This window comes from Oligella urethralis DSM 7531 (assembly GCF_000372065.1).
In the GTDB taxonomy this organism is placed as follows: Bacteria; Pseudomonadota; Gammaproteobacteria; order Burkholderiales; family Burkholderiaceae_B; genus Oligella; species Oligella urethralis.
The window spans coordinates 114,334-167,699 of the sequence record NZ_AQVB01000003.1 but is presented as its reverse complement, the minus strand read 5'-3'; the positions used below and the strand labels follow the sequence as shown (position 1 = coordinate 167,699).

Sequence of the window (53,366 nt, the reverse complement as noted above, 5' to 3'; positions counted from 1 at the left end):
ATTGTGCTTCTTCCTAATTGCTAAACAGCAGTACAAGCTTCGCTTGACGACCATAGCAAGGTGGACCCACTCCTTCCCATCCCGAACAGGACAGTGAAACGCCTTAGCGCCGATGATAGTTGGATTCGCTCCTGTGAAAGTAGGTCATCGTCAGGCAATTTACATCAAACCCCTGAAAGCTAACGCTCTCAGGGGTTTTTGCTGCGCGCCAACTAAGAGTACTTAGGGACGTTTCTAGACACATCGCTAACGTTGACGCGATTAGCTATTGCCTCCAAAAATAAAACTATACAAAACATATCCTGTCGCTATAAAATTATTCTCCGTTTTTAATTGTTGTCACTCGATCTAGTTAGCTTTATGGCGATTATGATTTGACTCGACAGCGTAGTCACAGGGTTTTAGCATGCCAACTTTTGATGCCATTTTAACTGCTCTAGAAACTGAGGGTTGTTTTATCAGTGATGAGTTATTATCTCCAGCCTTGGTGCAATCATTATTAATAGAGGGTCATCAACGCTGGCAACTGGGTCAGTTTCACGATGCTCGTGTTGGACGTAAGCAACAACTTGCCTTGGCTGCGGATATTCGCGGTGATTCCATTCTTTGGTTAGATGCACATGATAGCTATCAAGCCTCACAGGAAATATTTGCATTGACTGAGTTATTGCAACAGGCATTTAATCAGTATTTTTTTATGGGTTTAAAGCAAGTTGAATTACACTATGCGCGCTATGCTTCAGGTACGGGCTATAAACGTCATATTGACCAGCATCATAACACTACCTTTAGAAAAATAACCATAGTCATTTATTTAAATCCGGATTGGACGGCGGAAGACGGTGGTGAATTGCTGATCTATGATCCTTTTAATCCGCAACAAGTGCTGTTTCGTGTTTTACCTATCGCCGGACGCATCGTGATATTCCGTAGTGATCTCTTTGAGCATGAGGTATTGCCTAGCAGCAAAACACGCTGGAGCATAACGGGCTGGTTTCGTGATGATGAAAACTTTTTCGGTTTTGCAGCTTGAATTCTAGACAATAATCTAGCAGTGGCCTACAAAACCATATGCTAGCTTAGTAATCGCTACACTATAGTTTGTACTAACACAGTTTCCTTAGCAGTCATATGGTGATAGGCCCTTTTTTGTTGCCACCGATGGTTTTTGCGACGCTTATCGGTGTGCTAGTATTAATGCTCATTGGATCGCTACTAAAGCGTTGGATAGACCCACAATTTGATACCTGGGTTGGCATTGCTCTGGTGGCTGCCTTTTTAGCAGCTAGAGCTGGCTTTGTATTAAGGCATTGGGATAGTTATCAGCAAAATCCTTTACGCTTTTTTTATATTTGGCAAGGTGGTTTTGATAGTCATTGGGCTATCGTTGCGGCAGTACTGAGTCTCTTCTTTTTAAGTGCTTGGCGTTATCGGGCAATCGCTGCTGCTGCTTTACTGGTAGCAGGCTCTGCTATTTATCTCGCCTTTAGCCTGACGCCTAAAGCGGCTTCCACACAGTTAGCGGATATTCAGCTAGTTAACCTACAGGATGAAGCTGTTAATCTCGCAGCGCATGCTGATGATAAGGTGGTGCTTAATCTATGGGCAACATGGTGTGCGCCCTGCCATCGTGAGATGCCGATGCTGCAGCAGGCGATTGCAGATTATCCGGAGCTGCAGTTTTACTTAATTAACCAAGGTGAAACTGAGGTGGTGGTGAGGGACTATTTAGCAAGGCACGATTTACAACTACAGGCTTCGGTTCTATTAGATCCCACCCAAGCGATAGCAAGTTACTATCAGACACTAGGCACGCCTGTGACGCTTTTTTTTAATCAGAATAGGCTAGTGGCTACGCATGTGGGCGAGATCAGTGCTGAGCTACTTAGTGATTATGTGCAAGCGCTAAAGCACTAATGTAATCGCATGCTCGTACCAAGGCTGTATTGCATGGTATTAAGGTAATGGTCTGTGCTTGCTTCACCAGTATCCTCAGCTAATTCGTAATATTCATCATAACCTGACAGGTGATGGCCGCCGCTCTCCTCAAGGGGGATACCCTCAAGTAAGAGTTTATTGCCCGGCAATTGCTTATAGTTAATGATCTGACCGGGTTTTAGTTGCAAATGGCTCAGCAGTTCTTCTTTTAATTGGACTTGACCGTAGGCGCCAATAACCATATAGCCTTTTTTCATGGTGTATCTCCCTAATAATGATTGTAGTCAGCAGTTAACTGCTTGGAAAGGCTAGCAGCCACGTTTTATTGTGCTCAGAACCTGTTGCAGGGACAATACACAAAACTACATATGTATTCATCAGTAGGACAAAAATAACCACCCTGATATACAGCGCTCAGTCTTAAGTATATGATGAGTTGAGTGCAATATAAGTCTTTGTATTGATTTGATAATTTCGATTTAGGATAGTAGGCATGATAGCAAGCAGAAAGGAGTCTATTGATAAGCGTTTAGTGCTAATTCATCACACGGGTGCTAGACTATATCCCTTTAAAAAGTGCTTTAAAGAGACGGGTAGTTTTGGTTTTGTGGTGACCCCTAAGGGGCGGCGTGAGCGTAATGGCGATGGTCTTTATTTACAAAGCTTGGAGGAGGTGATTCCCTATTTCTTTTTCAAAGGTTATAACTTGGCTGCGACTACGGATACCAAGCCGACTAGTGCGGGTGAGCGAATTGGTGCCTTTACGATTAATGGCACAGCAATCGTGGACTATGAGATTGCTGAGGAGTTGAGTCATTTGGTGGCTACTGCACCGTTTCAACCGCGTCATGTTTTTTAAATTATGCGCTTAGAACTGTCTTAGTGCTAACGATGGCTGCTTATTTTTCCAAACTGGTTTAAAATCGAACGCTTGCGTTGAAATTTAAAATTACATTTGATAAATTTTAGATGAGATTTATTTTTGGAGCTTAAAGCATGCCAACCTCAATTGAGTTATTAGCAACCGTCTTATTCGGTCTTGCAATTATTCATACATTTACCGTACCTATTTTCGCCAAAATTGCCCATAGACCAGGTCCTCACCAGGGGCTTTGGCACTTGTTATCCGAGGTTGAGGGCGTGTTCGGGCTGTGGGCGACCATCTTTTTGGTGATTATGGCGGCCACTGGCGGTATTGAGTCTGCTGTGCATTATATGGATGGTCGTAATTTTACCGAGCCGCTCTTTGTATTTGCCATTATGGTGATTGCGGCAAGCCGTCCTATTTTGGATCTGGTGCAGCGTATTGTGCGCTATTTGGCGCGAGTGCTGCCGGTGCAGACTGAGGTGGCGCAGTTCTTTATTACCTTGAGTTTAGTGCCTTTAGCTGGCTCAATTATCACCGAACCTGCGGCTATGACTTTAGCAGCGTTGATGCTCAAAGAGGGTTATTTCAGTCGAGCACAGAGTGTAAAGTATAAGTATTTGGCCCTGGGTGTGCTCTTTGTCAATATTTCCATCGGTGGTGTGTTGACTGCGTTTGCGGCGCCACCGGTATTAATTGTGGCTAACACTTTCGGCTGGGACAGCTTGTTCATGTTGACAACTTTTGGTTGGAAGGCAGTAATCGCTGTCTTTATTAATGCGATCGCCATCACCTTTATTTGTCGTCGTGAAATTATTCGCACGGCGCGTATTCCTATCACTAAAGAAACACGTATTGAGCGAGGCGGGGTGGCTGAACGAGCCGAGGTGGTGCCTGCCAGTGTGATTTTAGTGCATTGTCTGTTCTTGCTTGGGGTGGTATTTTTCTCCCATCATCCGCATATCTTTATGGGTATGCTGATGCTCTTTATTGGTTATTGTACGGCCTATAATCGCTATCAAAACCCCTTGCTGATTAAGGAGGGCTTGATGGTCGGCTTCTTCTTGGCTGGTCTTTTGATTTTAGGTGGTATGCAGCAGTGGTGGTTGCAGAGTTTATTGGCTGGTTTAGAGCCGTTGGTGTTATTTGTGGGTTCAACGGCCTTGACTGCAATTACTGATAACGCAGCCTTAACTTATTTAGGTTCTTTGGTTGAGGGTACCAGTCCCGAGTGGCGTTATATGCTTGTGGCTGGTGCGGTCAGTGGTGGTGGTTTAACCGTGATTGCTAACGCACCTAACCCGGCCGGTTTCTCTCTCTTAAGAAGAAGTTTCCCTGATCAGGCCATTGCGGCACAGTATTTATTATTAGCTGCATTAGGTCCGACCTTGGTTGCTTCCTTGCTGTTTGTCTTATTATAAATCTTGCGCTTAAAGCGCTACCTTAAGGAGGAAAAAGGGCTAAAATATAGCCCTTTATTTCCTTTTTTAGCGATTGCTGTTAGAGAGTTTGTTGTGCCTATTTATGTCTATCGTTGCGAACGTTGTGGTGCAGAAAAAGAGTTGCTGCAAAAGATGTCCGATCCTCCTTTAACGCATTGTGATGCCTGTGATCAGGAGACTATGGTGAAGCAGGTCACTGCGGCTGGTTTTGAGCTAAAGGGCACTGGTTGGTACGTGACTGATTTCCGTGATAGCGCTAAGCCTAAATCAGGCGGCTCGTCTGAGAGTTAATCAGACACCCTTTATTTATCATTTAGTTATTCTACTAATAAAACGCATTTAAGCGATTTCGGAGCAAATATGAAACGCACCTGCTATACAGGTCAGGTTGGACTAGATCAATTAGATCAAACAGTTACTTTATTCGGTTGGGTTCATCGTCGACGTGACCACGGCGGCGTTATCTTTATTGATTTGCGTGACCGCGAGGGTTTAGCGCAGGTGGTATGTAACCCTGAAAATAAAGACACCTTTAGTATCGCTGAGGGTATTCGTAATGAGTTCTGCTTAAAGGTAACCGGTGTTGTACGTCGCCGCCCTGAGGGTACGGTTAATCCGGATCTTAAATCGGGCGAGGTCGAGGTAGTGTGTGAGGCGATTGAGATTTTAAATCCATCGATTACCCCGCCGTTCCAGTTGGACGATGATAATTTATCCGAGACGATTCGTTTGACTCACCGCGTGATTGATTTGCGCCGTGAGGTGATGCAGAAAAATCTGATGTTACGCTACCGGGTTTCCATGGAGGCGCGTAAGTTTCTGGATGCTCTGGGCTTTATTGATATTGAAACACCGATGCTTACTAAGAGCACGCCTGAGGGCGCACGTGACTATTTAGTGCCGTCACGGGTTAATCCGGGTGAGTTCTTCGCTTTGCCACAGTCACCGCAGTTATTTAAGCAGTTATTGATGGTGGCCGGTTATGACCGTTATTATCAAATCACGAAGTGCTTTAGAGATGAGGACTTACGTGCCGACCGGCAGCCTGAATTTACTCAGATAGACTGCGAGGTTTCTTTCCTTGATGAGGAGGAAATTCGCGAGATCTTTGAATCAATGCTCCGTCATATCTTCAAGGAGGTGCTGGCCGTTGAGCTGCCGAATCCTTTCCCAACCATGCCTTGGACGGAGGCCATGCAGCGTTATGGTTCGGATAAGCCTGACTTGCGCGTGAAGCTTGAATTCACCGAGTTAACTGAGGTGATGAAAGACGTTGAGTTTAAGGTGTTTAGCGGTCCTGCCAATACTGACGGTGGTCGAGTGGTAGCGCTCAGAGTACCGGGTGGTGCAGCACTATCTCGTAAGGAAATTGATGACTATACGCAGTATGTTTCTATTTACGGCGCCAAGGGTCTGGCGTGGATTAAGGTAAATAGTGTTGCTGAGGGTCGCGAGGGCTTACAATCGCCGATTGTTAAAAATATCCACGATGCGGCCTTAACTGAGATCTTAAAGCGCACCGGTGCGACAGACGGTGATATTTTATTTTTCGGAGCGGATAAGGCCAAGGTGGTGAATGATGCCATTGGTGCCTTGCGCGTGAAATTAGGTCATAGCGATTTTGCCAAGGAGCATGGCTTATTTGACGCTGGCTGGAAGCCTTTATGGGTGGTTGACTTCCCAATGTTTGAATACGATGAAGAGGATCAGCGCTACGTGGCTGCACACCATCCCTTTACCAGTCCCAAAGATGGTCACGAAGATTTTCTTGAGTCCGACCCTTCAAAAGCCTTTGCCAAGGCCTATGATATGGTCTTAAATGGCTGGGAAATCGGCGGCGGCTCAGTGCGTATTCATCGCTCAGATGTACAAAAGAAAATCTTCAAAGCACTTAAACTGAGCGATGAAGAGATTCAAGCGAAATTTGGCTTCTTGGTTGAGGCCTTACGTTATGGTGCGCCACCGCATGGTGGTTTAGCCTTTGGTCTGGATCGTCTAGTGACAATCATGGCTAATGCACCGTCAATTCGTGATGTCATTGCCTTCCCTAAGACTCAGCGTGCTCAGTGCTTATTGACCAATGCGCCGTCTGAGGTTGATGAAAAGCAGCTACGTGAATTACATATTCGTTTACGCAAAAAAGCTGAGCAGCAGTAAGTTATTCTCACTGCGCTAAGTCAAACCGCTAATTCTATCGTGTCAGAATTAGCGGTTTTGTTTTATTTTAGGCTTTGCGAGTCACCTTGAGGCCGCCATAGCTTTGCGCCACTGGCATCAGCTCCATGGTGTTGATATTTAAGTGCTCGGGTTGGGCGATGAGCCAGGAAACGATATTGGCAATATCCTCTGGGGTCACAAAATCAACCTTATCGTAAAGGGCCTTGATCTTTGCCTCGTCGCCATCAAAGCGCACATGAGAAAACTCAGTGCCACCGCAGAGACCAGGTTCAAGATTTGTCACGCGCACGGCGGTACCAGCTAAGTCGGTGCGTAAATTAAGGCTGAATTGGCGTATAAAGGCTTTGCTAGCGCCGTAGATATTAGCACCCTCGTAGGGCCAAGTACCTGCGGTTGAACCCATATTAATAATCAGACCACGATTACGCTCCACCATGCCTGGCAGGATTTGATGCGTGACATAGAGTAGGCCGTTGATATTGGTGCTAATCATTTGCTCCCAATCGTCTAAGTCGGCCGCTTGTGCCTTGGCTAGTCCCTTGGCCATGCCGGCATTGTTAATTAACACATCAATCACTTTAAGCGCCGATGGCAGTTGATTAATCGCTTCAATGACTGCCTCTTTGGATTGAATATCAAAGACAAGTGGGTGTAAATTACTACCGAGTTCCGCCCGTAGGGCTTCAAGGCGATCGGCACGACGCCCGCAGGCAATGACAGTATGACCTTGTGTGATCAACTGCTGACTGATCGCCTTACCAAAACCGGCGGTAGCACCGGTAACAAAGCAGATTTTTTTCATCGTAGTAGTTATTTGTTGGTTAAGGTTAAAAGCTGAATAAAGATTTACGTTATTGTCGCATCTTAAGGTTTGATAATAACGGTTAACAGTACTAAGATAGTGAGGAATATTTTATTCTACAATTATTTTTTTCTTACAAGCGAGAGATGGAGGATGATAGATGGTTAAGGCAAGCTATTCTTTAGCGGGGCAAGTCGCGTTAATTACGGGTTCTGGTAGTGGTTTGGGTCGTAATCTAGCCCTTAAGTTTGCGGCAGCGGGTGCGGCGGTCGGTGTGGCTGATTTAAATTTGGCTGCTGCACAACAAGTTGTTGAGGAAATTGAGGCAGCCGGTGGTCGTGCCTTGGCAATTGCGATGGATGTGACTAGTGAAGACGAGGTGAATAAGGGGGTTGAGGCCTTAGTGCAGGCCTTTGGTGCGATTGATGTCTTGATTTCAAATGCGGGTATTCAAATCATTGAATCCATTGATAAGTTTGAGTTTTCTCAGTGGAAGAAAATGCTAGCGATCCATTTGGATGGTGCATTTTTAACGACAAAGGCAGTGCTCAAGCATATGTACAAGGATAATCGCGGCGGCACCGTGATTTATATGGGCTCGGCACACTCGCATGAAGCCTCAGTGTTAAAAGCGCCTTATGTCACGGCAAAGCATGGGTTACTCGGTTTAAATCGGGTATTGGCCAAAGAGGGTGCAGCGCATAATGTTCGTTCCCATGTGATTTGTCCAGGTTTTGTGCTCACACCGCTGGTTGAAAAGCAAATCCCCGAGCAAGCACAGGAATTGGGTATTAGCGAGGAGGAAGTGGTTAAAAACGTGATGCTTAAGAATACGGTGAATGGTGAGTTTACGACGCTTGATGATGTCAGTGATGCGGCGTTGTTTTTGGCTACTTTCCCAAGTCATGCCTTGACGGGACAGTCTATTGTGGTGACAAATGGTTGGCACATGCATTAATTTGCAGGTTTTTTAGGTATTAAGGGGTTTATTATGAGGCTTGGCGGTAGAAGACAGAGTCGCAATGTAGAGGATCGTCGCGGTCAACGCGGCGCCGGTGGTATGGGTGGTGGGATACCCATTTTTCGTGGGGGTAAGCTCAGCCTTGGCACGATTGTGATTGCGCTAGTCGCTTGGTTGGCTTTTGGCGTAAACCCCTTACAGCTGCTTGGCGGGATGAGTGCCTTGGAGGTTGATCAAAGTACGGTTTCACATCGTGGCAGTACTGGTGAGTTAACAGATGCCGAGGGTGTTTTTGTGTCTAAGGTGCTAGCGACAACTGAGGATATTTGGGCTGAGCAGTTTAGGCAGCATCAATATGGTCGTTATAAAGAACCGCGTTTGGTTTTATATAGTGGTGCTACTCGTACCGCCTGTGGCTTGGGTCAAGGGGCGATGGGGCCTTTTTATTGCCCTTCGGATCAGACGGTGTATTTGGACTTGGAGTTTTTCCGCGAGACGGGTAAGCGCATGGGAGTACGCGGTGAGTTTGCCCAAGGCTATGTGATTGCGCATGAGGTCGGTCACCATGTACAACAGATTTTGGGTGTTTTAGAGCAGACCCAACGGGCGCAACAACGCAGCAATCAACGACAGGCCAATCAAATCTCTGTATTGACGGAGTTGCAGGCGGATTGTTTTGCCGGTATCTGGGCACATGAGTTGGCTAAGCAGGGTGATACGATTGACGAGAAAGATATTCGTGATGCGATGAATGCCGCTGCGGCAGTCGGTGATGACCGGATTCAGCGTAATACGCAGGGCTATGTGGTGCCTGATGCCTTTACACACGGTTCTTCAGAGCAGCGTGTGAGTTGGTTTACACGTGGTTTTAAGACGGGCAGTATTGAAGCTTGTAATACCTTTGCGAACTAGTGCTTATGGATATTCAATCAACACTCAAACTGGTCACGGTGTATGCCATTCCGGTGATCTTTGCCATTACTTTACATGAGGCGGCCCATGGCTATGTGGCAAAACGCTTTGGCGATAATACGGCTTATGTGTTGGGCCGTGTAAGCTTAAATCCAGCGCGTCATATTGACCCTTTTGGTACCGTGATTTTTCCGCTATTGACCTTATTTTTGGGCGGTATGCTCTTTGGTTGGGCCAAGCCGGTGCCGGTAAATCAGGGGCAGCTAAGAGAGCCACGGCGTCATATGATTTGGGTGGTCTTGGCTGGTCCCGCAGCAAATTTTTTAATGGCATTGCTGTGGGCGTTGCTGTTGCGCATTTTGTTTTCAATGGGTGAAACGCAGGGCTTTTTATGGGAGGTCTCGCGTGCGGGTATTTCCATTAATCTGATTTTGATGGTCTTGAATTTATTGCCAATACCGCCGCTGGATGGTGGTCGAGTGTTGATGAATATTGTGCCTTTAAAAACAGAAAATCTGTTGGCACGTATTGAACCTTATGGGATTTGGATCTTATTGGCGCTGTTGTTAACTGGTGTGATTCAACCAGTGATTGGGGCTGGGATTAATTTTTTCTTTGAGCTGATTCTTAAAATTGTCTTTTTTAAGCTTTAGTATAAAGGCAATGACATTGAATACGAAGTAGCATCTTAAGCCATGGTTCAATTAAAAGTTTTAACTTATAACATTCACAAGGGTAAGGCGCCCTTAGGTATACGCCAATCATTTGCTCAGTTAAAAGGCGCTCTGCAGCGAGAAAATGCCGATTTGATATTTTTACAGGAAGTGCAGGGACGCAACGATCTGGAGGATGCGCTACATAATCAACCAGAGCGTTTAGCGGAAGCTTTGGGTATGCATGTGGTATATGGGCGTAATGCGATTCGCCGCAACACGGACCATGGTAATGCCTTTTTAAGTCGTTATCCAATTGTTTTTCAGGATAATCAGGATATTTCCGATCATCGTTTAGAGCAGCGCGGGGTCCTACATGTGCAGGTACAGGTGCAACAGCGTATTGTGCATTGTTTTGTGGTGCATTTAGGCCTTTTCAAACAAAGTCGTCGACGGCAGGTGGAGGCGATTGCTCAGCGGATTAATCGTCTGGTGAGGGATGATGAGCCGGTAATTATTGCTGGTGATTTTAATGACTGGACGCAGCAGCTTAGCAGTCAGTTAATGTCCGTGCTGCACTTGCAAGAGGTGTTTGAAGATGAGGCTAAGCGCGTCGATATGGAGTTCCCTGCGGTTAAATTGAATTTCCAAAAGGGCTTTAATGAAATGGCACTGATTTGGCAAAACCCAGAGCTTAAAGGGCGCCTGGAGCGTTTGGCCAGTTATATGAAGACGGATAGTTTTATGCGCTTGACGGAGGCCTTTTTTATTGAAAGGCGTTACTATAATCCGCGCACCTATCCTGCCTCCTTTCCTTGGTTGCGTTTGGACCGTATGTATCAGCGCGGCTTTGAAATTGACACCACTGAGGTACTCAAAGGCAAGCCTTGGACGAAGATCTCAGACCATTTGCCGCTAAGCGCTAAGCTTAGGTTATTAACGTAGAAAGAAGCTATGACAAAAAAAATATTGATCGTGCGCTCATCCTCTTTAGGCGATTTGATCTTCGTGTTGCCGGCGATTTCCGATATCGCCAAGCACTGTCCAGAGGTGATGATTGATTGGGTGGTAGAGGAAAGCTTTGCCGACATTCCGGCCTGGCATCCAGCGGTACATCAGGTTATTCCAATTTCCCATCGACGTTGGCGTAAGCATTGGTGGAGTCGTGAGACGAGACGTGAACGGGCCGCCTTTAGAAAAAAGTTGCGCCAAACGCACTACGATATGGTCTTGGATATGCAAGGTTTAATGAAGTCGGTGTGGGTGGTGCGTCAAGCCATTGGCGAGCGTCATGGTTTGGATTGGAAGTCGGCGCGAGAGCGTTTAGCTTCGTTGTTTTATCATCAGCGTCATCGGGTGGACTTTTGGCAACCCGCCGTCACTCGGCAACGTGAGTTAGCGGCTTTGGCTTTGGGTTATCAATATGAGGGAGCGCCAGACTTTGGTTTGCAAGCGTTTACCGAGGGCGTGGAGATTCAGAATTATGCAGTAGTGATGCCATCCGCCAGTCGCGATGATAAGCTGTGGCCGGAGGAGGATTGGCATGCGGCTTTGGATTTATTGGTTGAGCATGGTTTGGAATTGCGTGTGCTCGCAGGCAATGACAAAGAGGCCGCACGCGCTGCCGAATTGGTTAAACACTATCCTAAGGTGACGCTGTTAACTGCGTTACCGTTAAAGGAAGTGGCCCATCAATTAGCGGCTGCCCGTCTGATGATCGGCTTAGATAGCGGGCTGACCCATTTGTCGGCAGCCTTAGGTCGACCGACGATTGGTATTTATTGTGCTTCTACGCCGGTGCGTACGCCCTTAACGGGTGCAGGTATGACGGCAAGCTTGGGCGACCGAGGTGTGCCGCCAAGTCGTGAGGTGGTGCTGTTAAAGTTAAAGCAAGCGCTCGGTGCCTCAGAAGAGAGTGCCGCGGATGAGCTGCTCGTGGAGCCGGCGGAGTCCTGATGAATCGCTTTTGCTATACCTGCTTGCTTAAAGTCGTAGCGCCCATTATGCTGGCACTGCTGGCGCGTAAAGCTAAGCGTGCTGGCGGTGTGTGGGAGATACGAGCGCCGGAGCGCTTTGGACGCTATGAGGGAGTAGAGCCTGCTTTACAAAGCTCAGCCGTTGCGGCTGCAGACGATGAGGTAGCGGTGGCTTTAGATTTTAAGCGAGCGGTTTGGGTGCATGCGGTCAGTTTAGGTGAAACGCGGGCAGCACAACCCTTGGTTCAAGCCTTATTGGATCAGGGGTTACCGGTTTTATTAACGCATATGACGGCAACGGGGCGAGCGATGGGGGCGAGCTTCTTCGAGGCCTATATCCGTTCAGGGCAGTTGCGTCAAGCTTGGATTCCCTATGATTTGCCGAGGGCAGTGAAGGGCTTTTTGGATTATTGGCAACCGCGCTGTGGCATTCTCATCGAACGAGAAATCTGGCCTAATTTACTCGCTGAAGCGAAGGCACAGCAGATTCCGATGGTGCTGGTGAGTGCACGTTTTTCTGATGCTTCATTAAAGCAGGCCCGTCGTCTCGGCAGCGTGTTAAAGGAAGCCTTTACTTCATTGGCCTTGATTTTGGCGCAAAGCTCGGAGGATCAACAGCGGCTGCAGGACTATGGTTTAGCAGGGGTGCAGTTGGCTGGTAATTTAAAGTTCGATGTGAAGGTGCCCACGTCCGTAGTACAGCAGGCAAGGCAATTTAAGCAGCAATTACAGCGTCCCGTGGTGGTGATTGCCAGTACACGGGAGGGCGAGGAGTGGATGTTTTTAGACAGCATAAAAACCGCCGCATTGCCACAGTCATTGGCTTCAGCCCCGACACCGCTGTATGTGTTGGTGCCGCGTCACCCAGAGCGCTTTGAGGAAGTGGCGCAAGTATTGGAGGCCTCTGGCTTAAGTTACTGTCGCCGCTCATCACAGCCTTCACCGCAGGCACTTAGCCATTGCCATGTATTATTAGGTGATAGCCTAGGTGAGATGTTTTTTTACTATGGGCTGGCTGATGTGGTGATTGTGGGTGGTAGCTTTGCGGATTTTGGCGGACAAAATAATATCGAGCCTAGTGCCTTGGCGTTGCCAGTGCTGGTGGGGCCACATACGGCTAATTTTAAACAGGCTGTGGCCGATGCCATTGCGGCGGGGGCGACGCGGCGCTGTGAGTCAGCCTTAGAGGCCATTGCCATGGCGCAGCAATTATTAGCTGAACCGGCACAAGCACAGGCGATGGGTCAAGCGGCAGAGCAGTGGCTGGTGCAACATCGTGGGGCAACTGAGCGCACAATGCAGTATTTGCAGCCTTTTTTGCAGTAGACTATGCTGTGAGTTGTATTAAATCTGTCATGAAAAATAGTTTATGCCTTTAATTACTTTACCCCCTGCAGCGCAACTAGCCGCTAAAATTAAAGCGGAATTACCTGGTTTTGCTGAGGTGCAATGGCTGGAGCAGGTGGATTCTACCAATAGCCAGTTAATTAATCGGGCGCGTCAAGTTGAGCCCGAGTCGGCGCAAGTACGCCCAGTGCTTTTGGGGGCCTATCATCAGACGCAGGGCAAGGGGCGTGGCGGCCGTACGTGGAAGGATCTGGATAAGACCACCTTAATGTTTTCCTGTGCCTTTGATGTGGATATGCCAGCCACACAGTTGCCGATGTTGGCGCCGCTATGCGGCATTGTGGTGTGTGAGCAGCTACGTCAATTAGTTGGTGCAGCGCATGAGCATCGTCTAAGTATGAAATGGCCCAATGATATTTTGTTTGACGGGGCCAAGCTTTCAGGTTTATTGGTTGAGGCGGTGAGGCCTGCGGTGGGGCGTTTCTCAGCGCATCATCATGTGGTGGTGATTGGTATGGGGCTCAATCTGTCACATGCCAAAGCCTTGAGTGAGTCCTTGCAGCGACCGGTGGCGGATTGGACGTCGGTGTTGTCATCATTAGCGGAGCGGGAGTCTAAAGCGGCGGCAAATGTCAGTAGTATGGTGGCTTTGCTTGCCAATGCTTGGTATCAGGCGATTTTACAGTATCAAAAAACGGGCTTTGAGCCGTTTGTGGCGCGTCATGCGGTGGTGGATGCTTTAAAGCAGCAGACGGTGGATGTGCTGAATGGCCAGGAGCTGATGTTTAGCGGTCAGGCAGAGGGAGTGGACAAAAATGCCTGCTTATTAGTACGGACTGATGAGGGAGTAAAGCAGGTGATTTACGGCGATATTTCCATTCGGGCAATTGATCCCATGGTGGCGGATAATGGCTAAGGGCAGTGCTGCGGTCTTGCTGATTGATGCGGGTAATACGCGGATTAAATTTGCTTACTATGAACGACTTAGCGCCGCAGGGACAGATGAGGTGCCAGCAGCGCCAGTGAAGTTTATTGTGACGCATGCGGAAATTGAGGGTTTAGCTGCAAAGCTTAAGCAATTTGCTACTAAGCCTAGCCTCGTGATAGGGGTGAATGTCAGTGGTCCGCTGAGCGCAGCCCGGATTAGAGAGCAATTAGATGCGTATTGTGGTGAGCAAGCTTATGAGCTACATTGGCTCGCTTCCGAGCCACAGCTATTGCACTTACGTAATGCCTATGCTGAGTATCAGCAACTGGGTTCCGATCGCTGGTTAGCCATGTTGGGGCTGAGTGTACATGAAGCCGCTCAAAAGCGACCGGCGATGTTAATTAGTTTCGGTACAGCCACAACAATAGATACGGTGTTTCAGGATCAGTTTCTGGGCGGTTTGATTTTGCCTGGGCTGCAGTTAATGAGTGATAGTTTAGTGAGCGGTACGGCGCAATTACCAGCCATTCAATGGACCACGTCCAGTTATCCGCCGGCTTTTCCAAGTTCTACCGCAGAGGCTTTACTGAGTGGCATCACAGCAGCACAAGTGGGGGCGGTGTTACGCCAATGGCTCCATGTGCTTAAGCATTGTCAGCAAGCGCCGGTGGTGTTTTATGCGGGTGGTGCAGCAGACTACGTGCTGCCTGAATTATCCAGGTTGCTGTCAGAGCAAGCTCAATTGCACGGATTTGATACAATAGAGCTATTGCCCTTTGAGGACCCTGCGTTGGCTGGTTTATTACTTTATGCGCAGTACTATTTGGCGCAGTAGTCACTGAGCTAGGGATCATGCCTTGGTTGGAGCATGCTCAAAGTAGCTAGGATTTAGCCATCAAAGACCATAGCGTAAAAAGCACGATGCGAACTCTTTTTATCATACTTCTCCTAGCCAATCTCTTAGTTTATGCCTTGGGTGCAGGTTGGTTGGGCTTTAAACCGAGTGAGTTGAAAATCAGCTCCGGCTCTGCACGTGTGGTGGAATATAAGCCGCGCGATATTAGTATTGAGGCGTTGCCCTAGGCAGTTTGAGAGCCGCACCTTATGTTGATGTTAAAGGATTTAGACTGTGTCGCAAGAGATTAAGTTATATCAGGGTGAAGTAGGCGCTTTGGATGTCGCCATTGATTACCCGAGGACCGAGCCCAAAGCCTGGGCCATGATATTGCACCCACATCCTTTATTTGATGGGACGCGCGATAACAAGGTGATTACTACCATGTCGCGCTTATTAGTTAGTCATGGCTATGTGGTGCTGCGCCCTAATTTTAGAGGTGTAGGTAAGTCCGAGGGAAGTTTTGATGAGGCCCGCGGTGAGACACAGGATATGTTGGCGGTGGTGCAGCAGTTTTTAGCTGAACATCCCCAATTTGCTGAATTGCCATGGGTGCTTGGTGGTTTCTCATTCGGTTCCGCAGTGGCTGCACAATTGCATCAGGAAATTGAAGACTTAGTAGCCACGGCTGCCGCCCCTGCTGCTTTAACAATGCCCGCCGCCTTAGTGCTTGCGGGGGTAGGCGTATGGCGCTTCAGTTATCGAGAGGTTGATTTGCCGGAAAATACCTTTGTCATTCATGGGGAAGCCGATGAGGTGATTCCATTGGCAGATGCCTTTACTTGGCTTGCTGAAAAAAAGCAGGCGGTGACGGTATTACCCGGGGTTGGGCATTTTTTCCATGGCGCCTTAATTGAACTTCGTAAGCAATTAGCGCTCTACCTTAAAGGCCTTGAGCTGTTATAGTTTTACAATAGCGATCATTTATTATTCTGCGATATAGAGTGACAACGATGTTAAAAAAATTACTGATTTTACTGCTACTGCTTTTAGTAGGTGTCGGCAGCTACAAACTATTCTCCGGTGCTAAAACTGAATCTGGTGATGGACAGATGCTGTTGCAGCCGGTGTCACAGGAAAGCGCAGCGCCGGCGCATGTGTCATCTATTGTGCCGACTACGCCGGAAACGCCGACAGTAGTGAGCTTTTCAAATATTGCACAGCCGGAAATTGATGCTAAAAGCTGGTTATTGATGGATGTGGATACGGGGCAGATTCTAGCCGAAAAAGATCCGGATATGCGGGTGGAGCCAGCCTCTTTAACTAAGTTGATGACCGCTAGTTTGGTGTTTGATGCCTTAGACAAGCGTCGTATCGCTTTGGATCAAACGGTGATAGTGACGCCTGAAGCGCGTGCAGCCGAGGGCTCTCGGATGTTTATTGAGGTCAATACCCCGGTTAAAATCAGTGACTTAGTCCAAGGTATGGTCGTGCAATCGGGTAATGATGCCAGTATTTTGTTGGCGCAAACGGTGGGCGGTACGCTTAATGTCTTTGTTGATCAGATGAATCAGCGGGCGCGAGATTTTGGTATGCCTAATACCAGCTATGGCGATCCCACCGGTTTGCCATCTGAGCGTACCTTTACCACCGCTCGTGATATGTCGGTATTAGCGCAGCACATTATCCTCGATCACCCCGATTATTATCACTACTTCAGTCAGTTGGAATATACCTACAACAATATCAGACAGCATAACCGTAACGGCTTATTGCGTAGAAATCTGGGGGTGGATGGTTTAAAAACCGGTCATACTAGCTCAGCCGGCTATAGCTTGATTACTACGGCGGTGCGTGATGGTCGTCGATTGCTAGCGGTGGTGATCGGTGCGCCTAGCCAGGCTGCGCGTGAACGTGCAAACCAGGCGCTATTAGATTGGGGTTATGCAAATTTTGTGGTACGTGAGGTGGCCGCTGCCGGTGCAGAAGTGATTCAGCCGCGGGTCTGGGAGGCTAAGAGCAAAACGGTTAAATTAGGCGCTAAAAATAAAGTGGCCGTCACTGTGCCGCGCGGTCGTGAGAATCAGGTGCAGTCCATGACTCAGCTTAGCGGCAAGTTGGTGGCGCCGTTAGCTGCAGGTCAACAAGTCGGTATGGTGCAGTTTGTGTTAGATGGTCATATTCTTAAGCAGGATCCTTTAGTTGTGATTGAGCCGGTGGAGCAAGCCAGTTTCTTTGGTCGTCTTTGGGATAAATTGATGAGCTCTTTTTAGGAGAGCCTTTTAAATAGAGTAAGCAAATGATAGAAGCATTAATTCCCGGCGTGACAGAAGACGTTGATGTGTATTTAAATGGCGATTTTGTGCCCTTAAGTGAGGCCAAAATTTCGGTGCTTGATAGAGGCTTTATTTTTGGTGACGGCATTTATGAAGTGGTGCCGGTGTATCGGCGTAAGCCCTTTAGGCTGGAGCAGCACGTTGCTCGTTTGATGCGCAGCTTGGATAAAATCGCCTTGTATACCTCAAATACGGCTGAGGATTGGCAGCATTTGATGACTTTAATGGCAGAACGCGCGCCTTGGGAAAATTCCTTGGTGTATCTACAAGTCACGCGCGGCGTGGCAAAACGTGATCATCCTTTTCCTAATCCGCCAGTGAAGCCAACCATCTTTTTGATGAGTGCGCCGCGTTTGGCCCCTAAGGCTCAGGAGATTAATCAGGGGTTGCGCACCGTTAGCATGGTGGATATGCGTTGGTTGCATTGCGATATTAAGTCCGTGTCATTGTTGGGCAACGTACTTTCTAAGCAATACGCCGTGGATCGCGGGGTGGATGATGTGATTCAATTCCGTGACGGTAATTTATCTGAAGCCTCTTCCTCAAATGTCTGGGTCGTTAAAAACGGCAAGGTGTTGGGCCCTCAAAAGGATAATCTCGTGTTAGAGGGTATTCGCTACGGTTTAATCGAGGAATTGTGCCGTGCCGAAGGCATTCCCTTTGAGCTGCGTGCCATTAGCAAAGCCGAAGTAGTAGCGGCTGATGAGCTCTTTTTGTCTTCCGCCACCAAGGAGATTCTGCCGATTGTGGAGCTAGACGGTGAGCCTATTGCAAATGGCGCAGTTGGTCCCATCTATAAGCAATTAAAACAGGCGTATAACCAGGTGTTGGCAGCCCTTTAGTTGTGAGAGAAGATGATGACAGAAATTTCAAAAGAAGACTCGTTAATCGAATACCCTTGTGACTTTCCAATTAAAGTCATGAGTGTTAACCATCCAGAGATCATCGATATGCTAGTGCCACTTATTCTGGCGCATGACCCCAGCTTTGATCACGAGACGATTGAGATTCGTGAGAGTAGCAAGGGGAATTATGTGGGCTTGACGGTAACGGTGTATGTGGAATCGCGAGAGCAGTTGGATAATATTTATCGTGCCTTGCATGGTCACGAATTGGTCAAGGCGGTACTTTAAATAATGGCATTTGAGCTCGCGAGGCAGTTTAATCACAAAGATGATAAAAATTAAGCAATTCGAAGGTCTCTCAGCGTATGAGCCCATTTGGCAGGCAATGCAGCAATTTACCGCCGCCCGTGCTGCTGATACCGCTGATGAGATCTGGCAAGTCGAACATGAGCCGGTTTATACCTTAGGGCAAGCCGCTAAGCCAGAGCATATTTTAAACGCAAAGCAAATTCCTATTGTACGTTGTAATCGTGGTGGTCAGGTAACCTATCACGGACCTGGACAGGTGGTGGTATATCCCTTATTACAGCTGAGTCGCTATCAAATGTATGCTAAAGAATATGTGGCATGTTTGGAGGATGCGATTATTGCTACCCTAGCGCATTTTGGTATTACTAATGCCTGCCGCAAGGAAAAAGCGCCGGGCGTGTATGTGCCGATGGCAGGGGCCGCTGCTGATGACTTAGCCAAGATTGCTGCGCTGGGCGTTAAAATTAGCAATGGTTGTACCTATCACGGTTTAGCCATTAATGTTGCGATGGATTTGGATCCCTTTCTTGGCATTAATCCCTGTGGTTATGAGGGCTTACGTACAATCGACATGAAAAGCTTAGGGATAAAGGCGACGGTACAGGCGGTTTCTGATAAAGTGGTGGCTGAATTGCAGCACATTTTAGTGAGCAAACTCAAGTTGAGCGGACAGGGCGCAGCGGATCGTTCTGAAATAGAGGAAATAGAGTGGACAGTCAGTTAAAAACTATTGCAAAAGACGAGGCTTATGATGCGAGTAAGAAGCAAAAAGCCTTTGATAAGGTATCTCGCATTCCAGTCAAGGTGGTGCAACGGGAACCGCTTAAGAAGCCGTCATGGATCCGTGTAAAAGCGGCACCAGCGAATTCTCAGTTTAATCATATTAAAAAAATTCTACGTGAGAATAATATGGTGACGGTGTGCGAAGAGGCTTCTTGTCCTAATATTGGCGAGTGCTTTGGTATGGGTACGGCTACCTTTATGATTATGGGGGATAAGTGTACACGTCGTTGTCCATTCTGTGATGTCGGTCATGGTCGCCCTGATCCCTTAGATGAGCAGGAGCCAGCAAATCTGGCCGAGTCTATCGCCTTAATGCGTTTAAGCTATGTGGTGATTACCTCGGTCGACCGTGATGATTTGCGTGACGGCGGGGCGCAGCATTTTGTTAACTGTATTAATGAGGTGCGTAGTCGTTCACCGCGTACGCAGGTTGAAGTGTTAGTGCCTGATTTTCGTGGTCGCCTGGACAAGGCCTTGAGCATTTTTGCGGATGGCCTACCAGATGTGATGAACCATAACTTGGAGACCGTGCCGCGTCTTTATAAGCAGGCACGCCCGGGCGCCGATTATGCGCACTCGCTCAAACTATTGCAGGACTTTAAACGCCTCTATCCCGGTATTCCGACGAAGTCAGGCATTATGGTTGGCTTAGGTGAAACGGACGAAGAGATTTTGGACGTGATGCGTGATATGCGCGCACATGATGTGGATATGATCACAATTGGTCAGTATCTGGCCCCTTCCGAGCATCATTTACCAGTGGAGCGCTATATGCACCCTGATGAATTTGCTTGGCTGGAGGCGGAAGCATACAAAATGGGTTTCACCCATGCTGCGGTGGGAGCTATGGTGCGTTCTTCCTATCATGCTGACGCACAAGCGAGTGAGGCCGGTGTAGTTTAAGTTTGAATTATAGAGCTAATGGCGCCCTGTATTGTTAGTGATACAGGGCGTTTTTGATCGTGCGCAATGGCTTTATTAGCTGTGTTAATCGCACTACATACTTTTTCTATATAACTAAAAGTAATATTAATATTAAAAACTATCATTTTTAATTATAAAGAGAAAGGGGTATAGTTTTTCATACGTCGTCTTATTAAGGACAAAGACTTTAACTTATCGACTTGGAACATTATGAAATTATCTAAACGCTTTTTCTCTTCATTACTTCAGTCTACCCTAATTGCTACGGTGGCTGCCTCTGCGAGCTTCGGTGTAGCACAAGCGCAGGACGCTCGTGGGAGCTTTTTAAACGTATCGTATGATGTGATGCGTGATTTTTATAAGGAATTCAATCCATTATTTTTGGAGGACTATGCCGCTAAGCATGACGGTAAGAAATTCCAAATTCAGCAGTCACATGCCGCTTCTTCTAAGCAGGCCTTAAGCGTGGCAAATGGTTTATTAGCTGATGTGGTGACCATGAATCAGAGCTCAGATATTCAACTGTTGGTGGATAAAGGCTTGATTAAGGCAGATTGGGAGCAGGAGTTTCCTGATAACGCAGTGCCCTTTACCAGTTTGACGGTGATTTTGGTGCGCAAAGGCAATCCTAAACAGATTCAGGACTGGGACGATTTGAGCAAAGACGGCGTAGATATTGTGATTGCGAATCCTAAGATCACGGGTAACGGACGTTATGCCTTCTTAGCCTTTTATGGTGCTGCGTTAAAAGAGCATAATGGCGATCAGGAAAAGGCCAAGGAATTAGCCCGTGGTATTTTGAAAAATGTATCTATTCTAGAAAATGGCGGTCGTGCGGCGACCACAACCTTTATCCAGCGTGGCATTGGTGATGTGCTATTAACCTTTGAAAATGAAGCGTATATGGCAGCCAATGAGTTCGGTAAGGATCAGTTTGAAGTGATTTATCCTAAGTACTCGATTAAGGCTGAAAACCCAGTGGCTATTGTCGATACTGTCGCTGAACGTAAGGGTTCCCAAGCGGTGGCTAAGGAGTATTTGGACTACTTATGGAGTGAGCCAGCGCAAGAATTAGCGGCTTCGCTGTACCTGCGCCCAAGCGATGAGACCGTGCTTAAAAAGTACGCTGAACGCTTTCCTGCAGTAGATACTTTCCGTGCCACAGAAACTTTCGGAGCTTGGCCTGACATTATGAAAAACTACTTTGCAGACGGTGGCGTGTTTGATGAAGTGAATAAGCGCTAAGCCAGCGCCGATACCTAACTCAGATTGAATCAGTTGCCATGCGTTTAGCGCTTCTCGCTTAAGGGCTAAACGCATTCGCTATGAATATATGCAATAACATTCGGAACGATGCAATTTTTACTTAAACAAAAATCGATATTGCCAGGCTTTGGTTTGAGTCTGGGTATCAGTGTGTTTTGCCTGTCCTTGTTAGTAGTGTTGCCTTTTGCGGCTCTAATTACGGTGACAGCCGGGATGGGCTGGTCCGCTTTTGTGAATACCATTGCTGATGAGCGTGTGTTAGCGGCGGTCTTTTTGAGCTTGCGCTTATCCTTTTATGCCACCCTCACGAATGTATTTTTCGGTACCTTAGTGGCTTGGGTCTTGGTGCGTTATGAGTTTCCTGGTAAAGCAATCATGAATGCTTTGGTGGACTTACCTTTTGCCTTGCCTACGGCGGTGACTGGTATTGCGCTCGCCACCTTGTACTCGCCTAACGGTTGGTTGGGACAGTTCTTTAGTCAAAAAATTGCCTTTAGCCCTGCTGGTATTTTCTTGGCCTTGGTGGTTGTGAGCTTGCCTTTTATTGTGCGTGCGGTGCAGCCTGTGTTAGAAGAACTACAGCCCGAACTGGAAGAGGCAGCAGCGAGTTTGGGGGCGAATCGTTGGACTACCTTTAGGCGCGTTATTCTGCCGGAGCTCACACCCGCTTTATTAATGGGTAGTGGCATGATGTTTGCGCGCGCCACAGGTGAATATGGTTCGGTTATTTTTATCGCCGGCAATATCCCTATGGTATCGGAAATTTTGCCGGTGATTATTACTGCAAAATTAGAAATGTTTGATATTCAAGGGGCTTCAGCCGTGGCCTTGTTTATGCTGATTATCGCTTTTGTGATTTTATTTATTATTAATGCGACGCAATGGCGTCTCAGCCGTCGCCTTGAGGCCAGAGCTTAGGGATTGTAGTGATGCAGACAAGTTATAAAAAACCCATCGATGAACCTCGTTTTTTAAAAGTGCTGTTAATTGCACTGGCGCTTAGTTTTTTAGGCGTGATGTTAGTGATTCCGCTGATTTCAGTGTTTGTAGAGGCTTTTCGTCAAGGCTGGGCGCTGTATATTGCCTCCTTAACCGAGCCGGATGCGATGGCGGCCATTAAATTAACCCTGTTGACGGCAGCGATTGTGGTGCCGATTAATGTGGTTTTTGGGGTGGCCATGGCATGGTTGTTGACGCGCTTTGATTTCCGCGGTAAGCAATGGCTGACCACGCTTTTGGATTTGCCATTTTCCGTATCACCCGTGGTTGCTGGTTTGATGTTTATTCTACTGTTCGGTAGCTACAGCGTTTTGGGTAGTTGGTTGGAGTCCATTGGCTTTCAAGTGATTTTTGCGGTGCCGGGCATTGTGATAGCGACCTTGTTTGTGACCTTCCCCTTTATCGCACGGGAGTTGATTCCGCTGATGCAAAGTCAGGGCTCGAGTGAAGAGCAGGCTGCCTTGGTGTTGGGCGCATCGTCATGGCAAATGTTTTGGCGTGTGACTTTACCGAATATTCGTTGGGCCTTGTTGTACGGCATCATCCTAAGCAATGCCAGGGCCATGGGTGAGTTCGGTGCAGTCTCGGTGGTCTCGGGCCATATTCGGGGCTTGACCAATACCTTACCCTTACATATTGAAGTGCTTTATAACGATTACAATCCGGTGGGTGCCTTTGCCGCCGCTAGTTTATTGGCATTTTTGGCGATTGTCACGCTGCTCTTGCAGCATCTTTTGAATTGGTGGGAGCAGCGTAAATATAAGCAAGCAGCAGCGGCGCGGCGTGATGCCGAAGTGGTGCTAAGCGCCGAGTCAGATATCGTGGCAAGAGATGATTGCACAACTAACAAAATAAGCGCAGAGCGCAGCACAAAAAAAGCCCCTGATTTAGGATTAAACAAGGTGACTGTATGAGTATCGAAATTAAAGATCTGAATAAAAGCTTTGGTGCGTTTCACGCGTTAAAAAATATTAATTTACAGGTGGAAACCGGTCAGTTGGTATCCTTATTGGGACCGTCGGGTTGTGGTAAAACGACGCTGCTACGAATTATTGCCGGTTTAGAGTTTGCCGATAGTGGGCAGGTCTTATTGGATGGCCAGGATGTGACAAATAAATCAGTGCAAGAGCGCCATATCGGTTTTATGTTCCAGCATTATGCTTTGTTTCGCCATATGAATGTCTTTGATAATGTGGCTTTTGGGCTTAGCGTCTTACCACGCAGTCAACGTCCTTCAAAAAAGGAAATTCGCGAGCGTGTGATGCAGCTGTTAGACTTGGTGCAGTTGCCGCATTTGGCACACGCCTTTCCCGCACAGCTTTCTGGTGGTCAAAGACAGCGCATTGCCTTAGCCCGCTCATTAGCCGTACAGCCTAAGTTATTACTGTTGGATGAGCCCTTCGGCGCCTTGGATGCCAAGGTACGTAAGGAATTACGTCAGTGGCTACGGCGGGTGCATCATGAGTTGGGTGTGACGAGTATTTTGGTTACCCACGATCAGGAAGAGGCTTTGGAAATTTCCGATAATATTGTCTTGATGAATCACGGGGTGATTGAGCAAGAGGGTAGCGGTTCCGCACTCTATCACCAGCCGCAAACAGCGTTTGTGACGGAGTTTTTGGGTGAGGCCAGTGTGTTTGAGGGCGTGATTGAGGACGGTGCATGGCGTTTTAATGACTTCACGACTCCATTGACAGCGGAGCAACAACAAGGGGTGCAAGCTGGTCCAGCAAAAGCGTATGTGCGTCCTCACCAGTGGCGCTTAAGTCGACCTGGTGTGTCTGATGACATGATGCTTCAAGGTCGTTTAGAAGAGGTACAAGATCTGGGCGCCTTGGTCAGACTGCATGTGGTAGATGAGGCGCAGGCACAAGCGGTAGATGTTTTTGTGCCCCAACAAATTCAGCAACAGGCACGCTATCAACGAGGTGAGGCACTGGGCTTGAGCCCGGCATCAGTGATTGTTTTTAATTCCTAATGGTCTTTTTTCTGCGGTTTAGCAAGCTGTTTAGAGCGAGTGTTCTTAGGATCGACTCGCTTTTTTTGTGCGTAATGGGCGTGTTAGGTGGATAAAGAAATCCTGTATGCGTGAAAAGGTCAGCGCTTGCACTATGCTTTTTCCTTTAAGGAGAATCATATGTTGCTGCTCGTGATCGCTAGTGTTCTGATGGCTGGCTTGCTGTATTGGCTTTTACCGCATTATGTACTCAGTTGTTATCGGCGCTATCGGGGCGATCCTTATTGGCAGGTGGTGCGACCTTATAAAAAGCGTTATGCGGTGTATTGGGTGCCTTTGCTATTTTTAGCGAGCACCGTGCCGCTACTGAGTGCGACCCAGTGGCCTTTCTTTTATTTGTTTTTCAGTGCTATTTTACTTAGTCTTGCGTGGTTGGATCTCAAGCTGCGTATCTTGCCAGATGTGATTTTGTTGCTCTTTGCCTTACTCGGTTTGACTTATAGCTATGTAGTCGCAGATGGTATTATCTTATGGCGCTTACTCATGGTTTTGCTCTGCGTCGGCTGTGCTAAGATCGTTCAGGTAGTCAGTAGCAGCTTTGCTAAGCGTCGTTGCGGTAGCAGCTTAGGTGCGGGTGACATTAAATTTATGGCCGCCTTGGCGTGTTGGTTTGAGATGATGGTCTGCTTGTATTTAGTGGCCTTAGCCTGCGTTATTGCCTTAGTTGCGATTTTTTTTCAGACACTGCTGTTTAAAAGGCGCGTAGAAACTATCGCATTTGGTCCTTATTTGTCGTTAGCCGCTTACTTTGTATGGTGGTGGGGTAGCTTATATAGCTGATTGAGGGGGTAGAGATGGCTCAGTATAAGGTAGGTCTTACCGGGGGTATTGGTTCGGGTAAATCAACCGTCACTAAGCAATTACGGGGCTATGGGATTGCAGTGATTGATGCGGATGCCATTTCACGTGCTGCTACGGCAGCTGGTGGTGCGGCCATTGAGGCCATTGTGGCGGCCTTTGGCGCAGCGATGCTGGATCAGCATGGCGCCTTAAATCGTGCCTTAATGCGCAACTTGGTGTTTAAGGACCCCGAGGCACGTCAGCGCTTAGAGGCCATTGTGCATCCCATTGTACAGGAGCAGATGGGCTTACAAGCAGCGCAGGCCGATAGCCCCTATGTGGTTTATGATATACCCTTATTGATTGAGTCAGTCGCACGCTATCGTCCTCAGTTTAAACGTATCTGTGTGATTGATTGTGATGAAGCAACGCAAATATCACGTGTACAATTAAGAGATCAACTTAGTTTAGATGAAATTAAGCGGATTATTGCCAGCCAAGCACCACGGCAGCTTAGACTGCAGCATGCCGATGATGTGATTGATAATGGTGCCGGCGTAGACTTACCTCGGCTACGTCAACAAGTGCAGGAAAAGCACGAGCTCTGGTTGGCCTTAAGCGAAAAGGACCGATTACATAAGGGATTGTCGTGATTTTATATGAGTATCCATTCAGCGAGAAGATACGCTCATTTTTGCGTTTAGAGTTTCTTTTTCAGCGCTTATCCTTTTTTCATAAGCATTTTGCGAGTAGCCCTGAAAACGATGAGGCCTTATTGGGTGCGTTGTTCGACATTATGGAGGTATGTGAGCGGGGCGACGCGCGTAATACCTTATTGCAAGAGTTGGATAAGCAAAAACTGACCTTACAGTCCTATCGCAGCTATCCTGATATTAATTTGGTGGCGATCGAATCGGCCTTGGTGGATTTAAATCGGGTCAGTCGAGAATTGCATGACGCAGGCAAGATTGGTCGAGCGGCGCGTGACTGCGAGTGGCTTGCTAAAATCAAAAACCGTTATGTGGTGCCGGGTGGCTTATCCAGCACTGAATTCCCAGCGTATCATGGTTGGATGTTGGGCGATCATGCGCAGCGCCAAGCGGTGGTGGATGAGTGGGTGGCTTCATTTAATCCACTCAGCGAGGCGGTCAATAGTCTCCTACACTTTATTCGTGCGTCGCGCGAGCCAGAGTATGTGACCACACCGCCTAGCGGTGTTTTTGAACGCGCTTTGCGGGGGCAGCCGTATCAGTTAATACGCGTCTGGGTGCCGGCATCCGGTGGCATTTATCCAGAAATTAGCGCAAATAAGCACGTGACCTTTGTGCGTTTATACCAATTAAATGAGCGACTTGAGCCGCAACTGGTGACAAAACCCATCAGCCTGAAAATCGCATTTTGTAATTTTTAATTTTTTGTTTTTGATAGGATTTTTGAGTGACAAAACCACCTGAGACGGTACAGCACAATCAGCCACCGAAGCAAGTGCAAGTACAAGCTGAGCCTGATGCGCCGTTTAACAAAAGGGAGTCGGGTAAAGTGCGTATTATCAAACAGCTCGTTCTGCTCCTGTTGCTAGGCGTGATCGTGTTTGTGGTATATGCTTTATTTTTCCATAAGCAGGCTGACAATAACACAGCTTCTACGCCTTCTCCTTCAGCGATGGGTCCAGTTGGTAATGTTAGAGGAGGTCCTGGGGCTGGCACGGTAAAGGTTAGGGCAGTCGCTGCCGAAGTGCGCACCATGAATAATGTGATTCGAGGGATTGGCACCGCTTTGCCGTCCGAAACCGTGGTGGTGCGCAGTCAGGTCAGCGGACCATTAACTCAGGTGTTTTTCGAAGAAGGGGCGCTGGTCAAGGCAGGCGATGCGTTGTTTGCCATTGATCCCAGGCCATTTGAGGCAAAGTTACAGCAAACACGTGCCCAGCATCAGCAAAATGAAGCACAATTAGCCAATGCTGAGGCAGATTTACGACGCTATCAAACCCTGTTTAAGCAAAACTCCATTGCCCGTCAACAGGTGGATACGCAAGCAGCCCAAGTTAAGCAATTAAGAGCCAGTCGTGCCAGTTTACAGGCGCAAATCGATCAGGCTGAGATTGAGCTTGAGTACACCACGGTGAAAGCGCCGATTAGTGGGCGCCTGGGTTTACGACAAGTGGATATTGGAAATCTGGTGCAGGCTAACGCCACCGAGGGCTTAGTGACAATTACTCAAACGCAACCGATGGATGTGGAGTTTGCCATTTCAGAGCGATATGTGCCGCAGGTAGCAGCCAAGTTTTATCAGGGACAGCCGCTTGAGGTGCAGCTCTATGACCGTAATTTTTCTCAATTTATTGAGCAGGGTGCGTTGCTGTCGATGGATAATCAGATCGACGCCGCCACTGGTACGGTAAAAGTCAAGGCACGCTTCGATAATGCGGATTATGCTTTATTTCCAAATCAATTTGTGAATGTGTGGCTGTATGCGCAGCGCTATGACAATAGCCTCAGTGTGTTAACCGATGCCATTCAGCACGGACGCCAAGGGGCTTTTGTGTTCTTGATTAATGAGGATATGACAGTGCAGCGGCAGGAAATTCAAAGTGGCATTGTTGAAGGTGTTTATACCCAAGTACTTGAAGGCTTGGTAGAGGGTGATCGCGTCGTGATTGAGGGCGTAGATCGCTTACGTGCAGGATCTAAAGTAGAGATAATCGATTGAGTATATCAGCGATTTTTATCAGTCGTCCGATTGCGACAACCTTATTAATGATTGCGGTGCTGTTGACGGGGATTTTTTCCTATCAACGGCTCTCAGTGTCTGCATTACCAGATGTGGACTACCCGACGATTCAGGTGACTACCTTGTATCCTGGGGCCAGTCCTGCCACCATGGAGGCCTTGGTGACCTCACCGCTTGAGCGTCAATTAGGGCAAATGGCGGGTCTGCAGCAAATCAGTTCCTCCAGTGCGGCCGGCGCGTCAGTGATTAATCTCAAGTTCAGTTTGACGCTACCGATTGCGGTGGCCGAGCAGGAAGTGCAGGCGGCGATCAATGCGGCCTCGAATCTGTTGCCGCAGGATTTGCCCATGCCGCCGGTATATAACAAGGTGAATCCTGCGGATGCGCCAGTCATTACCTTAGCCATTAGTTCCGATGCTTTACCGTTGTATGAGGTACGGGATTTGGTAGAAACTCGAATTATGCAGACGATTGCGCAAATTTCGGGTGTGGGAATGATCAGTATTGCTGGTGGTCAAAAACCGGCCTTTAGAGTGCAGGTTAATCCAGTCGCTTTAGCGGCTAATGGTTTAGCCTTAAGTGATGTGCGTACGGCAATTGCGTCAGCGAATATTAATCAACCCTCTGGTAACTTAAACGGACCACGTCGCTCAACCACCATTCACACCAATAGTCAGCTCTATACGCCGGAAGAGTATGAAGATCTTATCATTAGCTATGTTAATGATGCGCCTTTACGTTTAAAGCAGGTAGCCAAGGTGGTGATGGATGCAGAGGATATACGTCAGGCTGCGTGGTTAGATGATAAGCAAGCGATTCTTCTTAATGTTCAGCGCCAACCTAATGCAAATGTCATTAGTGTGGTGGATGAGGTGTTACAGCTATTACCCTCACTGCGTGCAGCGATGCCGGAATCGGTGCAGATAGAAGCGGTGGCTGACCGTACAGAATCCATCCGTCAATCCATCAACAATGTACAGACAGAGTTACTGCTTGCCGTACTGTTGGTGGTGTTAGTGACCTTTGTGTTTTTACGTACCTTAAGCGCAACCTTTATCCCATCGGTGGTGGTGCCGCTATCCATTATCGGTACCTTTGCGATCATGTTCTTTTTAGGCTATAGCCTCAATAACCTCACTTTAATGGCGCTGACCATCGCATCCGGTTTTGTGGTGGACGATGCCATTGTGATGATTGAAAATATTGCGCGCCATATTGAGGAAGGTGAAACCCCGCTTAATGCCGCTTATAAGGGCGCTAAGGAAATTAGTTTCACCTTGATTGCCTTGACCTTTTCATTAATTGCGGTACTTATTCCTCTGCTCTTTATGGGCGATGTGATTGGTCGCTTATTTAGAGAGTTTGCGGTCACCCTGTCAGTGGCGATATTAATTTCACTGGTGCTGTCGCTTACGCTGACACCGATGATGTGTGCTTATATGCTGAAACCCGCAGCTAAAAAGGCGATGGTTGAGGCGGGTGCTAGTGATCACTCCACAGAAGTTGTGCATGCACCTAAGGAGGGCTTTGTAAGCCGTTTCTTGGCTAAGCAAATTGATCGGTTGATGGCGGCTTATGCTAATTTACTGGATAAGGTCTTAGCTCATCAGTTAGTGACCCTATTGGTGTTTGTCGCGACCTTAGTGATGACGGTGGCGCTGTATGTATGGATTCCCAAAGGCTTTTTCCCGCAGCAGGATACTGGTCTGATGGTCGTGATGACGGAAGCCGATCAGTCCGTGTCTTTTGAGCGAATGGCTGAATTACAAACGGCGATTGCAGAGGCTTTTAGTCAAGATAAGGATGTGGCTTCAGTGACCTCCTTTATCGGCGTAGACGGCAATAATGTCAGTTTGAATACGGGCCGTATACAGATCGAGCTGACATCTCATGCTGGTCGCGATAGTGCTCACGTAGTCATGGACAGGTTGCAACAGATAGCCGCAGACTATGAAGGCATTAAGGTGTATTTGCAGCTTAATCAGGATCTTTCGATTGATACACAACTGGCCCGTAGTCAATATCAGCTTAGCCTTTCCTCCATTGATAGTGAGCAGCTGAGAGCGTGGGTGCCGAGTTTTGTGTCGGCACTTAGTGAGATTGAGGGTTTACAAGATGTGGTTGAAAATTACCAAATGCGTGGCTTAGAAGCCAAAGTGGTGGTAGATCGCGATGCCGCCGCTCACTATGGTGTTCGGATGGCACAGGTGGATGAGGCCTTATACAATGCCTTCGGTCAGCGCTTGATTTCAACGGTCTTTACCCAAGCAGCGCAATATCGCGTGGTGTTGGAAGTGGAGCCGAGTTTTGCGCAGGATCCGCAGTCGCTGGCCGATGTGTTTATTCAGGGTACTAATGGCTTAGTTCGGCTGACAGATATTGCCCAAGTTGAAATGGCATACACCCCGTTGGAAGTGCAGCGGATTGACCAGTTTAATGCCAGCTTAATTTCTTTTAATTTACAAGCGCATTATTCGTTGTCGGATGTGTTGCCACAAATTCAAGCGCTACCGCAGCAAATAGCTATGCCCGAGGTGGTTGAGATGCGTTTACAAGGTACCACCGAGGCTTATGTCAGTGCTCAAAAAAATAATCTGTGGTTATTGTTGGCGGCGGTTTTTACCATGTATATTGTTTTGGGGGTGCTGTATGAAAGCTATATTCACCCCATTACGATTTTATCGACGCTACCCTCAGCCACGATTGGCGCCTTAATTGCCTTAAATGTTGCCGGTATGGATTTGGATATGGTGGGCATTATCGGCGTGATTTTGCTGATTGGTTTGGTTAAGAAAAACGGCATTATGGTGGTGGATTTTGCCTTGTCGGCTGAGCGTGAACAGGGTTTATCACCCTATGCAGCAGTACGTCAGGCCGCCTTATTACGCTTCAGACCGATTTTAATGACAACCTTGGCGGCTTTGTTTGCAGCCATTCCACTGATGCTGTCAAGCGGTGTGGGGGCGGAATTGCGTCAACCATTAGGTTTAGCCATGGTGGGTGGCTTGTTATTAAGTCAAGTGTTGACCCTCTTTACGACACCGGTCGTGTACTTATATTTTGACCGTTTGCTTAGCGGCAGAACGCATGATGAGCAACAGGCGAGGCCTGAGTCTACTGTCGCTAACGAGGGCTGAGTATGAACTTATCAGCGCTGTTTATTAAACGACCGGTTGCCACCTTATTATTAGCCATTAGTGTGGCGATTTGCGGTATCGTCAGTTATCTGGCTTTACCAGTCGCGCCATTGCCCAATCTCTCGGTGCCGGCGATTTTTGTGCGTGCGAGCTTGCCTGGCGCTAGTCCAGAAACCATGGCGAGTAGCGTGGCCACGCCATTGCAGCGTGCCTTAGGATCGATTGCCGGGGTGGATGTGTTAAGCGCCACCAGTCAGGAGGGCAGTACACAGATTATTATTCTCTTTGAGTTGCGTAAGGATGTGAACGATGCAGCAAGAGAGGTGCAGGCTGCCATTAATAAAGCGCAACATCTGCTACCCAGCAATATGCGTACACCACCCACCTATCGTAAGATGAATCCTGCTTCTAGTCCGATTATGGTGTTGACACTGACTTCAGAGACGCATAATTTGGGTGAGCTCTATGATTTGGCGACCACGGTAATTGCACAAAAAGTAGCGCAGGTAGAGGGGGTCGGTGAGGTCAGTGTTGGTGGGAGTTCCATGCCGGCGGTACGGGTAGATTTAAACCCGATGCAGTTGACTAGCTATGGCATCACCCTGGATGAGGTCAGTCGAGCCATCAGCGAATCCAATCAAATTCAGCCGCGCGGCTTTATCGAAAACAAAAATTTACGTTGGCTTATTAGTGCTAATGGTATTTTACATAAAGCCGCAGACTATCAAGATTTAATTATTCGCTGGCGCGAGGGTCAGGCGGTGCGCCTAAAGGATGTGGCGCATGTTTATGATTCTGTCGAAAATGAGTATAACTTTGGTTTTTTAGATCATCAACCTGCCATTAACCTGATTATTCGACGTGAAGAGTCGGCCAATATTATTCAAACCGTTGATGCAATAAAGCAGCAATTGCCAGCGCTGAATGCCTTAATGCCAGCGCAAGTGGATTTAAATGTATCGCAAGACCGCTCCTCTAGTATTCGTGCCACCTTGTATGAGGCTGAGAAGACCTTGGTGCTGGCGGTGATCTTGGTGGCACTGGTGGTGTTGGTTTTTTTAAGAAAACTCAGAATAACGATGATTCCGGCGGTATCGGTGCCGATTTCCTTATTCGGTTCTTTTATCGTGATGTATTTTTTGGGCTTTTCCCTCAATACGATCTCCTTAATGGCTTTGATTGTGGCCACTGGTTTTGTGGTGGACGACTCAATTGTGGTGGTAGAAAATATTGTGCGCCATATGGAAAAGGGCTTGGCGCCTTATGAGGCTGCATTAACTGGCGCTAAGGAGGTCGCTTTTACTGTGGTGACGATGAGCCTGTCGCTGGTGATCGTATTTCTACCCCTGTTGCTGATTCATGAGATGGTCGGTCTACTCTTTTATGAGTTCGCGATGACGCTGACGGTGGCTGTCTTGGTTTCACTCGTGGTCTCGCTCACGCTGGTGCCCATGTTATGTGCGCTTTGGTTACGTCCGGACCAGGAGCTGCATCATGCCACAGCACCCGCAAAGAAGCCAAGGCGATTACTGCGCATGTTGGAGCAGCCTTATGAGTTGCTATTTCGCTTTTATCGGTGGAGCTTGGCTTGGAGTCTACGCTGGCGTGCGGTGACATTTTTTAGCTTGGTGTTGGTGGTGATTTTAAATGTGCACCTATTTATGACGGTACCCAAAGGCTTTTTTCCTCAGCAAGATACCGGTATGATTCGCGGCATGTTCAGAGTCGATGAGGGCACCTCCTTTGAAACGATGAAGCCTAAATTTGATGAGTATCGACGGATTATTTTGGCGGATCCGAATGTCGCTACGGTGAGTGGTTTTGCCGGTGGTCGTGGCGGCAGTTCCAGCAGTTTTATGACGATTCAATTGGTGCCTTTTGAAGAGCGTGAGTTAACGGCTCAAGAAGTCATTAATCAATTACGCACTAAACTGTCGCATATACCTGGTTCGAGCATGTCCTTATTTGCCGTACAGGATATACCGGGTGGTGGCGGTTTGGGTGGTCAGGATAGCGGTGATTATCAGTTTTTATTAAAAGCAGGTGATTTGCCTACACTTAGAGAATGGACCGCTAAGGTACGTGCAGCCTTTTTTGAATTACCCGAGTTGGTCGATGTGTCTGAGGGCTCTGAGGATAAAGGTAGCCGTTTGGAGTTGCACATTGATCGGGAAAAGGCGCAGCGACTCGGCGTGGATATGCGTCTGGTGGCGAGCACCTTAACTAATCTCTATGCCTCACGTCAAGTGTCGGTGATTTATGAAGAGCTGAATCAATATAATGTGGTGATGGGGGCAAATGCTCGCTATGCCCGAGATGCCACTGTGCTTGATGATTTGATGGTGATGAGCAATGATGGGCGAGCGATCCCAATTAGCGCTTTTACTACCCTAAGCATGGCAAATGCGCCATTGCGCGTGAACCAGTCGGACGGGATGTTAGCGGATTCGATAAGTTTCGCTTTGGCTGAGGGAGTGAGCTTGGAGCAGGCGCGCGCAGCGATTAACGATGCGCTTATCCGAATCAATTTACCTACACGCTTGGTGCAAGCAGGGTTTGCTGGCACCGCTGCCGATTTTGAAAAAATGCAACGACAGCAACCCATCATGTTGTTAGCAGTGATTGTATTACTTTATTTGCTGCTTGGGATGTTATATGAAAGCTATATTCATCCTTTGACCATTTTATCCACCTTACCGTCCGCTGGTTTTGGTGCCTTATTGGCACTGAATATGGTGAATATGGAGTTTACGATTATTGCTCTGATTGGTCTTTTCTTATTGATCGGTATTGTGAAGAAAAATGCCATTATTATGATCGATTTTGCTTTGCAGCGACAGAGAGAGGATAATCTCAGTTCCGAGCAGGTGATTTATGAGGCTTGCTTAGTACGTTTTAGACCGATTCTGATGACCACCTTTGCTGCACTGTTTGGCGCTTTGCCTTTAGTTTTGGCCACCGGTGCCGGGGTGGAAATGCGCCAGCCGCTCGGTATAACCATTATTGGTGGTTTAGTGGTGAGCCAAATTTTGACCCTTTATAGTACCCCGGTGGTGTATTTATACCTAGATGATTTAGCTAACTGGCTTAAGCGTAAATTATCAAGGCGGCAGCAAGTTATTGAGAGTAAATCATGAGATTAAAGCGATTAATCCTAGCTCTGGTCGCACTGAGTGCGGTCAGTGGCTGTGCGGTGGGACCGGATTATGAGGTGCCGGCAGTCGTTACCGCATCCGCCTTCAAAGGTGCACCGGTCAATAGTGCACAATGGATTGAACTTAAAGCGACCCAAGCTTGGATTCGCGGTGATTGGTGGACGCTGTTTAAGGATGCGGAATTAAATCAATTAATGCTATTGCTGAATCAGGAGAATCAGAGCATTGCGCAAGCGTTGGCTCGCTATCAAGCAGCCATTGCTCAACGTCGTAGCGCGACGGCTGATTGGTTCCCCAATGTCGGTAGTACGACGTCAGTGACGCGGGCCGGTGGTTCGGAGCAAGACCCGAATAATCGCTTTTCCTTAGGGGCGAATTTGTCCTGGGAAGCCGATCTTTGGGGTAGTATTAGGCGCTCGGTAGAATCAAGCACCGCTTCCGAAGAGGAGGCCGAGATTGCCTTAGCTGATGCTCGTTTAAGCATGCAAGTGCAGCTACTGGAGAGCTACTTCCAGCTACGTCGCACCGATTTAGAGCGTGAGTTACTGCGTAAGATTATTCAAGCTTATGAGCAATCTTTAACGATTACCCGTAATCGTTATGAGCAGGGCGTGGTTGCTTATGCAGATGTGGTGCAGGCAGAGGCACAATTAGAAAATGCACGCTCTGATGCCATCGCTGTCGAAACCAACCGTCGTCACTATGAAAATATGATTGCTGTGTTGGTGGGGCAAATGCCTTCCAGTTTCCATATCGCTGAAAGGGTGGATTATTTACCCGAGATGATTTCGGTGCCGGTAGGTATTCCAGCTGAGCTGTTACGGGCGCGACCTGATGTGGCAGCCGCTGAACGCCGAGTTGCAGCTGCCAACGCCAAGATTGGGGTGGCGCAATCGGCATGGTTGCCGCGCTTAAATTTATCCGCTAACGGCAGCTACCAGGCAACACATTTCTCGGACTGGATTCGTTCGCCGCTCAACGTATGGTCACTCGGACCGCAATTGGTCTTAAGTATTTTGGATGGCGGTGCGCGTCAGGCCGCTGTCGATTCAGCCAAAGCAGCGTATCAAAGCGAGGTGGCAGCTTACCGACAAGCGGTGTTAGAGGCGATGCGTGAAGTGGAAAATGCCTTAACCGCAGCGGTTAATCTTGAGCGTGAGCAGGAGGCGCAGCAGCGTGCCCTAGCCGCATCGCGTCAATCATTAAGCATTGTGATGAATCAATATCAAGCCGGCTTAGTCGATTACCTAAGTGTTGCCCAGGTACAAAACAGTACTTATAATGCCGAAATACGTCAATTAAACCTACGTGCCAGCCGTTTATTAAACCAAGTCGAATTAATTCGTGCCTTAGGCGGCGGTTGGGAAAATCCGCGACTGCTACAAGCCAGCCGCTAATCAGCATTGGCATCGTTTTACTGAGGGATTTTTATGCCATTTTTTAAGTGTGACTCAATGAATGATTTTCCGCATGATTTTATGATCGATGATGTAGTCTGCGGTCTCAAAGAGCAGCGCCAAGCATGGCGCACAGAGCAAAATCGTTTAGAGGAAAAGGGCGGCCGACACTTGCCTTCACCCGAAGTTATTGCGCAAGCGATGCATTCGCTAACGGGCGCCTTATTTCCGATGCGTCTAGGACCTGAAGACTTAGTGCAGGAGAGTGAGGATTTTTACGTGGGTTATACCCTCGGTAAAGCCTTGAATTTACTACTGACACAGGTGCGTCTAGAGTTTTTACAAAAGTTTCAGCAGAATGGCGTGGACCATGAGCAAATCCGTGAGCAGGCGGTAGAGATTGTACGGCGTTTTGCGGCCACGCTGCCCGAGATTCGTGGTTTATTGGATCAGGATGTGCGCGCCGCTTTTCGGGGGGATCCGGCAGCCACGAGTGTGGATGAGGTGTTACTTTGCTACCCTGGTGTGCATGCCATGGTGTCACACCGAATTGCGCATGAGCTATACAAATTGGATGTCAAAATCATCGCTCGGGTTATCTCTGAATTGGCTCATAGTCACACGGGCATTGATATTCACCCTGGAGCAACCATCGGCCCTGGTTGTTTTATTGACCACGGTACCGGTGTAGTGATTGGTGAAACCGCTATTATCGGCAATAATGTCCGGATTTATCAGGCAGTGACTTTAGGTGCCAAGAGCTTCCCTAGCGATGAGCATGGTAATTTGCATAAAGGACTCGATCGTCACCCAATTGTTGAGGATGATGTGGTGATTTATGCGGGGGCGACGATTTTAGGTCGTATCGTGATTGGCAAAGGCTCGGTGATTGGGGGTAATGTCTGGTTGACCCGTAGTGTGCCGGCAAATAGCGTGATTAGCCTAGCCGATCCTTGTGGTGATAGTAGTCTTTAAGCGTTGATAAAAAGGCCGTGAGACACTAAGTTAACTCACGGCCGAGTTACGATAGCTTAGTAAATCGCTGGCACCAGCATCTCGTCAGGTGTGGGTAAGCGCTTGTAGTCAGGATGATGGATGCGCTCGGGCAGCTCTACTTCATCATGCTCAATATCCGCATACGGGATTTGCGACAATAGATGCGAGATGCAGTTTAAACGAGCCCGTTTTTTGTCATCACCCTCAACGACCCACCAAGGGGCCTCAGGAATATGTGAACGTGCCATCATAATTTCTTTAGCCTTGGTATAGTCCTCCCAACGACGGCGAGACTCTAGGTCCATAGGCGATAGCTTCCACTGCTTTAAGGGATCGATCATGCGCATCATAAAGCGACGGTGCTGCTCCTCATCGGAAATTGAGAACCAATACTTAATTAAGATGATGCCGCTACGGATCAGCATTTTTTCAAACTCGCCCACGTCACGGAAAAAGGCCTCGTATTCCTCATCGGTACAGAAGCCCATCACGCGCTCGACCCCGGCACGGTTATACCAGCTGCGGTCAAATAGCACGATTTCGCCACCAGCAGGTAAATGGGATACGTAGCGTTGGAAATACCATTGGGTGCGTTCGCGATCATTGGGTGCGGGTAGGGCGGCAACACGACAGACACGTGGGTTTAGACGCTGAGTAATGCGCTTAATGGCACCACCCTTGCCGGCGGCATCACGTCCTTCAAAAATCACCACCACTTTGAGTTTTTTCTCTACTACCCAGTCCTGCAACTTAACCAACTCACCTTGTAAGCGGAGCAATTCACGGAAATATAGACGACGATCCATGCCTTCATCGTGAACGGTTTGACCCGCTTCAGTCAGTAATGCCTGATAACGTTCATCGTCAATTTCCATTTCTAGCTCTTCATCAAAGCTATCCATGATTTCAGCGTAAAGACGACGCGCGTTTTCTGATAGAGATTGACTCATAATATAAACCTAATGTGTGTGATTTCTTTGGTAAAAAATATCTGCTTATTTTATTTATACTACCACTGAATAATGAATCTAATATGACGATTCATCGCTTTTAAGCATAGAAAAAACGCCGCACAAGCATTGAGCTCGCACGGCGTTAATAGTGACATTAAAACGAGTGATTAGCTATAGATCTTACTGCCCTGCTTAATAAACTCAATGGATTTTTCTTGCATACCCTCTTGCGCTTTAGCGTAGTCGCGTACCTCCTGAGTAATCTTCATCGAGCAGAACTTCGGTCCACACATGGAGCAGAAATGCGCGATCTTAGCCCCTTCCGCTGGCAATGTTTGGTCATGATAGGACTCAGCGCGTTCTGGATCCAGACTTAAACGGAACTGATCCCGCCAGCGGAACTCAAAACGTGCTTTGGAGAGCGCGTTATCACGCAATTGAGCGCCTGGCCAGCCCTTGGCTAGGTCGGCCGCATGGGCGGCAATTTTATAGGTAATAATGCCGGTACGTACATCCTCTTTATCAGGTAAACCCAAATGCTCTTTAGGTGTTACATAGCACAGCATGGCAGTACCGTACCAACCAATATTGGTCGCACCGATACCAGAGGTGATATGATCATAGCCGGGCGCAATATCTGTTACCAGTGGCCCTAAGGTATAGAATGGCGCCTCATAGCAATGCTTGAGCTCCTCGGTGACATTAGCCTGAATACGTTGCATTGGTACGTGGCCTGGACCCTCGATCATGACCTGTACATCATGCTCCCAGGCTTTGGCAGTCAGCTCACCCAAGGTATAAAGCTCACTGAATTGTGCTTGGTCATTGGCATCGGCAATACTACCCGGACGCAAGCCATCACCTAAGCTGAAGGATACGTCGTAGGCCTTCATGATTTCACAGATCTCATCAAAATGTGTATACAAGAAGTTTTCTTGGTGATGTGCCAAACACCATTTCGCCATAATCGAGCCACCACGAGACACAATACCAGTGACGCGATCCGCTGTCATCGGTACATAGCGCAGCAGCACCCCGGCATGAATGGTAAAGTAATCAACGCCTTGTTCGGCTTGCTCAATTAAGGTGTCACGGAATAAATCCCATGTTAGGTCTTCGGCAATGCCACCGACTTTTTCCAAGGCTTGGTAAATAGGTACGGTGCCGATAGGTACCGGGGCATTACGAATAATCCATTCACGCGTTTCATGAATATGGGCGCCAGTGGAGAGATCCATAATGGTATCTGCACCCCAGCGCAGTGACCAAACCATTTTTTCGACTTCTTCGGTGAGTGAGGAGGTGACAGCGGAATTGCCCAAGTTGCCGTTGATTTTGACGCGGAAATTACGACCGATAATCATTGGCTCTAATTCTGGGTGGTTGATATTGGCCGGAATAATGGCGCGACCGGCAGCGACTTCACTGCGAACAAACTCCGGCGTAATATCTTCTGGTCGCTTAGGTAAATTGGCGCCGTAATCAAATCCCTCATGCTGTCTTAAGAGCTTGCTATAAGCGGGATCAGACATTAATTTATCCAACATCAATTGTTCACGTAAGGCTACAAACTCCATTTCAGGGGTGATAATCCCTTGGCGAGCATAGTGCATTTGCGTGACGTTTTTGCCGTTTTTGGCGCGTCTGGGTTGAGTGATCACATTAAAGCGTAGATGCGCTGTCTTAGGGTCAGCTAAGCGCTCGTTACCGAATTGACTGCTTAAGCCAGGCAGCTTTTCGGTGTCTCCTCTTTCCTCAATCCAGCGCTCACGAATACTGGGTAGGCCCTCTTTAAGGTCAATGCCTTGGGCGCTATCGCCATAAGGACCGGAAGTATCATACACGGGGATGGGTGGGTTAAGCTCTTCGCCTGCCGCAGTAATCGTGGGATCCTGTTCAATTAAGCGCAAAGGTACCCGAATATCATCACGACTGCCTTGAATATAGTGTTTAGTAGAATTTGGATAGGCAAACTGTAAGCTGATTTCCTCGCTTAAGTCGCTCAATGCTTGGGTGCTGTTTAATGATGCGCGTTGATTCATAATGCCTCCGTTGTGGTAAAAGGTGAACAGAGGTATGAATTTGCGTGGAGCGGATAGTGAGCATAACCTACTATCTCAGCACAAGAGAAACGTAAACACAATATGTGCTTACTACAAACTCCCTACGCCGGTACTAACCGGGTCAAGTTCAAAGGGTATTTCTCAGCCGCAACTGCAGCACCCCTGTTCGTTAGTGGCATTAAAACATTTTTTAATAAAAGAATAAAGACTTTAGCTGCTGATTAGGGGTTAATACTGGTTTTAATTACTCTTTGGAGCTTAAGTGCGCTTGCTTAGTCTAATTACGTAATTCATTCTGAATGCTCTGCCTAGCAGCTGATAAATCATCACAATAAAGCACGCTAAGTCCATGATTATTTGGCATGAAGCTTTCATGCTATTGTCATATTATCTCGTTACTATATCGTCTGACATCATACTTAATTCATGTTTGGACTGTATCAAATGAGCTCGGTAGAGCGACAAAGCTAATAGTAATAATTATTAAAACATTAGGAGCATACTATGAAATTATTAACTCGTCTCCGTGAAGAATTTGCACCAATGACTCACGATGAATCTCTTAAGGATCTAAAGCAGGAAGCAGAGCAAGCTTCCGAGCATGCAGCAAGCGTAGAGGCGTTGATGCAAATGCTGGAACAACGTAAAATTCAAAATGAATTGGCTTAATTGATTAGCTAGTCACGTTATTATGCGTTGATCACGCTTTTTTAAATTTTTAGCAGTATCTTCAAAAGCGCTGTTAGTCTTAGGACTGATGGCGCTTTTTGTTCGGCACGTTTTTATCGCGTGAGTACCCTTTGGGCAGCCATAGGATAAACGCACAAGATCATTGAAGGTAAAGGATAAGTAGCATTGGCACAGCAAGGCTTTTTGTTTGATGAGGATGAATTTTTTAGGCATGGTGCTTCAGACAGCTGCGAGCAAATTGGTGCCGCTAGCTTTATTCTGCGTGGCTTTGCCTTGCCTAAGGTGGCACCGATCATCGCAAGGTTAGAGCGTATTACTGAAGTCGCAGCTTTTCGGCAGATGCAGACCGCAGGTGGTCATCGTATGTCGGTGGAAATGACGAATTGTGGGGAGTGGGGTTGGTTAAGTGATGAGCAAGGCTATCGTTATGTGCAGCTCGATCCCCTAAGTGCTAAGCCTTGGCCTAGTATGCCAGCGTTATTTCTTAAGTTGGCGTACGATGCTGCAGCGACGGTGGGTTATGCGGGGTTTGCTGCGAATGCCTGTTTAATTAATCGCTATCGACCAGGCAGTAAAATGTCATTGCATCAGGATAAAAATGAGCGCGATTTTAATCAGCCCATTGTTTCCGTGTCTTTGGGCCTACCGGCTGTGTTTCTTTTCGGAGGGCATGAGCGCAGCGATAAAGTGGATAAGCATGCCTTATTTCATGGTGATGTAGTGATCTGGGGTGGTGTGGATAGATTGCGTTACCATGGTGTGATGCCACTTAAGGAAGCGGAGCATCCCGTGTTGGGTGCACATCGTATTAATTTGACCTTTAGAAAAGCCCGTTAAGTTGCGCTCAATACGCACCAGGCTGAGGAATACATCTAGTTTATAAAAAGTTGAGCCCGGATCGGAACCCGAGCTCAATGCCTATTAAAGCGCAACTAGTGAGTCTATATTAGGCGTCTGCAGCCTCAAGGAAGTCTTGTGCAAAGCGCTGTAATACGCCGCCAGCTTGGTAGATACTCACTTCTTCGGCCGTGTCTAAGCGGCAAGTCACTGGTACATCCACCGTTTCGCCATTACGGCGGTGTAGGCGTAGCGTTAGATCACAACCTGGGGCAGGTGTGCCAATCACGTCGTAGGTCTCAGTACCATCAATTTCTAGCGTGTTACGGTTAACACCCTCTTTGAACTGTAGTGGTAACACACCCATACCGACTAGGTTGGTGCGGTGAATGCGCTCAAAGCCTTCAGCGACGATGGCCTGCACACCGGCTAAGCGTACGCCTTTGGCAGCCCAGTCACGCGACGAACCCTGACCGTAGTCGGCGCCAGCGATAATAATCAGCGGCTGCTCGCGCGCCATATAGGTTTCAATGGCTTCCCACATGCGAGTGACTTTGCCCTCGGGCTCAATGCGAGCGAGTGAACCCTGCTTAACAGAGCCGTCTTCATTGCGAACCATTTCGTTAAACAATTTAGGGTTAGCAAAGGTGGCGCGTTGGGCTGTTAAGTGATCGCCACGGTGCGTAGCATAGGAGTTAAAGTCCTCCTCAGGTAGACCCATCTTGGCGAGGTACTCACCAGCAGCACTACTAGGTAGGATGGCATTGGATGGTGATAAGTGGTCAGTGGTGATGTTATCACCCAAGACCGCTAAAGGCACCATGCCTTTGAGACTACGCTCACCCGCTAAGGCGCCTTCCCAATAAGGAGGGCGACGGATATAAGTAGACATAGGACGCCAGTTATAAAGTGGGCTATCCGCTTTTTGCGTGGTCTCGTCCTTGGCAAACATAGGGATATACACCTTACGATATTGCTCAGGTTTCACCGCTTGCTTTTGGATGGCGTCGATTTCTTCGTCGCTTGGCCAAATATCCTTAAGCGTGATCGGATTGCCGTCCTGGTCAAAGCCGAGTGGATCCTTTTCAATATCACAACGGATGCTACCCGCAATCGCATAGGCGACTACTAAAGGTGGTGAGGCGAGAAAAGCTTGTTTAGCATAAGGGTGAATTCGACCGTCAAAGTTACGGTTACCAGAAAGCACGGCAACCGAGTATAGATCACGCTCGATAATTTCCTCTTGGATCTTAGGATCTAAGGCGCCGGACATACCGTTACACGTGGTACAGGCAAAGGCAACCACACCAAAACCGAGCTTTTCTAACTCAGGCATCAGCCCTGCTTCTTCAAGATACAGCGCAACGGCTTTAGAGCCAGGGGCAAATGAGCTTTTAACCCACGGCTTGCGTAACAGACCCAAACGGTTGGCATTGCGTGCTAAGAGGGCGGCGGCAATGACGTTACGGGGGTTATTCGTATTGGTGCAACTGGTAATGGCTGCAATAATCACGGCGCCATCTGGCATTTTGCCGTCTTTGCTCTCGTAGTCACCTAGCAGACCACGATTCCCCAACTCACTCACAGGTAATAAATTGTGTGGGTTCGACGGACCGGCTAAGGTACGCTCAACCGTAGATAAATCAAATTCAAGAACACGTTCGTACTCAGCGGTCTTTAGCGCATCAGCCCAAAGGCCGGTGGTTTTAGCGTATTGCTCAACAAGCTCGACTTGCTCTGGCTCGCGACCGGTTAGCTTTAAGTAGTCGATAGTTTTGTCATCGATATAGAACATTGCTGCCGTCGCACCGTATTCAGGCGCCATATTAGCAATGGTGGCACGATCACCGAGGCTGAGGTTGGCAGTACCCTCACCGAAGAACTCTAGATAGGCAGAAACCACTTTAGCATCACGGAGGAACTTAGTTAAGGCTAAGACAATATCAGTGGCGGTAATGCCTACACCCGGTTTGCCACTTAGTTTGACACCGACAATATCCGGTAAGCGCATCCAGGAGGCACGTCCGAGCATCACCGTTTCGGCCTCAAGACCACCAACACCGATAGCGATCACACCAAGTGCATCCACCATCGGGGTGTGACTGTCAGTGCCGACTAAGGTGTCCGGGAAAGCAACGCCATCGCGCACTTCAATCACCGGTGACATATGCTCTAAGTTAATCTGGTGGAGAATACCATTGCCCGGTGGAATCACATCGACGTTTTCAAAGGCGGTTTTGCTCCAATTAATAAAGTGGAAACGGTCATCGTTGCGACGATCCTCAATGGCGCGGTTTTTCTCGAAAGCGTCAGGATCGTAGCCGCCGTACTCTACCGCTAGGGAGTGATCGACAATCAGCTGGGTTGGTACGACTGGATTGATTTTGGCGGGGTCACCACCCTTGTCGGCAATGGCGTCACGTAGACCAGCTAAGTCGACGAGAGCCGTTTGACCTAAAATATCATGACAGACCACACGTGCAGGGAACCATGGGAAGTCCACCTCACGCTTTCTGTCAGTTAACTGAGTTAACCAGGTGTTTAAGGTCTCTTGGTCTGTTTGACCGTCAGCTTTACGAACTAAGTTCTCAGCTAATACACGTGAAGAGTAGGGCAGCTTATCATAAGCACCGGGGCGAATCGCTTCAACGGCGGCACGCGCATCGTAGTAATGCAGCGAACGACCTGCTAGCGTTTTTTTGAAAGCAGATTGGGTCATTTGATATCCTCAGAGGTTTAATAATATTTCCAAAGATTTGATAGGCGTATTTAGCCTAGTGCATCATAATGTTATGATGAAAATCTTACACTAATACCTGATTGATTTTAAGCAATTGGCAAAAATAAATCTTATATAAGCAGAATAAAGTCTTATATAAGACATAAGACTAAATATATTATATTCATTTCATTCTTAATAGAGTTGATTTAAAGGTTTTTTATATGAAGAAGTTATCTCTATCGCTTATCGCCGGGCTCGTTGGTCTAGCTCTGTTGTCTTGTAGTACTTCTTCAGATTATTCGGCTGAGGTGGAGTCGGTGGCGTTTGATATGCATGCGCCTTTACAGGTGCCCGCATTGTCAAGTTTTGCGCAAACGGCACCGCGGGCCTTGCAGGGGCAGTATCGACCGGCACAATGGCATGAGTTACCCGGCTGGTCCGAGGATAATGGCGAGCATCTGTGGATTACGCTGATTAATAACTGTCGCGGTCTGATGCGTCCAGTGTCAGGCTCGTTGACGATTCCAGCGCGGGCAACACCCCAGGATTGGCAGCCATTCTGTCGTGATGTGGCAGAGTTTAGCCGTGAACATGGTGAAACGCCTGAGCTTGGTGCGATGAAGTTTTTCTTAGAACAGCATTTGCAGCCTTGGGCTCTCGTTGGGCGTGGCATGGCGACTGGTTATTATGAGCCCATCGTACATGGCTCCAAATCACGTGGCGGTCAAAATCAATGGCCAATGTACGCAGTGCCTAAGGATTTATTAACTATTGATTTAGCTGGCGTCTATCCTGAGTTGGCTGGTAAGCGTGTACGCGGCAAGGTGGAGGGCAATAAGGTCGTGCCTTATGATAGCCGAGCACAAATTGCCGCTCGTGCTGATAAACCACCAGTGATTGCTTGGTTAAACGATCCGGTGGAGGCCTTTTTTCTGCAGGTTCAGGGATCTGGTCGCGTGCAATTGGATAATGGTCGTTCAATTCGCTTAGCCTACGCTGATCATAATGGTCGTCCTTATACCTCCATTGGTCGTTGGTTAGCCGACCAAGGCGAATTACCGCTGGCTCAGACTTCCATGCAAAATATCAAAGCCTGGGCGCAGCAAAACCCGCATCGGGTTGATGAAATGCTAAATGTTAACGAAGCCATGGTCTTTTTCAGAGAAGAGGCGATTCAAGACAGCATCGCCGGACCAAAAGGCGCTTATGGCATTCCCTTGGTGGCACAAAGAACCGTTGCGGTGGACCCAGACTATGTGCCATTGGGTAGCCCGTTGTATTTAGCCACCACCTATCCAGCATCTAATGCGCCTTTAGAAAAAGTCGTGTTTGCGCAGGATACCGGTAGTGCGATTAAGGGCGCTGCTCGGGTGGATTTTTTCTGGGGTAGTGGTGATGCGGCAGGTGAGCAGGCCGGCCGTATGAAGCAGGATACGCAGGTGTGGGTCTTATGGCCGGTTGGCATGGGGGAGCCTAACGCAAGATGAGCGGGAGTCAGAGCATGAGTTACGATGTGGTGGTCTGTGGTGCCGGCATTGCTGGTATGGCAGCCGCTTTGCAATTAGCAAAAAATCAATTTAAGGTCGCTATTTTAGCCCCTAAAGTACAGCCTAAGCATAGTTTGGGTGAGCAGTATCACCCGCGGATTTACGCGATATCACTTGCCAGCCAGCAGTTTCTTGAAAGCCTGGGCGTGTGGCAGATGATGCCGGCTGAGCGTCGCAATCCAGTGCGTCAGATGGAGGTTCACGGTGACCTGGACGGGGTGATTGTGTTGGACGCACAGCAGTCACAAATGAGCGAGTTGGCTTATATTGTTGAGTCAGGTGAAATTGAACAGGCCCTGTTTAATGCGCTTAAGGTTTACGGTGTGCCTTGGATAGAGGATAGGATTCAGGGCTATGAGCAATGGCAGGGCGAGGTGCGTTGTGCATCCGGTCAGTTGTTGCAGACTAAGCTACTGATAGGGGCAGATGGCGCTCGTTCCACCGTGCGTGAGATTTGCGCCATCCGACATGAGTTCAAAGCCTATGGCGATATCGGTTTAGTGGCGCAATTGAACGTAGAAAAACCACATCTTAATACCGCCATTCAGTGGTTTGATGGCAGTGGTGTGTTGGCCTTTTTGCCCTTGCCGGATACCGCTGATGGCCATCAGGTGTCGATGGTGTGGTCGGCCCGTCAGGCGATTGCTGATAAGTATTTGGCGATGTCAGCTGAGGAGCTGGCGCAACGTCTACCGCCAGCCTTACAGGCCATCGCAGGTCAGCGTTTAGGTGAGATTCAATTACGTAGTCCCATGTATGGCTTTCCATTGACCTTAGAGAGTTCGGCTATGGTGGGTCCTGGCGTGGCACTCGTGGGGGATGCCGCTCACCGGGTTCACCCCTTGGCAGGTCAGGGCTTAAATCTGGGTTTAGGGGACGTGGAGACGCTATGTAAGGTATTAATTGAGCGTGAGTCCATGCGTGATTTAAACGATATGCGTTTATTGCAGCGTTATAAGCATCAACGAGCCGAGGCGATTTTTAATATGCGCTTTGCAACGGATGGCTTATATCGTCTCTTTGCCCTTAATTCACCAGCACTTGCGATGTTGCGCAATACCGGCTTATCACTGGTGGATAGGATTGCGCCATTGAAAAAGTACTTTGTGCGCGCAGCTGCTGGGAACTAAGGCTTTTAGATCGTAATCATAGAGTGAATCAGTCATTGGAAAGGAATTATGGTGTTAAATCAAGTTAGGTCAATGTTGAAGCAAATTAGCTATTGTGGTGTGGCAGCTTTTGCGCTACTAGCCTCACAGACTGTTATGGCAACAAGTGTTGAGGAGTCGATTAAGGAGGGTCTTACAAAGCGTCTTCAGCAGCCTGTCACCGAGGTTAGAAAAACGCCCTTTGATAATCTTTACGAGGTGCGTGTGCAGGGTTCGGTGGTGTATACCGATGCAGCTAGGCAGTTTGTGATTTTCGGCGGCCAGCTTTACGATTTGGAGAAGAATACTAACCTCACTGAATTGGCGTTAGAGGAGATGAATCGTGTTGATATTGACAGCTTGCCGCTAGATAAAGCACTTAAAATGGTTTATGGTGATGGTAAAAACCGTTTAGTGACCTTTGAAGATCCGAATTGCCCTTGGTGTAAAAGGCTACAAGCAGAGTTTGAGCAAATGGATGTGACAGTCTATACCTTTGTGACGCCAATCTTAAGCCCTGACTCATTTACTAAGACAGAAAATATCTTATGTGCCAAGGATCCGGTACAAACCTGGAAAGATTGGATGGCTAAAAATATCAGTCCTAAAAAGCAGGACAGATGTGAGCTACCGATTAACGAGGTACTAGCCCTGATGCAGCATTCAAATGTCGCAGGGACACCAGCGATCTTTTTTGATAATGGCAAACGGATTAACGGTTTTGCCGATGCAGAGCGTATGCGCCAAACCATGCAGGCTAAGGCAGAGTAGCTTTTTTAATGATGTGCAAAGGGGTGCCTTAGGAGCGCAGCTAGAGAGCGCACACGCAGATCGACATAGCTCGGTCGAATAATGTGTTGAGGACCAAAGGGCGTGCCGGGGTGGTAAATATAAACAGTTTGCCATCCCTCTTTTTTGGCGGATTTGAGGTTGCTGAGCGTATCCTCAACCAACACACATTGCTGCGGCTTTAGGTCTAAACTGGCTTGTAGTTGTCGTAATAGTGCGGGCGAGGGCTTCGGCTTGTATTCACCTAGCACCCGCATATGATTAATCGCACAGATACCAGCAAAGCATTGGATGATATTCAAGCCCTCTAACACTTGCACGGCATAATGTACAGGTGCATTGGTTAAAACATACTTCGTGCCGGGCACCGCATCTAGCAGGGTGGCTAAATGATGCTCAAAGCGCATGTATTGCGCCACTTCAAAGTTATGTGAATCTAGTAAAAACTGCTCGGGATCCAATTGATGGTGCTTATGCATACCAATCATGGTGGCACCATAGCGTTGCCAATATCGTTCACAAAGCTGCTTGGCGGCAACGGCATCAATGTGCAAATGCTGCATCACTGCCTTCACCATACCGAGGCTAATCTGCTCAAAAATGGCATGGGAAGCGTCATGGATGGTGTTATCTAGGTCAAAAAACCAGACGCGCGCAGCGGGTGATGTCTGCGCGCGATAGCGATGGCTTTTGGCCCTCAAGGGATGAATAAAACGAGTCCGAAGCATGCGGTCCGTTGCTTGCTTAGACCGTGATCATGGTGCCTACACCGTCATTGGTCAGAATTTCGAGCAATAAGCTGTGCGGTACACGACCATCAATAATGTGGACCGAATTGACCCCAGCATTCGCTGCTTCAAGCGCACCGGCCAGTTTCGGTAGCATACCACCAGAAATCGTACCGTCTTCTGCTAAGTCATTGATGCTCTTGGTATTAAGACGGCGTAAGAGATTTTTATCCTTGTCGAGCACACCGGGGATATTGGTTAATAGCACTAGCTTTTCAGCCATCAATACTTGCGCCAAACGACCGGCTACTAAGTCGGCATTAATGTTGTAGACCGCATTATCCTCCTCATTAAAGCCGATAGGGCTAATCACAGGAATAAACTGATCGTTTTGTAAGGCCTTAATCACCGCTGGATCAATGGATTGAATCTCCCCTACATAACCGATATCCAATGGTTGGTCTGGATTCTCGGCATTGTCCATTAGCTTTTTTCTGGCCTTAATCAGCCCGCCATCCTTACCCGTCAAACCGACGGCCTTACCGCCCGCCTGATTGATCATCATTACAATATCCTGCTGCACCTGACCCCCTAATACCCACTCAACCACTTCCATGGTTTCGGCATCGGTGACGCGCATTCCTTGGAGGAAAGTACCCTCCTTGCCTAAACGCTTAAGGGCTTGGTCAATTTGGGGGCCGCCACCATGAACCACGATCGGGTTTAAGCCGATTAATTTTAGTAGAGCCACATCATGCGCAAAGGTTTTTTGTAAATGCTCGTCCACCATGGCATTGCCGCCGAACTTAATAACGATGGTTTTGCCATGAAAACGACGAATATAGGGCATGGCTTCGGAGATAATCTCCGCTTTAATGGCAGGCGTGATAGCTGTCTCAGTCATGGTTAGCTCTTATAAAAGGGGTTGTGTAAAGGGTTTATCAGCTGTGTGCAAGGGCTTTTTCGAGCGCTTCAATAAATTGGTTTTTATCGTAGTTGCCGATAAAGCTTTTAATCACTTTGCCTTTGCGATCAACTAAAAAAGCCACTGGGGTAAAGCGCACATCACCAAAGGCCTTGGCAATAGAACCATCCGCGTCATGCACAATGGTGAACTCATACCCGCGTTCTTGTACTAAGCGATTAATGGCCGCAACGCTGTCGTGCTTCATGGCGACTGCAACCGTCTCATAGCCTTGATCCTTGTACTTAGCATAATGTGCTACCGTATCAGGCATTTGACGCATGCAGGTCACACAGTCGGTGGCCCAAAATTTATACATGGTCACCTTGCCCTGCAAATCATGGGTTGTGAATTGACGCCCGTCAATACTGTGAAGCGTGACTTCGGGGACGGTCTTGCTACTAAAAACCGTGTTATAAACCACTGCACCTAGAATAGCGATGACGGCAACAACGATAAGGAGAACAAAATTTTTCTTCATCTAATCAGACCCTGTTGAATTTCAAATCATCTTAATTAGTTAAAGGAAAGGTTTGTGTACCGCCACTGGTAGCAGGGTTGCTGTTTGTATTGGCATTGCTAGGGTTGGTTTTTGGTGGCGTAGAAGATACCTTGTCAGTGCTTGAAGCAATATCAAATACCTTGACCACGCCCTTTACCCCAGCAATACCGGCAGCGGCGTTGGCGGCGGCGTCAGCTTCTTGTGCAGTGACTTGTCCCATCAAATAAACCACGCCTTGAGAGGTGGTGGTCAGGATGGTACCGCTAGGCACACCAGAGGTTGCTAATAAATCGGTCTTAACCTTGGTGCTAATCCAGGTGTCATTACTGCGGGTTGAAAAATCAGCGACTGGACCGATGCGGAGCTGATTTACCACCTCATTAACGTCATCAATTTCCCGAACCTCTTGCTCGGCCACGCGTTTATGCTCTTCGCTAGCCACCTCACCAGTCAATAAGACACGTTGATTGAAGGTCATGGCATTAATACGGGAGGTATTGGCAGGCACTGCGCCGCCAGCTTTTTGTTCAGCATAGAGACTGATTTTCTTGTCATTGGCCTGCATGCTCGGCGGACGACGGTCACTGACCACGGTTGCTACGCCAGTGGCTAAGCCCCCCACCATCAATGGCACGCAAGCTGATAACAGCGTGCTGGCGGCAACGATACCTACCATGAGGAATTGGCGAGACTTGAGCAGTGAGAATTTGGTTTTATTGCTAGGTGCAAAAGAAGTAGATAGCATCGACTAGTCTCCAAGTATGGCCGCATCTAGACCATCACATAAAATGTGTAATAGTAAAATATGCACTTCCTGAATTCGCATCGTGCGCTCGTGAGGTACACAAAGATGAACATCATTAGATGTTAACATCTGCCCGATAGTTCCACCATTGCGACCGGTTAAGGCAATGATTGGAATATCATACTCCTTGGCCGCATCAATCGCACGAATGACATTGGTGGAGTTGCCGCTAGTGGAAATTGCCACCAATAAGTCGGCGGGTTGTGCCAAAGCACGCACTTGGCGTTCAAACACCTGATCGAAACCGTAGTCATTACCCACGGCGGTCATAATTGAGGTGTCCGTATTAAGTGCTACCCCAGCTAAAGGAAAGCGCTCACGCTCAAAGCGACCCACTAATTCGGCAATAAAATGCTGTGCATCGGCTGCTGAGCCGCCATTGCCACAAGCGAGCACCTTGCCATTATTGCTAATGGTATTAAATAATAAATCAATCCCTTGTTGTAAAGGCTCAGCAAGCGCGTCTAGACTTTTTTGGATCAGGGCTGCATGATCCTGGAAGTGTTGCTCAATACGATTTAAGATGCTCATTTCAAAGGTTCTCGTGATGGATTCAAAACGTAGACTACTATCATAGCCTAAAGTTGAATGAGACTCAGGTCGATCTGACGTTGTACGGTCATTTTATGAGAAGGCATTTTTCAACCATTGCATATCCTGCTTTTTACCATCAAAAGTCACACTATCAAAGCGGCAGTAAGGCATTTGCTTTAGACCTAGACGATGACAGATTTGGGGTAAAAAGTAATTTGCGGCGAGCTTGATGCGTAGTTGCTTTTGTTGATTAATGCTGGCTGCCGCCCCACCATAGTAGGCATAGCTGCGTTGTCTAATCTCGACAAAGACTAGCGTTTGAGCGTCCAGCATCAGGCAGTCAATCTCACCCACCTTGCAACGTAGGTTTTTAGCCAGTAGCAACAGGCCTTGGGCTTTTAAAAAATCAATCGCTAAGGCTTCATACCGTTGTCCCTGCGCTTGTGTAGCTGAGAGCTTGCTTTGTGTGCTTAGCTGCTTGTGCTTTTGTTGGCGTCTTTTTGCCTTGGTGCGATGGCGCCCATAGTTACCATAGGACCTTTTTAAAGGCGCTGCGGCCGCCAGTTTAAACACTAGCGCTTGCTCTGCGGGCTGGTGCTGCATGTGATTCTTAATTGTGCTCTCGTGGATATTGATTTTAGTCTTAGCCTGCTCCATAAACGACCCCTTTAGCAGAACTAGCGGTTAAAATCTTCATCTTAGATAGGGGAAAGCAAAAAATGACAAAAGACGGGCAAGTTTATCCATCCACAGCCGATACGGTGGCGCAGGAATTGACTAACGCATCCATACAGTCACGTGTGCAGACTCAGCATTGGCCTAGCGCCACGTTGTATGTGGTCGCAACCCCCATTGGTAATTTAAGCGATATTTCGCAACGTGCGCTTTACGCTTTGCAATTGGCGGATGTGATTGCCTGTGAAGATACCCGTGCGACCCAAGTCTTATTAAATGCTTACTCCATTCATAAGCCTTTAATTGCCGCGCATCAGCATAATGAGGCGGGTGTGGCTGATAAGCTGATTGAACGGTTGGCTGCGGGTCAACGGGTGGCGCTGGTGTCTGATGCCGGGGCCCCAGCGGTGAGCGATCCGGGCGGTAAAATTGTGGCTAAGGTGCATGCGGCAGGTTATCGCGTGTGTGCTATACCTGGACCTTCTGCGGTGATTACTGCATTGATGGCCAGTGGATTTAGTAGTGATGAGCAGCCTGCCTTTGCTTTTGCAGGTTTTGTCCCGAGCAAAAAAGGCGCACGCCAGGCCTGGCTTCAATATTGGTTAGCTCAGCCAATGGCCGTGATCATGTATGAAGCACCGCATCGTCTTAAAGATTGTTTTAAAGCCTTAGTAGCTCTTGCGGCTGAGGAACCGACGCGGCGAATTATGGTGGGGCGTGAATTAACCAAGCGCTTTGAAGAAATTGCGGTGTTACCGATAGTTGAGCTTGTTAATTGGCTAAGCGAGGATCCTCAACGAGAAAAGGGCGAATTTGTGTTGGTGCTTGAAGCGGCGACACAGGCACAAGCTAAGCAGGACTATGAACCTTTATTAAAGGAGTTGTTAGCCCACGGGATCTCTGTGCGTGACAGCGCAAAAATCCTGCACAAAACCATGGGTGTAGCCAGAGACGAAGCCTACCAAGCAGCGCTAGCGCTAAAAGACAAATAAGCAGCTGTAAAAATGACAGCTGCCTATCCATATTGCCTTGTTGGCTTAAACGATTTTACCTACCATCAGCGCTAGGTCTTAGAGCGTCGGTTTACCCTTAGGTAAAAGCTCGATTTTTACTTGGGCCTTGCCTTTTTGAACCATGCCAAGTGCTTTGGCAGCAGCGTAGGATACGTCAATGATGCGGTTGTCATGAAAAGGACCGCGATCATTAATGCGTACAACAACGCTTTTACCGGTGACCTCATGCGTCACACGAACGACGCTATTTAGCGGTAGCTCCTTGTGTGCAGCAGTTAAGCTGTGCTGATTATAAAGCTCGCCATTAGCCGTTTTGCGACCATGGAAGCCAGGACCATACCATGAGGCTTCACCTGTCTCGGTAAATTCAGAGATAGAGGCAAAAGGTGTATAGCGTCGACCCTTAACAACGTAGGATTTACCACGCTTGGCACGTAAGTGCTCAGTTGCTAAACCCTTTTGGCTTTTAGCGCGTAGAGCTGGCGCTGTGTCTAAATCAGTGGTCGCTTTATCCTCCGCTAGCGGATTAACAGCCTCTTTTAGGCTCTCTTCACTATAGGTGGGTGCATTTTCCAAGGAGCCATTAAAGAGGCGCTCGTACTCGCTCTCTGGGAAAATACCATGCACAGTGATACGGAAAGACTCAGTCTTGGCGCTGCTTGAGCCATCGACGATCTCAGTTATTGAGGTGTTTTGCTGCAGGGCGGCGGAGGCAGAATTAGCTGCGAGGATTAAACCGCCGGCACTTAACACCGTTAATAATGACTTTTTAATACTCATATGCTTACTGGTTGGGCGTCTGGGCTCGATGCCTGACGCGTAGCGGCTTATGGTCGGAGAATAATTTAGCCAGTTGCTCTACTACATAAACCGAGCGATGCTGAC

At 48.0% G+C, this 53,366-nt stretch carries 52 protein-coding genes, 1 rRNA gene and 1 riboswitch (1 of these 54 running past the window's edge); of the genes, 40 read left to right on the top strand and 13 right to left on the bottom strand.

From position 1 onward, the window contains the following. Positions 1-42: 42 nt before the first annotated feature. From rrf to A3GA_RS0103290, 3 genes are all read left to right on the top strand, one after another. Positions 43-156 (top strand): 5S ribosomal RNA (gene rrf, locus A3GA_RS0103300). 250 nt (positions 157-406) lie between these two features. Then, positions 407-1,033 carry a 2OG-Fe(II) oxygenase gene (locus A3GA_RS0103295; RefSeq protein WP_018025964.1) on the top strand — a complete coding sequence of 209 codons (627 nt, stop codon included), beginning with the start codon at positions 407-409 and terminating at the stop codon, positions 1,031-1,033. A 98-nt stretch (positions 1,034-1,131) separates the two neighbouring features. Continuing rightward, a complete protein-coding gene (locus A3GA_RS0103290) occupies positions 1,132-1,917 on the top strand; it encodes a TlpA disulfide reductase family protein (protein WP_018025963.1) in 786 nt (261 codons plus the stop codon). Here A3GA_RS0103290 and A3GA_RS11235 read toward each other — a convergent pair. Continuing rightward, positions 1,914-2,195 (bottom strand): hypothetical protein, encoded by a 282-nt coding sequence (locus A3GA_RS11235; protein ID WP_018025962.1) that lies wholly within the window; start codon positions 2,193-2,195, stop codon positions 1,914-1,916. The two genes, A3GA_RS0103290 and A3GA_RS11235, sit on opposite strands and share 4 nt — an antisense overlap. A gap of 236 nt (positions 2,196-2,431) precedes the next feature. Between A3GA_RS11235 and A3GA_RS0103280 the strand changes: the two genes are divergently transcribed. The 4 genes from A3GA_RS0103280 to aspS all read left to right on the top strand — a co-directional run bounded on the left by A3GA_RS0103280 (position 2,432) and on the right by aspS (position 6,402). Then, positions 2,432-2,797: a hypothetical protein gene (locus A3GA_RS0103280; RefSeq protein ID WP_018025961.1), complete on the top strand. Its 366-nt coding sequence runs from the start codon at positions 2,432-2,434 to the stop codon at positions 2,795-2,797. A 137-nt stretch (positions 2,798-2,934) separates the two neighbouring features. After that, positions 2,935-4,224: a putative Na+/H+ antiporter gene (locus tag A3GA_RS0103275; RefSeq protein WP_018025960.1), complete on the top strand. Its 1,290-nt coding sequence runs from the start codon at positions 2,935-2,937 to the stop codon at positions 4,222-4,224. A 93-nt stretch (positions 4,225-4,317) separates the two neighbouring features. Continuing rightward, positions 4,318-4,536, top strand: a complete 219-nt coding sequence (locus A3GA_RS11230; protein ID WP_036559463.1) for an FmdB family zinc ribbon protein — start codon at positions 4,318-4,320, stop codon at positions 4,534-4,536. A 69-nt stretch (positions 4,537-4,605) separates the two neighbouring features. Then, a complete protein-coding gene (gene aspS, locus A3GA_RS0103265) occupies positions 4,606-6,402 on the top strand; it encodes an aspartate--tRNA ligase (protein WP_018025958.1) in 1,797 nt (598 codons plus the stop codon). Between the two features lie 67 nt (positions 6,403-6,469). Here the strand turns inward: aspS and A3GA_RS0103260 are convergent, their stop codons facing one another. Then, on the bottom strand, positions 6,470-7,225 hold the full coding sequence (locus A3GA_RS0103260) for an SDR family NAD(P)-dependent oxidoreductase (protein ID WP_018025957.1): 756 nt from the start codon (positions 7,223-7,225) through the stop codon (positions 6,470-6,472). A gap of 160 nt (positions 7,226-7,385) precedes the next feature. On the opposite strand from A3GA_RS0103260, the gene A3GA_RS0103255 reads away from it, so the two are divergent. From A3GA_RS0103255 to epsC, 27 genes are all read left to right on the top strand, one after another. Then, entirely contained in the window at positions 7,386-8,183 is a 798-nt protein-coding gene (locus A3GA_RS0103255) for a 3-hydroxybutyrate dehydrogenase (RefSeq protein ID WP_018025956.1), read from the top strand. Positions 8,184-8,216: 33 nt separating this feature from the next. Beyond that, a complete protein-coding gene (ypfJ, locus tag A3GA_RS0103250; RefSeq protein ID WP_018025955.1) occupies positions 8,217-9,098 on the top strand; it encodes a KPN_02809 family neutral zinc metallopeptidase in 882 nt (293 codons plus the stop codon). Positions 9,099-9,103: 5 nt separating this feature from the next. After that, a complete protein-coding gene (locus tag A3GA_RS0103245; protein ID WP_018025954.1) occupies positions 9,104-9,751 on the top strand; it encodes a site-2 protease family protein in 648 nt (215 codons plus the stop codon). Positions 9,752-9,793: 42 nt separating this feature from the next. Further along, complete coding sequence (locus tag A3GA_RS0103240; protein WP_018025953.1) at positions 9,794-10,696, top strand: endonuclease/exonuclease/phosphatase family protein; 903 nt, start codon at positions 9,794-9,796, stop codon at positions 10,694-10,696. 9 nt (positions 10,697-10,705) lie between these two features. Further along, positions 10,706-11,707: a lipopolysaccharide heptosyltransferase I gene (waaC, locus tag A3GA_RS0103235; RefSeq protein WP_018025952.1), complete on the top strand. Its 1,002-nt coding sequence runs from the start codon at positions 10,706-10,708 to the stop codon at positions 11,705-11,707. Beyond that, positions 11,707-13,053: a 3-deoxy-D-manno-octulosonic acid transferase gene (locus A3GA_RS0103230; RefSeq protein ID WP_018025951.1), complete on the top strand. Its 1,347-nt coding sequence runs from the start codon at positions 11,707-11,709 to the stop codon at positions 13,051-13,053. The genes waaC and A3GA_RS0103230 overlap by 1 nt, the downstream gene beginning before the upstream one ends. Before the next feature lie 43 nt (positions 13,054-13,096). Further along, positions 13,097-13,990: a biotin--[acetyl-CoA-carboxylase] ligase gene (locus A3GA_RS0103225; RefSeq protein ID WP_018025950.1), complete on the top strand. Its 894-nt coding sequence runs from the start codon at positions 13,097-13,099 to the stop codon at positions 13,988-13,990. Next, a complete protein-coding gene (locus A3GA_RS0103220; RefSeq protein ID WP_018025949.1) occupies positions 13,983-14,837 on the top strand; it encodes a type III pantothenate kinase in 855 nt (284 codons plus the stop codon). The genes A3GA_RS0103225 and A3GA_RS0103220 overlap by 8 nt, the downstream gene beginning before the upstream one ends. A gap of 86 nt (positions 14,838-14,923) precedes the next feature. Beyond that, positions 14,924-15,085 carry a hypothetical protein gene (locus tag A3GA_RS12255; RefSeq protein WP_018025948.1) on the top strand — a complete coding sequence of 54 codons (162 nt, stop codon included), beginning with the start codon at positions 14,924-14,926 and terminating at the stop codon, positions 15,083-15,085. 46 nt (positions 15,086-15,131) lie between these two features. Continuing rightward, positions 15,132-15,803 carry an alpha/beta hydrolase gene (locus A3GA_RS0103210; protein WP_018025947.1) on the top strand — a complete coding sequence of 224 codons (672 nt, stop codon included), beginning with the start codon at positions 15,132-15,134 and terminating at the stop codon, positions 15,801-15,803. Between the two features lie 47 nt (positions 15,804-15,850). Then, positions 15,851-17,110, top strand: coding sequence for a D-alanyl-D-alanine carboxypeptidase family protein (locus tag A3GA_RS0103205; RefSeq protein ID WP_018025946.1), 1,260 nt, complete (start codon positions 15,851-15,853; stop codon positions 17,108-17,110). A gap of 26 nt (positions 17,111-17,136) precedes the next feature. Continuing rightward, a complete protein-coding gene (locus tag A3GA_RS0103200) occupies positions 17,137-18,015 on the top strand; it encodes a D-amino acid aminotransferase (protein WP_018025945.1) in 879 nt (292 codons plus the stop codon). Positions 18,016-18,030: 15 nt separating this feature from the next. Beyond that, positions 18,031-18,306 (top strand): HP0495 family protein, encoded by a 276-nt coding sequence (locus A3GA_RS0103195; RefSeq protein ID WP_018025944.1) that lies wholly within the window; start codon positions 18,031-18,033, stop codon positions 18,304-18,306. 40 nt (positions 18,307-18,346) lie between these two features. Further along, positions 18,347-19,051 carry a lipoyl(octanoyl) transferase LipB gene (gene lipB, locus A3GA_RS0103190; RefSeq protein ID WP_018025943.1) on the top strand — a complete coding sequence of 235 codons (705 nt, stop codon included), beginning with the start codon at positions 18,347-18,349 and terminating at the stop codon, positions 19,049-19,051. Further along, positions 19,036-20,013: a lipoyl synthase gene (gene lipA / locus A3GA_RS0103185; RefSeq protein ID WP_018025942.1), complete on the top strand. Its 978-nt coding sequence runs from the start codon at positions 19,036-19,038 to the stop codon at positions 20,011-20,013. Before lipB ends, lipA begins: the two co-directional genes overlap by 16 nt. Before the next feature lie 231 nt (positions 20,014-20,244). Further along, positions 20,245-21,279 carry a sulfate ABC transporter substrate-binding protein gene (locus A3GA_RS0103180; RefSeq protein ID WP_018025941.1) on the top strand — a complete coding sequence of 345 codons (1,035 nt, stop codon included), beginning with the start codon at positions 20,245-20,247 and terminating at the stop codon, positions 21,277-21,279. 108 nt (positions 21,280-21,387) lie between these two features. Then, positions 21,388-22,218, top strand: a complete 831-nt coding sequence (cysT, locus tag A3GA_RS0103175; RefSeq protein ID WP_018025940.1) for a sulfate ABC transporter permease subunit CysT — start codon at positions 21,388-21,390, stop codon at positions 22,216-22,218. A gap of 11 nt (positions 22,219-22,229) precedes the next feature. Beyond that, positions 22,230-23,213: a sulfate ABC transporter permease subunit CysW gene (cysW, locus tag A3GA_RS0103170; protein ID WP_018025939.1), complete on the top strand. Its 984-nt coding sequence runs from the start codon at positions 22,230-22,232 to the stop codon at positions 23,211-23,213. Beyond that, positions 23,210-24,277 carry a sulfate/molybdate ABC transporter ATP-binding protein gene (locus tag A3GA_RS0103165; protein ID WP_018025938.1) on the top strand — a complete coding sequence of 356 codons (1,068 nt, stop codon included), beginning with the start codon at positions 23,210-23,212 and terminating at the stop codon, positions 24,275-24,277. The genes cysW and A3GA_RS0103165 overlap by 4 nt, the downstream gene beginning before the upstream one ends. A 159-nt stretch (positions 24,278-24,436) precedes the next feature. Continuing rightward, the gene (locus tag A3GA_RS0103160; protein ID WP_018025937.1) at positions 24,437-25,096 is read left to right on the top strand and encodes a prepilin peptidase; all 660 of its coding nucleotides are present in this window, start codon (positions 24,437-24,439) and stop codon (positions 25,094-25,096) included. A gap of 14 nt (positions 25,097-25,110) precedes the next feature. Continuing rightward, complete coding sequence (gene coaE, locus A3GA_RS0103155) at positions 25,111-25,749, top strand: dephospho-CoA kinase (protein ID WP_018025936.1); 639 nt, start codon at positions 25,111-25,113, stop codon at positions 25,747-25,749. Next, entirely contained in the window at positions 25,746-26,507 is a 762-nt protein-coding gene (zapD, locus tag A3GA_RS0103150) for a cell division protein ZapD (RefSeq protein WP_018025935.1), read from the top strand. Before coaE ends, zapD begins: the two co-directional genes overlap by 4 nt. Positions 26,508-26,533: 26 nt before the next feature. Then, complete coding sequence (locus A3GA_RS0103145; RefSeq protein WP_018025934.1) at positions 26,534-27,805, top strand: efflux RND transporter periplasmic adaptor subunit; 1,272 nt, start codon at positions 26,534-26,536, stop codon at positions 27,803-27,805. Beyond that, the gene (locus A3GA_RS0103140) at positions 27,802-30,963 is read left to right on the top strand and encodes an efflux RND transporter permease subunit (protein WP_018025933.1); all 3,162 of its coding nucleotides are present in this window, start codon (positions 27,802-27,804) and stop codon (positions 30,961-30,963) included. The genes A3GA_RS0103145 and A3GA_RS0103140 overlap by 4 nt, the downstream gene beginning before the upstream one ends. Positions 30,964-30,965: 2 nt before the next feature. After that, entirely contained in the window at positions 30,966-34,100 is a 3,135-nt protein-coding gene (locus A3GA_RS0103135) for an efflux RND transporter permease subunit (RefSeq protein ID WP_018025932.1), read from the top strand. Further along, on the top strand, positions 34,097-35,515 hold the full coding sequence (locus tag A3GA_RS0103130) for an efflux transporter outer membrane subunit (protein WP_018025931.1): 1,419 nt from the start codon (positions 34,097-34,099) through the stop codon (positions 35,513-35,515). The genes A3GA_RS0103135 and A3GA_RS0103130 overlap by 4 nt, the downstream gene beginning before the upstream one ends. Positions 35,516-35,572: 57 nt before the next feature. Next, positions 35,573-36,490: a serine O-acetyltransferase EpsC gene (gene epsC, locus A3GA_RS0103125; RefSeq protein ID WP_018025930.1), complete on the top strand. Its 918-nt coding sequence runs from the start codon at positions 35,573-35,575 to the stop codon at positions 36,488-36,490. Between the two features lie 56 nt (positions 36,491-36,546). Here the strand turns inward: epsC and ppk2 are convergent, their stop codons facing one another. Further along, positions 36,547-37,461 (bottom strand): polyphosphate kinase 2, encoded by a 915-nt coding sequence (gene ppk2, locus A3GA_RS0103120; RefSeq protein ID WP_018025929.1) that lies wholly within the window; start codon positions 37,459-37,461, stop codon positions 36,547-36,549. 170 nt (positions 37,462-37,631) lie between these two features. Next, a complete protein-coding gene (gene thiC, locus A3GA_RS0103115) occupies positions 37,632-39,506 on the bottom strand; it encodes a phosphomethylpyrimidine synthase ThiC (RefSeq protein WP_018025928.1) in 1,875 nt (624 codons plus the stop codon). Positions 39,507-39,608: 102 nt separating this feature from the next. Next, positions 39,609-39,701: riboswitch (TPP riboswitch) on the bottom strand. A 330-nt stretch (positions 39,702-40,031) separates the two neighbouring features. On the opposite strand from thiC, the gene A3GA_RS12155 reads away from it, so the two are divergent. Together A3GA_RS12155 and alkB are read left to right on the top strand one after the other, a co-directional pair. Continuing rightward, positions 40,032-40,196 (top strand): hypothetical protein, encoded by a 165-nt coding sequence (locus A3GA_RS12155; protein WP_018025927.1) that lies wholly within the window; start codon positions 40,032-40,034, stop codon positions 40,194-40,196. 186 nt (positions 40,197-40,382) lie between these two features. Then, positions 40,383-41,054, top strand: coding sequence for a DNA oxidative demethylase AlkB (gene alkB / locus A3GA_RS0103105; protein WP_018025926.1), 672 nt, complete (start codon positions 40,383-40,385; stop codon positions 41,052-41,054). A gap of 109 nt (positions 41,055-41,163) precedes the next feature. Here the strand turns inward: alkB and acnD are convergent, their stop codons facing one another. Continuing rightward, complete coding sequence (acnD, locus tag A3GA_RS0103100; RefSeq protein ID WP_018025925.1) at positions 41,164-43,773, bottom strand: Fe/S-dependent 2-methylisocitrate dehydratase AcnD; 2,610 nt, start codon at positions 43,771-43,773, stop codon at positions 41,164-41,166. Positions 43,774-43,997: 224 nt separating this feature from the next. Here acnD and mltA point away from each other — a divergent pair, with 224 nt between their 5' ends. From mltA to A3GA_RS0103085, 3 genes are all read left to right on the top strand, one after another. After that, positions 43,998-45,263, top strand: coding sequence for a murein transglycosylase A (gene mltA / locus A3GA_RS0103095; protein ID WP_018025924.1), 1,266 nt, complete (start codon positions 43,998-44,000; stop codon positions 45,261-45,263). A 14-nt stretch (positions 45,264-45,277) separates the two neighbouring features. Next, on the top strand, positions 45,278-46,453 hold the full coding sequence (locus tag A3GA_RS0103090) for an FAD-dependent monooxygenase (protein ID WP_018025923.1): 1,176 nt from the start codon (positions 45,278-45,280) through the stop codon (positions 46,451-46,453). A gap of 72 nt (positions 46,454-46,525) precedes the next feature. Continuing rightward, positions 46,526-47,242, top strand: a complete 717-nt coding sequence (locus tag A3GA_RS0103085) for a DsbC family protein (RefSeq protein ID WP_018025922.1) — start codon at positions 46,526-46,528, stop codon at positions 47,240-47,242. A gap of 5 nt (positions 47,243-47,247) precedes the next feature. On the opposite strand, the gene A3GA_RS0103080 is transcribed toward A3GA_RS0103085, so the two are convergent. From A3GA_RS0103080 to A3GA_RS0103055, 6 genes are all read right to left on the bottom strand, one after another. After that, positions 47,248-47,988, bottom strand: a complete 741-nt coding sequence (locus A3GA_RS0103080; protein ID WP_018025921.1) for an HAD-IA family hydrolase — start codon at positions 47,986-47,988, stop codon at positions 47,248-47,250. Between the two features lie 16 nt (positions 47,989-48,004). Then, positions 48,005-48,892 (bottom strand): acetylglutamate kinase, encoded by an 888-nt coding sequence (gene argB / locus A3GA_RS0103075; RefSeq protein ID WP_018025920.1) that lies wholly within the window; start codon positions 48,890-48,892, stop codon positions 48,005-48,007. Positions 48,893-48,929: 37 nt separating this feature from the next. Then, on the bottom strand, positions 48,930-49,433 hold the full coding sequence (locus tag A3GA_RS0103070; RefSeq protein WP_018025919.1) for a peroxiredoxin family protein: 504 nt from the start codon (positions 49,431-49,433) through the stop codon (positions 48,930-48,932). Positions 49,434-49,464: 31 nt separating this feature from the next. Continuing rightward, a complete protein-coding gene (locus A3GA_RS0103065) occupies positions 49,465-50,199 on the bottom strand; it encodes a BON domain-containing protein (RefSeq protein WP_018025918.1) in 735 nt (244 codons plus the stop codon). Positions 50,200-50,202: 3 nt separating this feature from the next. Next, positions 50,203-50,790: a phosphoheptose isomerase gene (locus A3GA_RS0103060; RefSeq protein WP_018025917.1), complete on the bottom strand. Its 588-nt coding sequence runs from the start codon at positions 50,788-50,790 to the stop codon at positions 50,203-50,205. A 93-nt stretch (positions 50,791-50,883) separates the two neighbouring features. Further along, positions 50,884-51,450 (bottom strand): YraN family protein, encoded by a 567-nt coding sequence (locus tag A3GA_RS0103055; protein ID WP_018025916.1) that lies wholly within the window; start codon positions 51,448-51,450, stop codon positions 50,884-50,886. Between the two features lie 62 nt (positions 51,451-51,512). On the opposite strand from A3GA_RS0103055, the gene rsmI reads away from it, so the two are divergent. After that, a complete protein-coding gene (gene rsmI / locus A3GA_RS0103050) occupies positions 51,513-52,460 on the top strand; it encodes a 16S rRNA (cytidine(1402)-2'-O)-methyltransferase (RefSeq protein ID WP_018025915.1) in 948 nt (315 codons plus the stop codon). A gap of 78 nt (positions 52,461-52,538) precedes the next feature. Here rsmI and A3GA_RS0103045 read toward each other — a convergent pair whose 3' ends face one another. Both A3GA_RS0103045 and rapZ read right to left on the bottom strand, forming a co-directional pair. Next, positions 52,539-53,261: a septal ring lytic transglycosylase RlpA family protein gene (locus tag A3GA_RS0103045; RefSeq protein ID WP_018025914.1), complete on the bottom strand. Its 723-nt coding sequence runs from the start codon at positions 53,259-53,261 to the stop codon at positions 52,539-52,541. Between the two features lie 4 nt (positions 53,262-53,265). Next, positions 53,266-53,366, bottom strand: partial view of an RNase adapter RapZ gene (rapZ, locus tag A3GA_RS0103040; protein WP_161797540.1) — the 3' end only. 769 nt of this gene lie beyond the right edge of the window; 101 of the gene's 870 nt are visible here — the last part of the coding sequence; its start codon lies off the right edge, out of view; it ends in the stop codon at positions 53,266-53,268.

Excerpts from the sequence above, each read along its gene's own strand:
- A3GA_RS0103295 (WP_018025964.1), top strand. The coding sequence starts at position 407 with ATGCCAACTTTTGATGCCATTTTAACTGCTCTAGAAACTGAGGGTTGT.
- A3GA_RS0103290 (WP_018025963.1), top strand. The coding sequence starts at position 1,132 with ATGGTGATAGGCCCTTTTTTGTTGCCACCGATGGTTTTTGCGACGCTT.
- A3GA_RS11235 (WP_018025962.1), bottom strand. The coding sequence starts at position 2,195 with ATGAAAAAAGGCTATATGGTTATTGGCGCCTACGGTCAAGTCCAATTA.
- A3GA_RS0103280 (WP_018025961.1), top strand. The coding sequence starts at position 2,432 with ATGATAGCAAGCAGAAAGGAGTCTATTGATAAGCGTTTAGTGCTAATT.
- A3GA_RS0103275 (WP_018025960.1), top strand. The coding sequence starts at position 2,935 with ATGCCAACCTCAATTGAGTTATTAGCAACCGTCTTATTCGGTCTTGCA.
- aspS (WP_018025958.1), top strand. The coding sequence starts at position 4,606 with ATGAAACGCACCTGCTATACAGGTCAGGTTGGACTAGATCAATTAGAT.
- A3GA_RS0103260 (WP_018025957.1), bottom strand. The coding sequence starts at position 7,225 with ATGAAAAAAATCTGCTTTGTTACCGGTGCTACCGCCGGTTTTGGTAAG.
- A3GA_RS0103255 (WP_018025956.1), top strand. The coding sequence starts at position 7,386 with ATGGTTAAGGCAAGCTATTCTTTAGCGGGGCAAGTCGCGTTAATTACG.
- ypfJ (WP_018025955.1), top strand. The coding sequence starts at position 8,217 with ATGAGGCTTGGCGGTAGAAGACAGAGTCGCAATGTAGAGGATCGTCGC.
- A3GA_RS0103245 (WP_018025954.1), top strand. The coding sequence starts at position 9,104 with ATGGATATTCAATCAACACTCAAACTGGTCACGGTGTATGCCATTCCG.
- A3GA_RS0103240 (WP_018025953.1), top strand. The coding sequence starts at position 9,794 with ATGGTTCAATTAAAAGTTTTAACTTATAACATTCACAAGGGTAAGGCG.
- waaC (WP_018025952.1), top strand. The coding sequence starts at position 10,706 with ATGACAAAAAAAATATTGATCGTGCGCTCATCCTCTTTAGGCGATTTG.
- A3GA_RS0103230 (WP_018025951.1), top strand. The coding sequence starts at position 11,707 with ATGAATCGCTTTTGCTATACCTGCTTGCTTAAAGTCGTAGCGCCCATT.
- A3GA_RS0103225 (WP_018025950.1), top strand. The coding sequence starts at position 13,097 with ATGCCTTTAATTACTTTACCCCCTGCAGCGCAACTAGCCGCTAAAATT.
- A3GA_RS0103220 (WP_018025949.1), top strand. The coding sequence starts at position 13,983 with ATGGCTAAGGGCAGTGCTGCGGTCTTGCTGATTGATGCGGGTAATACG.
- A3GA_RS12255 (WP_018025948.1), top strand. The coding sequence starts at position 14,924 with ATGCGAACTCTTTTTATCATACTTCTCCTAGCCAATCTCTTAGTTTAT.
- A3GA_RS0103205 (WP_018025946.1), top strand. The coding sequence starts at position 15,851 with ATGTTAAAAAAATTACTGATTTTACTGCTACTGCTTTTAGTAGGTGTC.
- A3GA_RS0103200 (WP_018025945.1), top strand. The coding sequence starts at position 17,137 with ATGATAGAAGCATTAATTCCCGGCGTGACAGAAGACGTTGATGTGTAT.
- A3GA_RS0103195 (WP_018025944.1), top strand. The coding sequence starts at position 18,031 with ATGACAGAAATTTCAAAAGAAGACTCGTTAATCGAATACCCTTGTGAC.
- lipB (WP_018025943.1), top strand. The coding sequence starts at position 18,347 with ATGATAAAAATTAAGCAATTCGAAGGTCTCTCAGCGTATGAGCCCATT.
- A3GA_RS0103180 (WP_018025941.1), top strand. The coding sequence starts at position 20,245 with ATGAAATTATCTAAACGCTTTTTCTCTTCATTACTTCAGTCTACCCTA.
- cysT (WP_018025940.1), top strand. The coding sequence starts at position 21,388 with ATGCAATTTTTACTTAAACAAAAATCGATATTGCCAGGCTTTGGTTTG.
- cysW (WP_018025939.1), top strand. The coding sequence starts at position 22,230 with ATGCAGACAAGTTATAAAAAACCCATCGATGAACCTCGTTTTTTAAAA.
- A3GA_RS0103165 (WP_018025938.1), top strand. The coding sequence starts at position 23,210 with ATGAGTATCGAAATTAAAGATCTGAATAAAAGCTTTGGTGCGTTTCAC.
- A3GA_RS0103160 (WP_018025937.1), top strand. The coding sequence starts at position 24,437 with ATGTTGCTGCTCGTGATCGCTAGTGTTCTGATGGCTGGCTTGCTGTAT.
- coaE (WP_018025936.1), top strand. The coding sequence starts at position 25,111 with ATGGCTCAGTATAAGGTAGGTCTTACCGGGGGTATTGGTTCGGGTAAA.
- A3GA_RS0103135 (WP_018025932.1), top strand. The coding sequence starts at position 30,966 with ATGAACTTATCAGCGCTGTTTATTAAACGACCGGTTGCCACCTTATTA.
- A3GA_RS0103130 (WP_018025931.1), top strand. The coding sequence starts at position 34,097 with ATGAGATTAAAGCGATTAATCCTAGCTCTGGTCGCACTGAGTGCGGTC.
- epsC (WP_018025930.1), top strand. The coding sequence starts at position 35,573 with ATGAATGATTTTCCGCATGATTTTATGATCGATGATGTAGTCTGCGGT.
- ppk2 (WP_018025929.1), bottom strand. The coding sequence starts at position 37,461 with ATGAGTCAATCTCTATCAGAAAACGCGCGTCGTCTTTACGCTGAAATC.
- thiC (WP_018025928.1), bottom strand. The coding sequence starts at position 39,506 with ATGAATCAACGCGCATCATTAAACAGCACCCAAGCATTGAGCGACTTA.
- A3GA_RS12155 (WP_018025927.1), top strand. The coding sequence starts at position 40,032 with ATGAAATTATTAACTCGTCTCCGTGAAGAATTTGCACCAATGACTCAC.
- acnD (WP_018025925.1), bottom strand. The coding sequence starts at position 43,773 with ATGACCCAATCTGCTTTCAAAAAAACGCTAGCAGGTCGTTCGCTGCAT.
- mltA (WP_018025924.1), top strand. The coding sequence starts at position 43,998 with ATGAAGAAGTTATCTCTATCGCTTATCGCCGGGCTCGTTGGTCTAGCT.
- A3GA_RS0103090 (WP_018025923.1), top strand. The coding sequence starts at position 45,278 with ATGAGTTACGATGTGGTGGTCTGTGGTGCCGGCATTGCTGGTATGGCA.
- A3GA_RS0103085 (WP_018025922.1), top strand. The coding sequence starts at position 46,526 with ATGTTGAAGCAAATTAGCTATTGTGGTGTGGCAGCTTTTGCGCTACTA.
- A3GA_RS0103080 (WP_018025921.1), bottom strand. The coding sequence starts at position 47,988 with ATGCTTCGGACTCGTTTTATTCATCCCTTGAGGGCCAAAAGCCATCGC.
- argB (WP_018025920.1), bottom strand. The coding sequence starts at position 48,892 with ATGACTGAGACAGCTATCACGCCTGCCATTAAAGCGGAGATTATCTCC.
- A3GA_RS0103070 (WP_018025919.1), bottom strand. The coding sequence starts at position 49,433 with ATGAAGAAAAATTTTGTTCTCCTTATCGTTGTTGCCGTCATCGCTATT.
- A3GA_RS0103065 (WP_018025918.1), bottom strand. The coding sequence starts at position 50,199 with ATGCTATCTACTTCTTTTGCACCTAGCAATAAAACCAAATTCTCACTG.
- A3GA_RS0103060 (WP_018025917.1), bottom strand. The coding sequence starts at position 50,790 with ATGAGCATCTTAAATCGTATTGAGCAACACTTCCAGGATCATGCAGCC.
- A3GA_RS0103055 (WP_018025916.1), bottom strand. The coding sequence starts at position 51,450 with ATGGAGCAGGCTAAGACTAAAATCAATATCCACGAGAGCACAATTAAG.
- rsmI (WP_018025915.1), top strand. The coding sequence starts at position 51,513 with ATGACAAAAGACGGGCAAGTTTATCCATCCACAGCCGATACGGTGGCG.
- A3GA_RS0103045 (WP_018025914.1), bottom strand. The coding sequence starts at position 53,261 with ATGAGTATTAAAAAGTCATTATTAACGGTGTTAAGTGCCGGCGGTTTA.